50 protein-coding genes and 1 tRNA gene (1 of these 51 running past the window's edge) are annotated in these 56534 nt (G+C 73.0%); 26 read left to right on the plus strand and 25 right to left on the minus strand.

Features of this window, described 5'->3' with window-relative positions; all coding sequences use genetic code 11:
• Together H288_RS32605 and H288_RS0120990 are read left to right on the plus strand one after the other, a co-directional pair.
• A partial coding sequence (locus H288_RS32605; RefSeq protein ID WP_043712904.1) for a flagellin occupies positions 1-198 on the plus strand: 198 nt, incomplete at its 5' end.
• Between the two features lie 328 nt (positions 199-526).
• Complete coding sequence (locus H288_RS0120990; protein WP_020094544.1) at positions 527-2968, plus strand: PAS domain S-box protein; 2442 nt, start codon at positions 527-529, stop codon at positions 2966-2968.
• A gap of 339 nt (positions 2969-3307) precedes the next feature.
• On the opposite strand, the gene H288_RS0120995 is transcribed toward H288_RS0120990, so the two are convergent.
• The 4 genes from H288_RS0120995 to H288_RS33550 form a co-directional block, all read right to left on the minus strand.
• Entirely contained in the window at positions 3308-3754 is a 447-nt protein-coding gene (locus H288_RS0120995) for a lysozyme inhibitor LprI family protein (protein WP_020094545.1), read from the minus strand.
• Positions 3755-3855: 101 nt separating this feature from the next.
• Complete coding sequence (locus tag H288_RS0121000; protein WP_020094546.1) at positions 3856-4176, minus strand: YbjQ family protein; 321 nt, start codon at positions 4174-4176, stop codon at positions 3856-3858.
• A 42-nt stretch (positions 4177-4218) separates the two neighbouring features.
• Positions 4219-4623 carry a lysozyme inhibitor LprI family protein gene (locus H288_RS0121005; RefSeq protein ID WP_051123767.1) on the minus strand — a complete coding sequence of 135 codons (405 nt, stop codon included), beginning with the start codon at positions 4621-4623 and terminating at the stop codon, positions 4219-4221.
• Between the two features lie 50 nt (positions 4624-4673).
• The gene (locus H288_RS33550) at positions 4674-5726 is read right to left on the minus strand and encodes a hypothetical protein (RefSeq protein WP_020094548.1); all 1053 of its coding nucleotides are present in this window, start codon (positions 5724-5726) and stop codon (positions 4674-4676) included.
• Between the two features lie 767 nt (positions 5727-6493).
• On the opposite strand from H288_RS33550, the gene H288_RS0121015 reads away from it, so the two are divergent.
• From H288_RS0121015 to H288_RS0121080, 13 genes are all read left to right on the plus strand, one after another.
• Positions 6494-6751 carry a hypothetical protein gene (locus tag H288_RS0121015; RefSeq protein ID WP_020094549.1) on the plus strand — a complete coding sequence of 86 codons (258 nt, stop codon included), beginning with the start codon at positions 6494-6496 and terminating at the stop codon, positions 6749-6751.
• 279 nt (positions 6752-7030) lie between these two features.
• The gene (locus H288_RS0121025; RefSeq protein WP_020094550.1) at positions 7031-9124 is read left to right on the plus strand and encodes a caspase family protein; all 2094 of its coding nucleotides are present in this window, start codon (positions 7031-7033) and stop codon (positions 9122-9124) included.
• The gene (locus H288_RS0121030; protein WP_020094551.1) at positions 9121-10455 is read left to right on the plus strand and encodes a hypothetical protein; all 1335 of its coding nucleotides are present in this window, start codon (positions 9121-9123) and stop codon (positions 10453-10455) included. The genes H288_RS0121025 and H288_RS0121030 overlap by 4 nt, the downstream gene beginning before the upstream one ends.
• A 161-nt stretch (positions 10456-10616) precedes the next feature.
• Positions 10617-12008, plus strand: coding sequence for a hypothetical protein (locus tag H288_RS0121035; protein WP_020094552.1), 1392 nt, complete (start codon positions 10617-10619; stop codon positions 12006-12008).
• Positions 12005-12517: a hypothetical protein gene (locus H288_RS0121040; protein WP_020094553.1), complete on the plus strand. Its 513-nt coding sequence runs from the start codon at positions 12005-12007 to the stop codon at positions 12515-12517. The genes H288_RS0121035 and H288_RS0121040 overlap by 4 nt, the downstream gene beginning before the upstream one ends.
• A gap of 58 nt (positions 12518-12575) precedes the next feature.
• Positions 12576-13706: a hypothetical protein gene (locus tag H288_RS0121045; protein WP_026605160.1), complete on the plus strand. Its 1131-nt coding sequence runs from the start codon at positions 12576-12578 to the stop codon at positions 13704-13706.
• A gap of 80 nt (positions 13707-13786) precedes the next feature.
• Positions 13787-14767 (plus strand): serine protease, encoded by a 981-nt coding sequence (locus H288_RS0121050; RefSeq protein WP_020094554.1) that lies wholly within the window; start codon positions 13787-13789, stop codon positions 14765-14767.
• Between the two features lie 106 nt (positions 14768-14873).
• Complete coding sequence (locus tag H288_RS0121055) at positions 14874-15689, plus strand: OmpA family protein (RefSeq protein WP_020094555.1); 816 nt, start codon at positions 14874-14876, stop codon at positions 15687-15689.
• A 62-nt stretch (positions 15690-15751) separates the two neighbouring features.
• Positions 15752-16720 (plus strand): hypothetical protein, encoded by a 969-nt coding sequence (locus tag H288_RS0121060; protein ID WP_020094556.1) that lies wholly within the window; start codon positions 15752-15754, stop codon positions 16718-16720.
• A 53-nt stretch (positions 16721-16773) separates the two neighbouring features.
• Entirely contained in the window at positions 16774-17781 is a 1008-nt protein-coding gene (locus tag H288_RS0121065) for a hypothetical protein (protein WP_020094557.1), read from the plus strand.
• A 33-nt stretch (positions 17782-17814) separates the two neighbouring features.
• Entirely contained in the window at positions 17815-18540 is a 726-nt protein-coding gene (locus H288_RS0121070; protein ID WP_020094558.1) for a hypothetical protein, read from the plus strand.
• A 50-nt stretch (positions 18541-18590) separates the two neighbouring features.
• Positions 18591-18908 carry a hypothetical protein gene (locus tag H288_RS0121075; RefSeq protein ID WP_020094559.1) on the plus strand — a complete coding sequence of 106 codons (318 nt, stop codon included), beginning with the start codon at positions 18591-18593 and terminating at the stop codon, positions 18906-18908.
• A complete protein-coding gene (locus H288_RS0121080; RefSeq protein ID WP_020094560.1) occupies positions 18905-20320 on the plus strand; it encodes a hypothetical protein in 1416 nt (471 codons plus the stop codon). The genes H288_RS0121075 and H288_RS0121080 overlap by 4 nt, the downstream gene beginning before the upstream one ends.
• Here H288_RS0121080 and H288_RS0121085 read toward each other — a convergent pair.
• Positions 20304-20552, minus strand: a complete 249-nt coding sequence (locus H288_RS0121085; RefSeq protein ID WP_091680694.1) for a hypothetical protein — start codon at positions 20550-20552, stop codon at positions 20304-20306. The genes H288_RS0121080 and H288_RS0121085 overlap by 17 nt on opposite strands.
• A gap of 304 nt (positions 20553-20856) precedes the next feature.
• On the opposite strand from H288_RS0121085, the gene H288_RS0121090 reads away from it, so the two are divergent.
• From H288_RS0121090 to H288_RS0121110, 5 genes are all read left to right on the plus strand, one after another.
• Positions 20857-21273 carry a hypothetical protein gene (locus tag H288_RS0121090; protein ID WP_020094562.1) on the plus strand — a complete coding sequence of 139 codons (417 nt, stop codon included), beginning with the start codon at positions 20857-20859 and terminating at the stop codon, positions 21271-21273.
• A 340-nt stretch (positions 21274-21613) separates the two neighbouring features.
• The gene (locus tag H288_RS0121095) at positions 21614-21838 is read left to right on the plus strand and encodes an Rmf/CrpP family protein (RefSeq protein WP_020094563.1); all 225 of its coding nucleotides are present in this window, start codon (positions 21614-21616) and stop codon (positions 21836-21838) included.
• Positions 21839-22002: 164 nt separating this feature from the next.
• Positions 22003-24081 carry an ATP-binding protein gene (locus tag H288_RS0121100; RefSeq protein ID WP_051123768.1) on the plus strand — a complete coding sequence of 693 codons (2079 nt, stop codon included), beginning with the start codon at positions 22003-22005 and terminating at the stop codon, positions 24079-24081.
• 10 nt (positions 24082-24091) lie between these two features.
• The gene (locus tag H288_RS0121105; protein ID WP_020094565.1) at positions 24092-24760 is read left to right on the plus strand and encodes a response regulator transcription factor; all 669 of its coding nucleotides are present in this window, start codon (positions 24092-24094) and stop codon (positions 24758-24760) included.
• Positions 24761-24881: 121 nt separating this feature from the next.
• Entirely contained in the window at positions 24882-25874 is a 993-nt protein-coding gene (locus H288_RS0121110; RefSeq protein WP_026605162.1) for a DUF808 domain-containing protein, read from the plus strand.
• Here H288_RS0121110 and H288_RS0121115 read toward each other — a convergent pair.
• Both H288_RS0121115 and H288_RS0121120 read right to left on the minus strand, forming a co-directional pair.
• Complete coding sequence (locus H288_RS0121115; RefSeq protein WP_020094567.1) at positions 25848-29087, minus strand: multidrug efflux RND transporter permease subunit; 3240 nt, start codon at positions 29085-29087, stop codon at positions 25848-25850. The genes H288_RS0121110 and H288_RS0121115 overlap by 27 nt on opposite strands.
• A gap of 108 nt (positions 29088-29195) precedes the next feature.
• A complete protein-coding gene (locus H288_RS0121120) occupies positions 29196-30440 on the minus strand; it encodes an efflux RND transporter periplasmic adaptor subunit (RefSeq protein WP_106735929.1) in 1245 nt (414 codons plus the stop codon).
• A gap of 103 nt (positions 30441-30543) precedes the next feature.
• On the opposite strand from H288_RS0121120, the gene H288_RS0121125 reads away from it, so the two are divergent.
• On the plus strand, positions 30544-31143 hold the full coding sequence (locus H288_RS0121125) for a TetR/AcrR family transcriptional regulator (RefSeq protein WP_020094569.1): 600 nt from the start codon (positions 30544-30546) through the stop codon (positions 31141-31143).
• Positions 31144-31285: 142 nt separating this feature from the next.
• Here the strand turns inward: H288_RS0121125 and H288_RS0121130 are convergent.
• From H288_RS0121130 to H288_RS0121140, 3 genes are all read right to left on the minus strand, one after another.
• Positions 31286-31360 (minus strand) — tRNA-Gly (locus tag H288_RS0121130).
• Between the two features lie 107 nt (positions 31361-31467).
• Positions 31468-31932, minus strand: a complete 465-nt coding sequence (locus H288_RS0121135; RefSeq protein WP_020094570.1) for an NUDIX domain-containing protein — start codon at positions 31930-31932, stop codon at positions 31468-31470.
• A 13-nt stretch (positions 31933-31945) separates the two neighbouring features.
• Positions 31946-32641: a fumarylacetoacetate hydrolase family protein gene (locus H288_RS0121140; protein ID WP_020094571.1), complete on the minus strand. Its 696-nt coding sequence runs from the start codon at positions 32639-32641 to the stop codon at positions 31946-31948.
• A 137-nt stretch (positions 32642-32778) separates the two neighbouring features.
• On the opposite strand from H288_RS0121140, the gene H288_RS0121145 reads away from it, so the two are divergent.
• The 3 genes from H288_RS0121145 to H288_RS0121155 all read left to right on the plus strand — a co-directional run bounded on the left by H288_RS0121145 (position 32779) and on the right by H288_RS0121155 (position 36518).
• Positions 32779-34224 (plus strand): FAD-binding oxidoreductase, encoded by a 1446-nt coding sequence (locus tag H288_RS0121145; protein WP_020094572.1) that lies wholly within the window; start codon positions 32779-32781, stop codon positions 34222-34224.
• A gap of 258 nt (positions 34225-34482) precedes the next feature.
• Complete coding sequence (locus H288_RS0121150) at positions 34483-34776, plus strand: DUF2218 domain-containing protein (protein WP_012320003.1); 294 nt, start codon at positions 34483-34485, stop codon at positions 34774-34776.
• Between the two features lie 149 nt (positions 34777-34925).
• Entirely contained in the window at positions 34926-36518 is a 1593-nt protein-coding gene (locus H288_RS0121155) for an ABC transporter substrate-binding protein (protein WP_020094573.1), read from the plus strand.
• A gap of 16 nt (positions 36519-36534) precedes the next feature.
• Here the strand turns inward: H288_RS0121155 and putA are convergent, their stop codons facing one another.
• Both putA and H288_RS0121165 read right to left on the minus strand, forming a co-directional pair.
• Positions 36535-40221, minus strand: coding sequence for a trifunctional transcriptional regulator/proline dehydrogenase/L-glutamate gamma-semialdehyde dehydrogenase (putA, locus tag H288_RS0121160; RefSeq protein ID WP_020094574.1), 3687 nt, complete (start codon positions 40219-40221; stop codon positions 36535-36537).
• A 102-nt stretch (positions 40222-40323) separates the two neighbouring features.
• The gene (locus H288_RS0121165) at positions 40324-41136 is read right to left on the minus strand and encodes a hypothetical protein (protein ID WP_020094575.1); all 813 of its coding nucleotides are present in this window, start codon (positions 41134-41136) and stop codon (positions 40324-40326) included.
• A 141-nt stretch (positions 41137-41277) separates the two neighbouring features.
• Here H288_RS0121165 and H288_RS0121170 point away from each other — a divergent pair, with 141 nt between their 5' ends.
• On the plus strand, positions 41278-42324 hold the full coding sequence (locus H288_RS0121170) for a saccharopine dehydrogenase NADP-binding domain-containing protein (RefSeq protein ID WP_020094576.1): 1047 nt from the start codon (positions 41278-41280) through the stop codon (positions 42322-42324).
• Positions 42325-42467: 143 nt separating this feature from the next.
• On the opposite strand, the gene H288_RS0121175 is transcribed toward H288_RS0121170, so the two are convergent.
• From H288_RS0121175 to H288_RS0121195, 5 genes are all read right to left on the minus strand, one after another.
• The gene (locus H288_RS0121175) at positions 42468-43991 is read right to left on the minus strand and encodes an altronate dehydratase family protein (protein WP_020094577.1); all 1524 of its coding nucleotides are present in this window, start codon (positions 43989-43991) and stop codon (positions 42468-42470) included.
• A 46-nt stretch (positions 43992-44037) separates the two neighbouring features.
• Positions 44038-45348 (minus strand): MFS transporter, encoded by a 1311-nt coding sequence (locus tag H288_RS0121180; RefSeq protein WP_026605164.1) that lies wholly within the window; start codon positions 45346-45348, stop codon positions 44038-44040.
• Positions 45349-45455: 107 nt separating this feature from the next.
• Entirely contained in the window at positions 45456-46526 is a 1071-nt protein-coding gene (locus tag H288_RS0121185) for a malate/lactate/ureidoglycolate dehydrogenase (RefSeq protein ID WP_020094579.1), read from the minus strand.
• Between the two features lie 120 nt (positions 46527-46646).
• Positions 46647-48146, minus strand: a complete 1500-nt coding sequence (locus H288_RS0121190; protein WP_020094580.1) for a M81 family metallopeptidase — start codon at positions 48144-48146, stop codon at positions 46647-46649.
• Positions 48147-48178: 32 nt separating this feature from the next.
• Positions 48179-48895, minus strand: coding sequence for a DUF1194 domain-containing protein (locus H288_RS0121195; protein WP_020094581.1), 717 nt, complete (start codon positions 48893-48895; stop codon positions 48179-48181).
• A gap of 222 nt (positions 48896-49117) precedes the next feature.
• On the opposite strand from H288_RS0121195, the gene H288_RS0121200 reads away from it, so the two are divergent.
• Complete coding sequence (locus H288_RS0121200; protein ID WP_020094582.1) at positions 49118-49339, plus strand: hypothetical protein; 222 nt, start codon at positions 49118-49120, stop codon at positions 49337-49339.
• Between the two features lie 18 nt (positions 49340-49357).
• On the opposite strand, the gene H288_RS0121205 is transcribed toward H288_RS0121200, so the two are convergent.
• The 8 genes from H288_RS0121205 to H288_RS0121240 all read right to left on the minus strand — a co-directional run.
• A complete protein-coding gene (locus H288_RS0121205) occupies positions 49358-50125 on the minus strand; it encodes a DUF1223 domain-containing protein (RefSeq protein WP_020094583.1) in 768 nt (255 codons plus the stop codon).
• Between the two features lie 7 nt (positions 50126-50132).
• Positions 50133-51149, minus strand: coding sequence for a lipid A biosynthesis lauroyl acyltransferase (locus H288_RS0121210; protein WP_020094584.1), 1017 nt, complete (start codon positions 51147-51149; stop codon positions 50133-50135).
• Between the two features lie 139 nt (positions 51150-51288).
• Positions 51289-52311 (minus strand): zinc-binding dehydrogenase, encoded by a 1023-nt coding sequence (locus tag H288_RS0121215; RefSeq protein WP_020094585.1) that lies wholly within the window; start codon positions 52309-52311, stop codon positions 51289-51291.
• Positions 52312-52322: 11 nt separating this feature from the next.
• Positions 52323-52610 carry an SH3 domain-containing protein gene (locus H288_RS0121220; protein ID WP_026605165.1) on the minus strand — a complete coding sequence of 96 codons (288 nt, stop codon included), beginning with the start codon at positions 52608-52610 and terminating at the stop codon, positions 52323-52325.
• Between the two features lie 32 nt (positions 52611-52642).
• Positions 52643-53410, minus strand: a complete 768-nt coding sequence (locus H288_RS0121225) for an SDR family NAD(P)-dependent oxidoreductase (RefSeq protein ID WP_020094587.1) — start codon at positions 53408-53410, stop codon at positions 52643-52645.
• The gene (locus H288_RS0121230) at positions 53407-54690 is read right to left on the minus strand and encodes a beta-ketoacyl-ACP synthase (RefSeq protein ID WP_020094588.1); all 1284 of its coding nucleotides are present in this window, start codon (positions 54688-54690) and stop codon (positions 53407-53409) included. Before H288_RS0121230 ends, H288_RS0121225 begins: the two co-directional genes overlap by 4 nt.
• Before the next feature lie 99 nt (positions 54691-54789).
• The gene (locus tag H288_RS0121235; protein ID WP_026605166.1) at positions 54790-56046 is read right to left on the minus strand and encodes a Zn-dependent hydrolase; all 1257 of its coding nucleotides are present in this window, start codon (positions 56044-56046) and stop codon (positions 54790-54792) included.
• A gap of 126 nt (positions 56047-56172) precedes the next feature.
• A protein-coding gene (locus H288_RS0121240) for a tellurite resistance TerB family protein (protein ID WP_020094590.1) crosses the window boundary here: on the minus strand, positions 56173-56534 show its 3' portion. 100 nt of this gene lie beyond the right edge of the window; only the last 362 of its 462 coding nucleotides appear in the window; the start codon falls outside the window, past its right edge — the gene reads right to left on this strand; it ends in the stop codon at positions 56173-56175.

Below are 56534 nucleotides of genomic sequence, written 5' to 3' on the forward strand. Positions count from 1 at the left end.
TCGGTGGTTCAGAACCGCCAGGACTTCTCCAAGCAGCTGATCAACGTGCTGCAGACGGGCTCGGCCAACCTGACCAACGCCGACCTGAACCAGGAGGCGGCGAACTCGCAGGCGCTGTCGACCCGCCAGTCGATGGGCATCTCGGCCCTGTCGCTGGCCAACTCAGCCCAGCAGGGCGTCCTCCAGCTCCTGCGGTAAGCGACACGCACCGCGTCGACCGAACGGCCGGAGTCGAACTCCGGCCGTTCTCGTTCGCGGGGTCCCGAGGTCGCATCCGGCCGGAACGCGAGAGACCGGTCCCGGCGGTACGACCGCCCGCAGCCCGCCGCTGTCCCCCGGATTCCAGTGGAGGCAGCGCCGGTCATCGCGGGTCAGGAACCGGCGGACCCGCCCCCTTTCGGCATCGCAGGATCCGAACGCCCGGTGTCCGACGCCGGCACTGTCGGGACCAGAGGTCACACCCCCTTCTCGCATCCGCGTGCCGGTTGCGGTTGGACGCGGCGGCGGCTCCGGATAAGACCGGGCCATGAGCATCGAAGATCTTCGGGGGGAGGTCGAGCGGCTGCGTCGGCGCGAGCGCGCGCTGGTTGATGAGAACGCGCGCCTGCGCGCGTCACAGGCCCCAGTCACCGCCCCGACAACCACTCTGGCCGGAGTCGGCACCGCCCGCTCCGATCTTCTGTTCACCGCCGCCGACAAGACCCGGATGGCGATGATCGTCACCGATCCGAACCTGCCCGACAACCCGATCGTCTTCGCCAACCGCGCCTTCCTGGAACTCTCCGGCTACTCGGCGGGAGAGCTGATCGGGCGCAATTGTCGCTTCCTCCAGGGGCCCGCGACGGATCCGGCCGATGTCGCCCGCATCCGCGATGCCATCGCCGCGCGGCGCGACGTGGTGGTCGAGCTGCTGAACTATCGGCGCGACGGCAGCACCTTCGTCAACGAACTCTACATCAGCCCCGTCTTCGGACCGCTCGGCGAGTTGCTGTTCTTCTTCGGCAGTCAGCTCGACCTCACCCGCTTCCGGCAGCGCGAGGCGCAGGCCGTCGAGCGGACCATCGCGCCGCGGCATGCCCGGGCGGACGACGCGGTGGGCTTCTGCATCGTCGAGCTGCGCTTCGACGGGGATGGCAGGGCCGCGGATTACCGCGTGGTGGAGACCAACGCCGCCTTCGAGGATCAGTCCGGCCTCGGCGCCGCGGCGGGACGCTGGATGAGCGCGCTCGAGCCGGACCACGCCCGACGCTGGTTCGACACCCTCGGTGAGGTAGCGCGATCCGGGCACAGCGCCCGGTTCAAGGGAGCCCTGTCGCGAACGGGGCCCATCCTCGACGTCCGCGCGATGCGGACCGGTAGCGGGACGCAGAACCGCGTCGCGATCCTTCTCGAGGATCCGGCGGCCCGGCAGGCGGACGAGGAGCGGCGGGAGGCCCGGACGCGCGACCGGAAGATCGAGCATGACCTGGTCTGGCGGACGAGCCGCGACCTTCTCGTGGTCTGCGCCCTCGACGGAACCTGCCAGGCGGTCAACCCGGCCTGGACGGAGCTGCTCGGGTGGCCGGCCGGCAGCTTGGTCGGCATCCGCATCGATACCCTGATCCATCCGGACGACGGCGAGACCGCGGCCAGCGCGTTCGAGACGCTGCGGACCGGCCACACGCTGTCGGACCTCGACGTCCGGTTCCGGACCGCCGACGGCGCGTATCGCTGGATCGCCTGGAACGCCATCGCGCGCGGGGACCGGTTCCACGCGACAGGGCGCGACGTCACGGAGCGCCGCGCCCTCGAGGAGCAGCTGCGTCAGTCGCAGAAGATGGAGGCCGTCGGGCAGCTCACCGGCGGCGTGGCGCACGACTTCAACAACCTGCTGACCGTCATCAAGTCGTCGACCGATCTGTTGAAGCGACCGGGCCTCAGCGAGGATCGGCGGGGCCGCTACGTCGACGCCATCGCCGACACGGTCGACCGCGCCGCCAGATTGACCAGCCAGTTGCTGGCCTTCGCGCGCCGGCAGGCACTCCGACCGTCGATCTTCGACGTGGTGCAGTCGGTGGCCGCCATCGCCGACATGGTCGGCACGCTGACCGGCGCGCGCATCCACGTCGCGACCGACACGGATGCCGGCACGGACGCGGACGGCCGCAGGCTGCGCTGCCACGTCGATGCCGACCCCAGCCAGTTCGACACGGCCCTCGTCAACCTCGTGGTGAACGCCCGCGATGCCATGCAGGGCGAGGGCCGCCTCGTGATCAAGGTGCGGCGCGCGGACCGGATCCCGGCGCTGCGGGCGCATCCGGCCGTGCCCGGCGATTTCGTGGCCGTGTCGGTCTCGGATACCGGCTCGGGCATCGAAGCGGACCTCCTCGAACGCATCTTCGAGCCGTTCTTCACGACGAAGGGCGTCGGCCACGGCACCGGCCTCGGCCTCAGCCAGGTGTTCGGCTTCGCCAAGCAGTCGGGCGGTGACGTCGCGGTCGACAGCGTCGTCGGCGTCGGGACCACCTTCACGCTGTTCCTGCCGCGGTCCCAGCAGGCGGAGGTCCAGGAGGGCGTGCCGGACGAGCCGGAGCCGCTCGCCGAGGGTCACGGCACGCCCGTCCTCGTGGTGGAGGACAACGAGGAGGTCGGCGCCTTCGCCCGGCAAGCCCTCGTGGAACTCGGCTACAGGGCTGTCTGGGTGAAGGACGCGCAGGCGGCCATCGCCACGATCGAAGCGAACGGCCAGGAGATCGAGATCGTCTTCTCCGACGTGGTGATGCCGGGCATGAACGGCGTCGATCTGGCCCGGGAGATCAGGCGCCGTCGTCCCTACCTGCCCGTCGTCCTCACCTCCGGCTACAGCCACGTGCTGGCGTCGGAGGGCACCGACGGCTTCGAGCTCCTGCACAAGCCCTACTCGGTGGCCGACCTCAGCCGGGCCCTGCGCAAGGCGCTCCGGGAACGGTCGGCGCTGACCTTCGGCTGACGAGGCCGCATCCGACCGGACCGACGCGCGTTACGTCCCCGACCGCCCGAAGATTCGGACAGGACACCGCACCATGTCGTCGGATACGCCGCGTCCCGGGGACGACCCGCTGCCACCCATCGACGACCCGCTGCCGGAGCCCGCACCGCCCGACGGGGACCCGCCGGCCGAGCCGCCGGCGCCGCGTCCTCCCGGTCCCATCGAAGCGGGGTGAGATCGGGCGCCGGACGGCCGCCCGTCCGCAGGCGGACGAGGACTGCATCGGGGCCGCAGGAGCTTCCGGCGGAACCGAAGTGTTCACCGGATCGCGACGAGCTGCTGGCGATGCCGCGCCGCTTCTCAATGCAGCGGGTAGCGGCTCAGCAGGTCGTCCGTCCTCTGGACGGTCTTGTCGTAGAGGCAAGCGGGCAGCGCCGCGTTCGCGCCGCTCCCGTTGGCCCACTCGCTGTCGGTCAGGTCGCCGCAATCCGCGTCCCGGAAGGCGATCCAGGCCCGCTGCGCCCGCTCGAGTCGCGTCTTCCAGAGCGCCCTGGCGTCGGGGTCCGGCGTGCGGTCGTCGTGATCGATCACCGACATCGCCTTCTTGTAGGCCGCGTTGAGCTTCGCGTCGGCCTCCTGCAGGGCGCGGGTCATGCACGCCGTCGTGCCCGGCGTCGAGGTCTCGGTCAGACACAGTTTCGCGGACGGCTGGTCGGCTTCGGCGGTCGTCGGCACGGCGAGGCAGGCGAGCAGCCCGGCAAGGACGGGGGCCGAGGCCGGCAGCAGGCAAGGGCGCTTGTGATTCATGGCACTGGGATCCGGTTCGCGCGTCGCATCGACCCGGCTGCGGGGTCCTGCGCGCGGCGGGTGACGGCGGGTCGGAGCGGAACGCGGCCCGGGCCGCGACCTCAGCGTGCCTCGACGACCACGGCGGTGCCGTAGGCGACGACGCCCATCATCGACTGGTCGGTGTCCGCGGTATCGAAACGCATCATGACGACGGCGTTGGCGCCGAGTTGCGCCGCGTTCTGCGCCATGCGGTCGATCGCCTGCGACCGCGCCTGCTCGATCAGCTGGCTGTACTCGCTGATCTCGCCGCCCATGATGCTGCGCAGTCCGGCGGTGAAATTGCCCACCGCACCGCGGCTGTGCACCACGGCGCCGAAGCAGGGGCCGCGGACCTCGCGCACGTGGTAATTCGGAATGTTTTCGGTCGTGACGATGATCATGGCAGCTCACTCGGCCGGGTGGTTGGGAAAGACGGGAGGCAGTCAGGGCGAGCACGACAGGTCGCCGCCCGGACACTTGATCTGGGCTGCCAGGTCCTGGATCCGCTGGCGCGTCAGCGTGATCTTGCACGCGCCCAGGAGCATCGGGGCGATGCTTCCGTTGTCGTCGGGCGTCAGCGTGTTGAAGCCGGTCCGCAGGTTGCACTCGGAATCGCGGAAGGCGATCCAGGCGCGCTCGGCGGCGACCAGATTGCGTCGGCCGTTCTCGTCGAGCTTGCTGCGCAGGGTCGCGTAGCGGCGGTTCAGCTCCGCATCGGCCCGGTCGAATTCCTGGGCCGTGCAGACGTTGGCGTCCATCTGGTTCGCGGAGGCGCCGCAATCGACCTCCGCCGCGTATCCGGCGGTCGGGACGAGGATCACGGCAGTGAGAATTGCGTTGCGCAGCATGGCGGACTCGGTGCGGGAGAGGGCGGACGACACGGCGGCCGATGCGCAGATCACGGGTCGTCGGACGCCGACTGTGCGTCGCGGGCCCGGAAGCCGTAATAGCCGCGGTCGGCGTCGTAGAGGACGTCGAAGCCGTTCAGGACATGCAGCCCCGTGTTGACGAAAGGCTGCGGGCGCACCGTGTTGAGGACGATGCGTTCGGGAGCGAGCGGCGCGGCTCGGTCGCCGACATCGATCGCGTAGCCGGCCGCGTCGCCGAACTGGAAGCCTAGACGCGTTCCCGGGCGGAGCATGGCGTGATCGCCCGCATCGGCCCGGAGGCTGTCGGCGACCTGGGACGGCGGCAGCGTCAGGAACATGCCGGTGACACCGGTATCGAGGAGCCCCCGGCCGCAGGCGGCGGGCTCACGGCCGTCGACGGTGATGCAGACGGGAACGCCGAGCCAGTCGCCCGGCACGTGCGGGTGCGGGTCGAGCTTCACGAAGCGGTAGCGGCCGCGCGTGTTGGCGCGCGTCAGGCCGACATGCACGCCGCGTCGGGTCAGCACGTAGCCGCGGCGCACCGAACCGGGTCCCGGCGGCTCCGCGTTGAGGAGCGGATTGGTGTCCGGCGTGCTCTGCGTCTGGCTGTCGTCCTCGCGGCCGAAACCGATCCCCATCATCGCCACGTGGGCCGGCGCCGCCTCGGGCGTGCAGCTGCGGGCGCGCGCGGTGCAGTCGATCCGGTCGACGGCGAGGACCCGGATGGGCTGCGTGACCACGCTCGCTCCATCGCGGCCGACGATGGAAACCGGGACGCGCACCCAGCGTCCGACCATGATCCGGCCGGAACTCGAGTAGGTCAGCCGTCCGGGCTCGCTCGGCAGGCTCTCGTTGTCGGGAATCCGAGCGGCTGAGACCACGATGCCGGTCGAACCGGTATCAACGAGCACCGGACGAGGCTCGCCGCCGAACGACAGGCCGAGGCGCGGGGACTTCGTGATGGCGTCGCCGGGCCGCGGCGCGTTGAGGAAGGGCAGGAAGATGCCGCGTCGGTCATCGCCGTAGCTCGGCCCATCGTCGGCCCGCGCCGGAATCGCCGGGCCGAGCAAGGCCGCGCTCACGATCCCGACGCCGAGGAGAGCCGAGACCGATCGGGTGTGAGGGTCCCCAGGACGGACGGTCAGGCAAGCTGAGCGCGGAGGATGCTGAAACACCTGGCACATGTCGGCCCCGGGAGATGTCGTTTCCGAGTCGACACCGCGCGCGATCCGCACCGGCGTCGAGAACAGCTCTGCAGTCCGCGCACGGTTGCGCAGGCGTGGCGGACCGGATCCGGGCGGTCGGCGGCGAGAGCCTGTCCACCCTCAGGCGGTCGGGAGCACGATCCGGTCCGCCACGCGCGCAGCCAATGCCACCACGAGAGATTTCATGAATATCTCTCAAATGAATAGAAGCGTTTAACAGTATTCGCCGTCCATCGCATAGACCCTCAACGATCAGTGGACGCTGTATTGACCCCTCTCCGATCCCGGGTCAACCAATCGTGAGAAATAGTGTTACCGGTTCAGTAAGCCGGGATGGCTTGCGGCGGATGATGAGCATTCGACGCCGTCGCGTCGCGTGTTCTGGACAGAACGCAGTGCCCGCGTCGCTCTCGATCGGAGCGCGCCGACGGTCCTGTGGGTCAAGGCTGATCGGGGTGACCCTGCCGTCGATGGCGACGGGCACCGCCGCCGTCGGGCGGTTACCGGACGACCGACGCCATCTCGGCCGCGCCTGTCGGAAGAAATTTTTCGCGTCACACCGCGCCGGCCGCACGAAACCGCGTCTGGCCGACCCATGCCCCTGTCGAGGCGGACGATCCACCGCCCGACCAGGGAGACCCGAGATGACCAAGACCAAGATCCTCGTCCTCGCCGCCAGCCTACTCTGCGCCGCGGGTCCCGCCCTCGCCCAGGAAGCCGCGCCGCAGCACGGGAACCAGGAGTTCCTCGGCGTCGATCTCGACAACGGCGGCGTCTACTACAACGGCCGCAACTCCGGCCGTTACTGCGTCTACCGCACGGTCGAGGTCTACAATCGCTACACCGGCTACTTCGAGGCGCGGCGCGCCCGCCGCTGCGGCCGCGGTCTCTACCTGCCGTGAGGAGCGAGACCATGCTGACCGCCCTCTCGCCGCTCCACCTCGCCGCCCTCAGCCTGATCGTCGCGTATCTCGGCTGGGGCTGAGATGCCCGCTCCCCGCGCCGGCACCTGTGCCCCCGATGTCATCCGCATCGTCGCGGAGCCCGCCTCGACCGGCCGCGCTCACACCGTGAGATTGTTTCCCGATCCTCCAGCGGATAACCCTGTCGCGCGTGCCGACCGGGTGCGCCCCGCTCCGAGGACGATGAAACCGGGCCGCGACCCGGACAGGAGGACGCGCTTGCCGAGAGCCAACCCGGTATCCGCGCTGCGGCGGGCCGCCCGCACCGCGCTCATCGTGATCGGGATGACCTGCCTCGCCCCGCTCGCGCCGGCCAGGGCCGCCCCGGATCCGGCAGCCTTCGCCGACAATGCCGATGCCGTGGCGGTGGTGATCGGGAACCGCAGCTACAAGCAGACCGTGCCTGTCGACTACGCGCACAACGATGCCGAGGCGATCCGCGCCTACCTGATCGAGCGCCTGGGCTACCGCGAGAGCAACGTCTTCCTCCTGAAGGACGCGACCCTCAACGAGTTCAACCAGGTCTTCGGCACCGAGCGGAATCCGCAATCCGGCCGCCTCTGGCGCAGCGTGCGCGAGGGCCGCTCGAACGTCTTCGTGTACTATTCCGGCCACGGCGTCCCGGATCTCGCCACCAAGCAGCCGTTCCTGCTGCCCGAGGACGGCAACCCGAACCAGGGCGAGAGCGGGTACGCGCTGGAGACCCTGTACCGCAACCTCGAGCTCGTGAAGCGCAAGATCGGCGCCGACCACCAGCTCGTCGTGATGGTCGATGCCTGCTTCACCGGCGAGACCGGCCGCAAGGGCGAGAGCCTGCTGGCTGTGTCCGCGCCCGGCTTCGCGCCCGCCCGGCCGAAGACGGAGGGCGGCATCGTCCGGCTGGTGGCGACATCGGGCGCGACACCGGCCAACTGGGACGAGGCGAACAAGCTCGGCCTGCTGACCAGCCGGTTCCTGATGGGTGTGTCGGGCCTCGCCGACGCGCGCGACCATCAGGGCGACGGCGACGGGCTCGTGCAGTGGACGGAGCTGAAGCGCTACCTCCGCCGCGAGGTGGAGGACGCGGCCCGCCGCGCGTCGGGCCGCGAGCAGGTACCCGAGATCGACGAGGCCCCGATCGTCCTCAAGGCTTCCCTGCCGGTGGCGGCCGTCGCGAAGGGGGTCGAGGCTATCCGGGACGAGGCGGCCTGGCGGCGGGCCGAAGCGCTCGGCACCCGGGAGGGCTTCGAGGCCTATATCGGCGCCTGCGGCGAGACCTGCCTGTACCGGCCTCAGGCCATGGACAGGCTCCTGGCCGGGCGGCGCCGGGACGCGGCGGCGATCGACCAGGAGAACTGGGCCAAGTTCGGGACCCAGCGGCAATATCAGGCCTATCTCGATTCCTGCGGCGAGGTCTGCGCCTATCGCAGCCTCGCCGAGGGCTATCTCGGCGGCAAGGACCCGAGCGCCGATCCGCGCGTCAAGCGCTGCGACGAGCTCGCCGCCGGCACGGACGATCCCGACCGTCCGAGCGGGGTCGCGGGCGTGAAGCTCGGCCGGATCGAGCCCGCCGCCGCGATCGACGCCTGCCGCGGGGCCGCGGCCGCCTATCCGGACCTGCGCCGGCTCTCCTACCAGCTCGGCCGCGCCTACGACCGGGCCGACCGCTACAAGGAGGCCTTCGCCGCCTACGACCGCGCCGCCAAGGCCGGGAGCATCTCGGCGCTGAACAACCTCGCCGCCCTCTACGAGAACGGCCAGGGCGTGAAGCGCCAGCAGGCCGAGGCGTTCCGCCTCTACCGGCAGGCGGGCGAAGGCGGGAACGTGGTGGCGCTGGCCAACGCCGCCCGGATGCTGGAGTACGGCAACGGCATCCCGAAGGACGAGGCGCAGGCGGTCGCCCTGTATCGCCGCGCCGTGGCCGGGGGCGACGTCGCGTCGATCAGCAAGCTCGTGCCGCACTACGCGACGGGCGCCTACGGCTTCCCGAAGGACCTGCGCCAGGGCTTCGACCTCTTCCGGCAAGCGGCGGACCGGGGCGACCCGGTGGCCATGGCCACGATGGCGACGCTGATCGACAACGGCTTCGGGCGGTATTTCCCCGGCGTGCGCTCGGCCGACTTGGTCCTGCGCGCGCTGAAGCACGGGGAACTCGGCGCCGCCTCCGTCTCGGCGACCGACACCGCCGCCCAGAAGCTCAAGCCCGAGACGATCCGCTCGGTGCAGCGCGCCATCAAGGACGCGGATTACTACACCGGTGCCCTGGACGGGCGGTTCAATCCGGTCTTCGTCCGCGCCCTCGATCAGTACGCCCGGGCGAACGAGACCGAATGAGGCGCCTTCTCCTCGCCGCGCTGCTGCTCGCCCCGGCGGCGGCGCGCGCCGACCCCGCGACGCAGACGCTGGCACCGTTCCTCGACGCGGTGGCGGCCTGTGCCGGCCGGCCGGACCTGACGCTCGCGGTCGTCGGCGTCGAGCCCGGCCAGACGGCCCTGTCGCGCGAGCAGTCCGAGGAAGTGCGCCTCGCCGTCGAGGCGCGGCTCCAGGCGACCGGCCGGGTCAGGCTGGCGGCGGCGGCCGACGTCGTGCGGATCAAGGCCCTGCGCGAGGGCACGACGGGCCTCTCGGGTGCGGAGGCCGAGGCGCAGATCCGGTCCGCCTTCGCGGGGGACGCGGCCGTGTTCCTGGTCGAGCCCAGCCGGGCCGGCGAGACCGCCTCCCTCCGGCTCCAGGCCGTGACGCAGAGCGCCGCCTGCAAGGCGACGAGCGACCCTCTGGTCGTGCCGATCCATGTCGGCGCCGGCGTCGCCGACGTCGACGCGGTCATGGACGGTGCGGTGAAGGCGTTCGCGCAGGCCGCACCGAATGCCGGCGCCGTCGAGGTCTGCCCGTTCGTGGCGGAGGGCGGCCATTCCACCTGTGCCGGCGCCCTCACGGACCGCCTCGTCATCGCCCTCGACGCGGAGGCCCGCTCGGCCAACCGGGTGCTCCGCGGCGCGCGCCTCGACGTGCGCCGCCGGCCGCCCGGCACCGCCTGCGCCGGCACCGTCACCGCGCGCGGCCGCTTCCGCACGGACCACGACCGGCAATCCTGGATGGAGGTCGAGTTCCAGCGCGACGGCGCCGTCCTGGCCCCGACGGGGCGACGCCGGATCGCGACGGAGGGGCTCGGCTGCGATCCCGTCCCGCGGCCGTTCCTGGATCACCTCGCCGCCACCGCGCGCACGGATGCCGGCCGCCTCTCGGTGGCGGCCGCCGCCACCCCGTTCGCGGCCGGTCAGCGCCTGGAGATGCGCATCGAGTCCCGCGTCGCGCAGAACCTGTACTGCTGGGTGGTCGCGGCCGACGAGACCGCCTTCGTCGCCCTGCCGGTGCGCGACAACCCGGCCTCGCAGCTGGCCCTCAAGCCGGGAGACTCGCGGCGCTATCCGCGGGGCTACGGCCTCGACGAGATCGTCGCGGGGGAGCCCTTCGAGAACCTGTTCGCCTGCTTCGGCGTGCCGGGCGGCCTGCCGCCGGAGCTCGCCGCGCGGTGGCTGGCGGCGGCGCCGGGCGCCGACGGCGAGGCGCGTCTCCTGCAGCCCCCGGACGTGCTGGACCTGCTCGACCGGATCCGGGCCACGCCCGGGGTCACGGAGGCCGCCGCGCGCGTCGTGGTGCGCTGAGCCGGAGCGCGACGGGATCAGAAGCGCGTCTGGGCCGCCCAGAGCAGACGGGTGGCGCCCGGATGGCCGCCGGAGGTCGACGGATGGCCGGTCGCGAGGTAACCATAAGGCGAATCGAACGATCACAAGGGGTTGCGTGGCAGCCCGCGACCGGGAGGCGCATGACGGGCGGATACGATGAGCGCTGCGCGGCCGACCTCGCCAACGTCGGCGACGGCCGCGATCTCTCCCGCGCCGACCGTGCCTGGCTCGCCCGCGTGGTCACGGGTGCCGTGCGCCCGAACCGCGACAAGCCCCTGTGGGACCTCGCCCACGCCCTCGCCGCGCTGGCCGAGGCGGCCGGGGCCCGCGACGGGCGCGATCTCATCACCCTCGCCCTGGACCCGGGCCTCGCGCGACCGGCCGCCCTCTCGGCGCGCTTCGGCGGCGGCCCGGCCGTCGACGACCGCGGCCCCGTGCTCGGCACCGCCTGGTCCACCGGCTGGGCCGGGCTCGCCCGGCTGCTCGCGCTGGCCGAGTTCGTGCTCACCGCGGAGGACCTGGCCCAGTTCGCGACCGTCGCGGGCTGGCTCGACGAACTCGCCGCCGCGCCCGACGCGGAAAGCGCGGCGATCCTGGCCAAGCGGCTGGCCCGGCATCTCGCCGCCTACCGGAACGCCCATCTGCCGCTGGCGCCGCTGGAGCGGCGCTTCCGGGCGCTCCTGACCTTCCTGGGCGGCCGCCGGTCGGTCGCGGACGACGACATCCTCGATTTCTGGCGCGCCGAGATGGCGACGGGCGAGCGACCGGGCTTCCGCATCGTCGCGGAGCATTTCGTGACCTTCGAGGCGGCCGGCCGCCTCCTCGAAGGCCTCGACGCCCTCGCGGCCCCCGCCGCCCTCGACGCCCACGCGGGCTGGGAGGAGCGGCTGGACGCGGCCCTGGGCGATCTCGCGGCCGCCGAACCCGCCGCGGCGCTGGCGACCGTCCTGGCGGACTGGCCGGAGGGCCCGAAGATCCTCACCGGCGCCGAGCGCGAGGACCTGGCCGACTTCCTGCGCCTCGAGCCCTACCACCGGACCCGCCCGCTGACGACGCTCCGCGCCGTGAGCTTCGGCCGGGTCCAGTCGGGCATCGCCAACCGCCTGCGCCGCGGCGGCGGCGGCGCCGCCATCGCCGAGCGGGCGACCTGCCTGGAGGCCGAGAGCTACGCCGAACTCCGGACGCGCGCGGGACTGCTCGCGGCCCATCTCGACCGGATGCTGCGCATCGCGGCGGCCCTCCGGATCGCCGATCGCGACGCGCTGCCCGAGGCGGTGCGGGGCGCGCTGGAGGCCGCCGAGGCCGACCTGCGCCGCGTCCGCCGCGCCGGATTCGACGATCGGGAGGGGCTCACGGCCGGGTTCGCGGCCGCCGAACCGGCGCTGCTGCGCCTCGCCGAGGCGGCGGCCGACCTGGAGCGGTCGCTCGACGGACTCGCCCGGCACCGGCCACTGGACGCGCTGTTCCCGGCGGATCGGGACGTCTTCGCGGTCGCGTTCGCGGCGGCCTATGCCGGGGAGGCCGCGGCGTGAGCGACGCGGCACGGCTCCTCGCCGAGATCCACGCGGCCCGCGCCCTCGTGCGCGATGCGGCGACGACCGCCCGGCCGGACCACGCGGGGCTCTGGGCCCACGCGACCCGTGCGCCCGACGGCCCGGTCGACCTCGCGACGGTGCGGGCGATCCGCGGCGACCCCGCGACGGCCCGGCGCTACCGGACGATGCTCGGCGCCCTGGCGCTCGCCCACGCGCCGCTCGCCGCGGCCGCCTCGGACGGCGCGATTCTCCGGCGCCGGGTCGGCGCCTTCGCGCTGGAGATCCTCGAGGCCGCGGACGGCGCGCCTCCGCTCCTCGTCCTGCGCGGCGAGTCGGGGCAGATGCCGCGGGTGATCGAGGCGTGGCTCGGCGACGAGACGGTCCGGCTCGACCTCGGTCCGGCGATCGAAGGCGCGGCGGTGCTCGCCCTCGACCCGGCCGTGCCGGACGCGGCCCTCATGGGCCGGATGCTCCGCGACCCGGCCTGCGCGGTGTTCCTGCTTTGACGAGCCGTCGGACGAGCTGGCAGGCCGGTCTCGGCCCGTCCGGGAGACCGGCCCGCGCATGACGCGTCCGGCCATCCTCGTCGTGGTGCCCACGACCCGCGGACCGCTGGTGCTGCGCGGGCTCAGGCCGCGCCCCGGCCTTCCGGCCCCGGCCGCCTTCGCGGACGGCGATTATCGCCCGCTGCCGTGGTCGGCCGATTACGCCCGGCTCTGCGGGGCCGCCGGCCCGCTCGCCCGGTGGACGGGCCGGACGCCGGAGCCCCACGAGCTGCGGCTGTCGGGCTCCTTCGATGCCGGACGCTCCTGGGAGGTTCCGGTCTGCCTGGCGCACGGCCTCGCCGAGGGCGGCCACCCGCTCGCCGCGGCACCGGAGGAGGCCGACCTCATCCTCTGGGCGACCGGCGCGGTCGATCTCGACCTCGCGGTGCTGCCCGGCGACTACGCGCTGCTCGACAAGATCGAGCGCTCGGCCGCGACGATCGCCGAGGCTCCGGACGCCGCGCTGGCGGTCCTCCTGCCGGACGGGCCGGAGCGCGCGCAAGCCGAGGCCGCCTTCCGCGGCATGGGCCGGAACGTACGGATCCTGCCGTCGCACAGCGTGCCCGCAGCCTTGGCCGCATTGACCGCGCCGCGACCTCCGGAGAGGGCCGAGACGCCGCCGGCGCGGCGATGGTGGCGTCTCGCATTGCCGGCCGGCGCCGTCGCGGCGGCCGGCCTCGCCGGTGTGCTCGCTCTCGGGGCCACGCGGCCCGATCCCGTCAGTGAGCCGCGCCCCGACGCGCCGCCCGGTCCCGCCAGCCCTCCCCCCAGCGTCGAAGTCCGGATCGCGTCGCCGATCCACGTCTCCGAGCTGCGCGCCCCGGCGGGCTCCTCCTGCCGCCGCGTCGCCTTCGGAGCCGACCCGCCCGAGCGGCGCCCGGTACCGGCGGAGTCGGGCGATCACCTGGCCGCGAGCCGCCTCACGCCGGACTTGTGCGGGCTCGCCATCGGAGCGGAGCCGGGCCTGCGCGTGCAGGTCGGGCCGGAACTGCGCGACGCCGCCCTCCCGGCCGTCCGGCTGGCGGACGGCGCGCTCGGCTATTTCCTGCGCGAGGGCGCGCGGCAGAACCTCGTCTACACGGTCCAGGCCGTTCCGGAGGCCGGAACCGGCGCGGTTGCCGGCCGCCTGGTCCACACCCTGGCGCGCTGATGAGAATCCGGCGTGTTGCGAATGCTGTCGACCGACCCCGCGAGCGCGGGCCGGATTCGCGGACCGAGAGGAGGGAGAGGATGATCGCGATGCGCCGGAGAGGCCCACTCCTTCTGGGAACGGCCTGCGCGCTGATCGTGCTCGGCCGCGGCGACGCCGCGCGGGCGCAGAGCGTCGGCTTCGATCCCGCCGATTACGGCCGGGCGCAGCTGCCCCTGCGCCAGACGACCGGCGACGCGGCCGCCTATGTCGACCAGAACAAGGGCGCCTTCGAGCCCGTGAGCGAGCTCGACCCGAAGGACGGCCTCGCGGCCCTCGCCCGACCGATCGGCCGCGTCGACATCGTGCTCCAGAACGGCCGCACCGGGCAGCAGGTCGGTGCCTCCTGCACGGGGACGCTCCTGACCGGCGACTACGTGCTGACCAACCACCATTGCCTGCCGCAATCGGGCGACCTGCGCCCGGTCAAGGCGTCGATCCTGATGGATTACCTGACCCTCGACGGGAAAGGCTCCCGCCGGTTCGAGATCGACCCGAAGCCCGTCGAGGTCGACGCCCGCCTCGACTTCGCCCTCGCCCGCGTGGCGGGCAATCCGACCGCGACCTACGGCGCCGCGCGGCTCTCGGGCGAGCCGGTGACGGCCAACCGATCGATGCTGGTCATCCACCATCCCCTCGGACGTCCGAAGGTGATGAGCCGCTTCCGCTGCTTCGCCATGAAGGACCAGGCCGAAGGCCCTGACCTGCGCCACCGCTGCGACACGCTCGGCGGCTCGTCCGGGTCGCTCATGTTCGACGCCTCCGTGGCCGGCATCGCGCTCCACAAGGAGGGCGGCCTCGATCCGAAGGATCCGACGAGCTTCAACAGCGCGACCCGCCTCTCGGCGATCTTGGGCCGGAGCCCGACCCTGGCGCGGATCGCGGCGGCCCAGGGGCGCCCGGTCGCCGCCGCGGATCCGGGGACCGGGCCGGTCGGGCCCGGCCCGGCACCCCAACCCAGGCCGGCGACCGACGGACCCCTCGACCCGGCCGGGATGAACGCCATCCTGCGGGGACGCTGAGCGCCGTCGCGAAGATCGCGAGGCCGGGCGACGAAAATCGCTCTGGGCCGCCCATGGTGGGGTGAGAGGGGCCGAAGCAAGGCCCGGGACACTGGAAGGGGAAGCGATGCGGACCCACGATCTGCCGCGCGCCGCGCGGGCGCGCCTCGGCCGCTCCGGACTGTTGCTCGCCGTCGGCCTCGCCCTCGCGCTGGCCGCGCCCGCGCGGGCGAACCCGCTCACCGAGGTGCCGGGTGCCCGGGCAGCGCAGCCGGACGAAGCGCCTCCGCCGCGGGACCCGGCCGCGGAGCGGGCGGAGGCCGAGGAGGCGCGGGCCGCGAACCCAGGGGCGACCGCGATCATCCGGTCGCTCGCGCCGTTCGCCGACGGCAATCCGGGAGCGCCCGCGCGGCCGCTGGCGGTCAGCCCCGACGACGGCGGCCCGGCGGTCCGCGTCGTTCCCGCCCGGTCGATCGATCTCACCGTGTTCTTCGCCTACGACAGCGCGCGCCTGACCCCCGAAGCGCGCATCCAGCTCGAACCGCTCGGCGAGGCCCTGCGCGCCGAGCCGCTCGCGGGCCACGGATTCCTGATCGCCGGCCACACCGACGCCGCCGGCGGCCGCGCCTACAACCGCCGCCTCTCCCTGGCCCGGGCCCGGGCCGTGAAGGCGCATCTCGTCGAGACCTACGGCATCGCGCCGGAGCGCCTGCGCGTCCACGGCTGGGGACCCGCGCGGCCGAAGGATCCCGACGCACCCCTGTCACGGGTGAACCGCAGGGTGGAGGTCAGCCTGATCGCGCCGGCCCGCAGCGGTGCCCTGCGCTTCGTCCTGCCGGTCGCGGATCGCACTTGCACCGACTTGGCCGACCCGCGCCTGCGGACGGATCTCGACCTCGACGATTTCCGCGCGGCGCCGACCCCGCGTCCCTGCACCGAATGACGCCAACTCGCCTCACCGACGGTCCGAAGACGGAGAGACCCGCGATGTCCTGGAGGATCCCGATGCCCCACGTCCGTACCACCGCGTTCCGCACCACCGCGTTCCGCGCCGCCTGCCTCGCCGTCCTGGCCCTCGGGTCCGCCTACGCGGCACCGGCACGGGCGCAGACCAAGCCCAACGTCGTCGTGATGGGCGAGGACGCCGACGAGGACGCGGTGCCCCGCGGCAACCGCATCTTCCAGCGCGTGATCCACGAGCTGTCCGAGACCATGAATCTGCGCGGCTACAACGTCTACGACGAGACCGCCGTCGCGATGGGGTTCACCCAGGCCAACCGGGTGCGCCGGCGGGATGCCGAGCTGATCGAGGTCGCCCGCGCGGTCCAGAATCCGCCGCTCGACGTGGTGGCGGTGTTCCAGATCTACGCGTCGGCGTCGAAATCCGCCTACTCGGATATCGTGCGGCCTGAGATCCGTATTCCCGGACGCCTCCTCAACGTCCGCACCGGTCAGTCGCTCGGCTCGTTCGAGGTGGCCGGGCTCCAGCTGCCGCCCCTGCCTCAGGGGTGCGACCGCGAGTGCCTGCTCGAGCGGGTCGGCGCCGAGGCGAAGACGGTGGCCGCCGACCTCGCGGCCGCCCTCACCGCGAAGCTCGACGGCGTCATAGCGCCCCGCCGCGGTGCCGATGCCGGCGCTGCGCCCCCTGACGCCGCTCCGGTCGGCGGCGCCGTGGCGGCGGCGCCCGGCGGCGAGGGCTGCGGGGGCTTGCCCAGCGCCTACGTCGTCCGTCTGAGCGGCTTCTCGGCCCAGGAGGTCCAGGCGGCCGAGGAGTACATGGCGGCCTTCCGCTGCTACGAGCACCACCGTCCGGTGCGCGCGAGCGGGGCCAGCACCGAGTACTGGTACGAGACCCGCTCGGATTCCGCCCGGCTCGGCCGGAACCTCCGCCTGATGCTGGAGCACATGAGCGCGCCGGGTCAGGTCCAGTTCTCGGGCAACACCTTCGTCATCAGCCGCGTGGCGACGCGGTAGCCGAACCTTCGCCTTCCCCGCCTCGTCGTCCCACCGTTCCCTGAAGGTTGACCATGTCGGTTCGCGAGCGCCTGCGCGGCGCCCTCTCCCATCTTGTCCCGCCACGCCCGGCGCGGCGCGTCATCCTGGCCGGACTGGTCTTCGCGCCCCTGGCTATCGCGGGTATGGCCCGCGATGCCCGGGCCGACCCGGTCTTTCCGGGCGCCGGCGCCCTCGGCCTGACGCCGCCGGCCGGGATGAGCGTGAGCCGGCGCTTCGCCGGTTTCGAACATCCGGCCGGCGCGTCGATCATCCTGGTGGAGATGCCGCCGGAGGCCTGGGACCAGATCAATGGCCGGTTCACCCCCGAGGCGCTGGCCGCCACGGGCTTCCGGGTGAAGGGCGGGGCCGAGCCCCTGCCGGTCGCGGGCGGTGAGGGCTTCGTCCTGCGCGGCACCCAGCCGGCCAACGGCCTGACCTACGCGAAATGGGTCGCCATCGTGCGCGGCGCCCCCGGGACCGGGCTCGTCACCGTGCAGGTGCCCGAGAAGGCGGCCCGGCAGGTGCCCGCCGCTTCCGTCGAGGCCGCCCTCCGCACGATCGCGTTCCGCGCGAAGGCGAGCCTGACCGATCAGGTCGCGGCGCTGCCCTACACGGTCGGCGACATGGCGGGCTACCGGCCGACCGCGGTCTTCGCGGGCAACAGCCTCCTCCTCACCGAGGGACCCAAGGACGTCGATCCCGAGCGCGAGCAGCCGGTGATCGTCGTCGCGCCCTCGCTCGGCCAGGCGCCGGTCCCGGCGGGCGCGGAAGTCGCGGTCGCCCGCCGGCTGTTCGCGGCGCAGAAGGACTTCGCCGACGTGAACGTCACGGACGAGGCGCGGTCCAGTCGCGGCGAGGCGGTCGTCGTGCGGCTGCGCGGCACCGGGACCGACACCAAGAGCGGCCGTGCCCTCGGCGTGACGCAGACGATGGTCTTCGACGGCCAGCGCTACCTGCGGGTGCTGGGCTTCGCCGATGCCGGTCGCCCCGACGCCCTGGACAGGGCCGACCGTGTCGCCGCCTCGGTGGCGATGCGCTGACCGACCTCTGCACCCACAACGAGAGCCTTCCCGATGCGCCCGCCGCTCCTCGCCCCGCTGCTCCTGGTCTCCGCCCTCGCCCTGCTCGCTGGCCCGGCGCGCGCGGAGGAGAACGAGTGCCGGCGGTCCCCCTCGCTCGCGTCCGGCGCGCCCCCAACCTTCGGGCGCATCAGCGCGCCGGGGCGCACGGCCTTCGTCAAGGACGGGCTCGCCCGCGCCGGCTGCCCGGACCCGAGCGCCGCCTGCCGCGAGCGCGCCTACCTGGTGAGCGCCGATCCCGTCATCCTCGGCGAGCGACGCGGCGCCTATGTCTGCGCCCACTATCGGGGCGCGGGCGACGATATGGGCCGGACAGGCTGGCTCCCGGGCGAGGCCGTCGCCGTCGAGCCGCCCGGTGCCGTCGCGCCTGCGGACTGGCTCGGCACCTGGACCCGTGCGGAGGCGCGCATCCGCATCACCCAGGCCGACAAGCCGGGGCTGCTCACCTTCGGGGGCGACGCCACCTGGGGCGCCGGGGATCCGGAGCGGGCGCGCCGCGGCGGCGTCCATATCGGCGAATTCGCCGGCACGGTCGCCCCGCAGGGCGCCGCGGCGAGCTTCGCCGTCGGCGAGAACGGGGCGCTGCCAGTCGAGGCCGGTGACGCGTCCGATTGCAAGGTCTGGCTGCGGCGGGTCGGCCCCTGGCTGGTCGTCGACGACAACCTCGGCTGCGGAGGCGTCAACGTCACCTTCCGCGGCCTCTATCGCCGCCAGCCATGAGCGGCGCGGCGCGGCGCGGCCGCCCCGGCTCCGCGCGGGGCTTGTGACCGATGGCCATCCGCACGATGGCGCGGCCGAGCCCGTCCCGGCGACGCCTGCGCGTGATCCTCATCCTGCTGCTCATCACGTGGCTGCCGGTCGTACCCTTCGCGCTCGGCCTCGCGCTGACGAACCTGACCGGCTGCACCGTCAACGAGGCGGGGACGCACCCCTGCCCGGTGGCCGGACACGATATCGGCGGCCTGCTCTACACGCTGACGATGACGGGCTGGCTGCTGATCCCGTTCCTGCCCTTCATGGCCCTGACACTGCTGCTCACCGTCGTGCAGGGCCTGCTGATGATCCTTCGAGCGTGGTTGCGGCGATGATGCGGTTCACCTTCCGGCGCGCGGCCGCACTGCTCGGCCTCGGCGTGGCAGCCGTCCCGCTGTCGAGCCTGGCGATCCCGGTGTCGGCGACCCCGGCACGGGCGCAGGCGACCAAGGTGGAGGGACCGGCCCTCCCCTACGCCTCGACGCCCGACCTGCGGGCCGCCACGGTCGCGCGGGCGGTGCGCGACCAGCGCGCCACGAACCCGATCGCCGCGGCCGAGACGGCGCGAGAGATGGCCCAGCACGATTACGACACCATCTTCCGCGGCTTCCTCGACGGGACGCCGCTGCGGCCGGACGATGCGGGCGACGTGCTCACCGCCTTCATCGCCCTGCAATGGATGGTCGCCAACGACGCGACGGTCGAGCCGAGCGCGGCGGCCCTGCGGGCGATCCGGACCCGGTTCGTGGCGCCGATGGCGGAACGGCCGCCCCTGTCCCAGCCGGTCACGCGGGCAGCCTTCGCCGAGCAGGTCAAGCTGCGCGCCGTTCTCCACCATGCCGGCTGGCAGGCGGCCAAGCGGCTCGGCGTGCTGCCGCGTTTCCTGGCGGGCCTGTCCAACGAGTTCATCCCGGTCGCCACGCTGCGGAATCTGGCGCTGACCGAGGACGGGCTGGTGCCGAAGGACCGGGCCGGACGCGCGGCCCCGAAGCCGCCACCGGTCGCGGAGAGCCCGTCCGTGCCGGACGCGCGGCCGGCTCCCTCCCCGGCTCCGTCCGCCCCGGACGCGGCCGGTCCCCCGCGCCACGCCGCCAACTGGGATCAGGTCGAGGGCGTGTACTTCCGTTCGACCACCGGGTTCGGCGTCGGCGGTCTCATGACGATCGATTTCGAGCCGCTGATCTTCCTGCGCGACGGAACCTACTACGAGGTCGCCGACACCGCGCTCGAAGACGTGGACCTCGCCGCCGAGCGGGCCGCACGGCCCAAGCGATTCGGGCGGTGGAGCGCCAAGGGCGCCGGCTTCGTCCTGACCGACGCGCGCGGCCGCGCGAACGACTACGCCCTCGGCGACGGCAGCTTCTTCCGGGCCTTCCCGGCCGGCTCTGGCGAGCGGGTGGCGCGGGCGTACCGAAGGCTGTCGGGCGGCGGCAACACAGCCCTGGGCGGCGACGTCGCGATCGCCGTCGAGAGCCGCTACGACTTCCACGCGGACGGGAGTTACGGCCGCGGCGGCTCGGTCGGCGCGACGAATTCGGGGGCGAGCACCGGCGTCGGCACGGCGATCGCCCGTCGGCGCGCGCCGGAGGGCGGGCGCTACGCCCTCGATCGCCACACGCTCACGCTGACCGCGGCGGATGGCCGGACCCGGCGCCTGTTCTTCGCCTACGGCTCGCAGAAGGATCCCCCCGAGATCGACCGCGAGATGATCTTCGTGGGCGACGACGTCTTCAGCCCGGCGGACTGATCGGGATGCCGAGGGCGGCCCCTCGATCGGCGCGGATCTCAGGACGCGGGGCATCGGCGGATTCCGGGCCGAGCAGACCGCCGCCGAACCGCGCCCAGTCCTCCAGCGAGCGTCCGGGGGCGGCCTGCGGGCCCTGCTTGACCGGTCGCGGCGTCCGCGGCGCGCCGAGGCGCCCGTAGCGCCGGTACCAGGATCGCGCCCTCTGCACCGGCCGTCCCAACGCCTTCCGCATGCCGTCCCCCTGTGCAGCGCGCGCGAATGTCCACGGCCAAGCTAATCCAGGCCGGTCGCCCGGGCATGTCGGGCCGACCCTGACACGATTGCCGATCTCTCCGACTGCGGATCGGCGCCGGGCAACACAGATGAGCCTGCGGGACAGCGACGGGCGGTCTCCCGCCGTCCGCGCGTACCGGGGAATGCGCGGTGGCCCGCGATGGCGGCCGGCATCGCCGTCCCGACAGACCGCGCCGCGCGGTCGGATCCGGCATCGGGTCCGATCCGTGCGGACGTCCTTCACCGTCTCTGGAGCTCAGCCCATGAAACGTCTCGCGATCGCCCTCACGGCGCTGTCGAGCCTCGTCCTGTTCGCCCCGTCGAGCGAGGCGCGACCCCACGGCCGCGGCTTCCATAATGGGCCCCACCATCTGGGCCACGGCGTCTGGAGGGGGCGGCGCCACGGCCTCCACCGGTACCGCCATCACCGTCTGCACCGGCACTACCGGCGGCACCGGGGCTACCGCGGATATCGCGGCGTCCACTTCCGCCCCGCCGGCTACGGCTTCCGGCCCCACGCGTATCGCTCGGGTGGCTGGGGCGGCTATCGCGGGGTCGGCTTCGCGACCGGCGCAGGCCTTGGCCTCGCGGCCGCTGCACGGCCCGGTCTCTACGGCGCGGCCTACGGGCGGCCCTACGGGTACGGCTATGCACCGGTCGGCTACGGCTGCGCCTACTAGGCGGCGCATCCGGACCGGGAGGCCGGGCCGTCACGGTCTCCCGATCGGCGTCCCACGCCACGCCCACGTCGGCGGGGCACTCGTGATCCTCGCGTCCGACGACGCGAGGATCTCGTGTCTCTCCGCGCATCATTCGGACGGATCGGGGCGATCCCCGAAAGACCCGGTGCCGCTTTCGTGCAATGGTCAATCGATCATCGCACGCACGGCCTGTCGGGATATTCCCGACAGGCGTCGGTGTGAGCGGTATCCCGGCTCGAAACAGCTTGCTTGGCCGTTCGAACTCGGCGCTTCTGACCCGGCGGGACAGGCTCCCGAGCGGCCGGAGAGATCAGCGCCCATGCTCATGGACATCGTCAAACAGGGCGCCCGCGCGCGCGCCGTCGGTCGGCCCCGCGACGCCTGCCCCTATCCCGGCGAGTCGCGCGAGCGCCGGGCCTGGTACGAGGGCTACGACGGCTCCTCGTGGGCGGTCGCGACGCGGATGCCGCACCCCGCCCGGATGCTGCCCGGATCGGCCCTTTCCGACGCCGGTGCCGCGTCCGACCCCGCCTCCCCGGCCTGACGGCGGCCCGACTTTCCCGTAGGAGAGCTGTGAGCTTACGGGCCGATGCGGGGATACGGGAGGCGGGCGACGGTGCGCGCGGGACGGCGAGACAGGGGCGTCGGGCCGTCCGAGCGATGGGCGCCGGGTCCGGACCGACGCGCAGCGTGTCCGCGCACGGCCGCATGAATGTTCGCGCCCGCGACACCGGGATCCGGAGGCCCGAGCTCCAGCTGAGCCGCGGCAGCCGCCGCACCTTCGTCGCCCTCGCCCTCGCGGCCGCGATCCCGGTCCTGCTGCTCAGCGGCTGGGTCGCGACGCTGATGGCGCAGCAGCAGCGCGACCTCGCCCGGAGCGCCGCCGTCGCCAGCGCGACCCGGGTGGCCGAGCGCGTCGCCTCGGACATCGCCGCCCAGATCGCGGTCCTCGAGGCCGAGGCCGCCTCCGCGACCCTCGACAGGCCCGACCTCGCGGCCTTCTACGCCGAGGCCGTGCGCCTCCGGCAGGCGCACCCGCTCTGGGAGACGGTGGAACTCGCGCGACCGGACGGCGCCCAGATCGTGAATCTTCTCCGGTCCCTCGAGGAGGAACTCGGACCGACCTCGGACCGGACGAGCTTCGACGCGGTGGTGCGCACGCGGCAGCCGGTGATCGGCGGCATCGGCCCGGCCGGCTCGATCTCGGGCAAGCGCCTCGTCGCGCTGCGCGTGCCGGTCATCCGGGACGGCACGCTGCGCTACGTCCTCTCGATCCGGCTCGCCACGAACGCGGTGAGCTCGATCCTGCGCGACGCCGGCGCCCCCGAGGGCTGGGTCGGCACCATCGTGGACGCGGAGGGCAACACGATCGCCCGGACCCGGGCCGAGGTGGAGGAGCTCGGCCACCCGGCGAACCCGGCGCTCCAGGCGGCGATCCGGAACGCCCCGAACGGCTTCTACACCGGACCGACGCTGGAAGGCGCCGATGTCGAGGTGGTCTACCGGACCCTGCAGCATACCGGCGGCTGGTCGGTGCATTTCGGGATGCCGGTCGCGACGCTCAACGCGCCGGTCTCGCGGTCCTACGCCGTCCTGGGTGGCGGCAGCTTCGTCAGCATCGGGCTCGCCCTGGCGCTGGTCGGTCTCGTCGGCCGCGATATGGCGCAGCGCCGGGCGGGCGAGCAGGCCCGGTTCTCCCTCGCGCTCCGCTCCAGCGAAGAACAGGGCGCCGTCGCCGCCGAGGCCGCGGAGCTTGGCACGCTGCGCTGGGACACCGTCGCGCACCGGGTCACCGGCTCGCCCCGCGCGGCCGATCTCCTCGGTTGGACGGCCGCCGCCGAAGGGCGCGACAGCGCCGTGGACGCCGACACGGTCCTGCAGGCGGTCGATCCCGAGGATCGCGGGCGCCTGAGCGAGGCCCTGCGCCGGAGCCTCGCCGAGGGCACGCCGCTCGACGTCGAGTTCCGCGTGATCCAGGAGGGTCGGGAGCCGCGATGGGTCCGGGTCGCCGGCCGCGTGCCGCAGCTCCACGAGCATACCCCGGCCGGGCTGATCTACGGCGTGGTGTCGGACATCGAGCCGCGCAAGCGCGCGGAGGCCGAGCGCTTCGCGCTGCTGCGCCGCCTCGGCGAGGCCCAGGAGAACGAGCAGCGCCGGATCGCCCGCGAACTCCACGACCAGGTCGGCCAGACGGTGACCGGTCTGTCGCTGGGCCTCAAGAGCATGGAGCGGCTCCTGGCACGCGGCGCGACGGCCGAGGCCGGCCGGCAGGTGGAGTGGCTGCAATCCCTCGCGAGCGAGATCGGCCGCGACATCCACCGGGCCGCCGTCGACCTCCGGCCGACCGCCCTCGACGATCTCGGCCTGCGCGAGGCCCTGGCCACCCTGCTGCGCGACTGGAGCCAGCGGCACGGGATCCGCGCCGACCTGGAATTCCTGAGCGAGGCGACCCGGCTGCCGGCCGCGATCGAGACGGCCGTCTACCGGATCGTGCAGGAGGCCCTGACCAACGTCCTCAAGCACGCCCGGGCCGCGAGCGTCAGCGTCTCGGTGGAGAAGCGCGCGGGCGAGATGCGGGTCGTGATCGAGGATGACGGCACCGGCTTCAACGCCGACGAGCAGCGTGAGCGCGCCGGCGGCGAGGCGCCGGCCAAGCTGCGGCTCGGCCTGTCGGGCATCCGCGAGCGGCTGTCGCTCCTGAGCGGGACTCTCACGCTGGAATCGTCCCCGGGCATCGGTACGACGCTGTTCGTCACCATCCCGATTCCGGAACATCCCGAGACCTGAGGAGAAGCGCATGACGGACCGCATCCGCGTCGCCCTGGCCGACGACCATCCCATCGTCCTCGCGGGGATCCGGACGCTCCTGAACGCCGACCCGGAGATCGAGCTGGTCGGCGAGGCCACCAGCGGCAGCGAGGCGCTGCCGATGATCCACGCCGCCGACCCGGACGTCGCCGTCGTCGACGTCTCGATGCCGGGCCTCAACGGCCTGGAGCTGACCGAGCGCGTCGCCGGGTCTTGCCCGCGGACGCGCGTGCTGGTGCTGACGGTTCACGAGGACGCGGCCTACGTTCAGCCGCTGCTCAAGGCAGGCGCCCGGGGCTACCTCCTCAAGCGCTCGGCCGCGGAGGACCTGCTCCGCGCGGTCCGCGCCGTCGCGGCTGGCGGGATCTACCTCGACCCCTCGGTGGCGAGCCACGCCTTGGCGCATCCCGGGGCCCCGGCGCAGGGCGGCGAGTCCGAGCCGTCGGCCGAAGCGCTGAGCCCGCGCGAGACCGACGTGCTCCGGCTGATCGCGCAGGGCTTCAGCAACAAGGAGATCGCGCGGCGCTTCGATCTCAGCGTGAAGTCCATCGAGACCTACAAGGCGCGGGCCGCCGAGAAGCTGGGCCTGCGCACGCGCGCGGAGATCATCCGCTACGCCGCCGCGCACGGATGGCTCGACGCCCTGGCGCTGCGCTAGGCGCGAGCAGGGGCAGCCAGTCCCGGGCGACGGCCGGATCCGCCGATTTTTCGCCGGTCAGGGATCAAATCCTGCCGCGGATCGTCTGTCTGGCGGACCGGTCAGGGACGAGGGGGGACGGGTGAGCGTCGGATTGATCGCCCTGTTGGACGATGTCGCCTTCATGGTGAGGGCCGCGGCGGCCTCGCTCGACGACGTGGCCGGCCAGGCGGCGCGCGCCGGCACCAAGGCCGCCGGCGTCGTCATCGACGACGCGGCCGTGACGCCGCGCTACGTCGTCGGCTTCGCCGCGGAGCGCGAATTGCCGATCGTCGGCAGGATCGCCCTCGGATCGCTGCGCAACAAGATCCTTTTCCTGCTGCCGGGTGCCCTGGCGCTGAGCGCCTTCGCCCCCTGGGCGATCACGCCGCTCCTCATGCTGGGCGGCGCGTACCTGTGCTTCGAGGGCGCCGAGAAGGTCTACGAAGCCGTGTTCGCCCATCACGGCCACGGCGACGAGGCGGACCAAGAGGGTGGAGCCGGCGGCGATCAGGCCCGGGAAGACCGGCGCGTGGCGAGCGCCATCAAGACGGACTTCATCCTGTCGGCCGAGATCATGGCCATCACGCTGGCGGCGCTGCCGGAGGGCAGCTTCTGGATGCGGGCGGCGGTGCTGGCCATCGTCGCGGTCGGCATCACCGCGGGCGTCTACGGCGTGGTCGCGCTGATCGTGAAGGCCGACGATGCCGGTCTGGCCCTCGCCCGCAGCACCGCGGGCCCACCGCTCGGAAGCCTGATCCGCGGGCTCGGCCGCGGCGTCGTGAAGGGCATGCCGATCCTGCTCAAGATCCTGGCCGTCATCGGGACGGCGGCGATGATCTGGGTCGGCGGCGGGATCCTCATGCACGGTCTGGAGACCTACGGGTTCTCGGCACCGGCGCACGCCGCCCACGCGATGGCGGAGGCCGCGGCGGCGCGCGTGCCGTTCGCCGCGGGCCTCGTCGAGTGGCTCGTCACCGCGACCGTGTCGGGCCTCATCGGGCTGGTCGTCGGCGGGGCGCTGATCCCGCTGACGAACGTCGTGCTGGCGCCGGCGTGGCGCGCCCTGTCAGGCCTGTGGCAGCGGCGCGGCTGACGGGATCCCGTGATCGGCCGGCGCGGAGCTCGGCACAGCTGCTGGCGCCGGGACCGGCGCGGCGGCGCCGTGATGCTTCAGGGGCCTGTTGCCGCTCAGGCGACGCAGCAGCACGTAAAAGACCGGGGTCAGGAACAGGCCGAAGGCGGTCACGCCGATCATGCCCGAGAACACCGCGACGCCCATCGCGCGGCGCATCTCCGATCCGGCGCCAGTCGCTGTCACCAGCGGCAGCACGCCCATGATGAAGGCCATCGACGTCATCAGGATCGGCCGCAGCCGGAGGCGGCTCGCCTCGATCGCCGCCTGGAGCGGCGTCCGACCGGCGAATTCGAGCTCACGGGCGAATTCGACGATCAGGATGGCGTTCTTGGCCGAGAGCCCGACGAGCACGATCAGGCCGATCTGCGTGAAGACGTTGTTGTCGCCGGCCGACAGCCAGACGCCGAACATCGCGGCGAGCAGCCCCATCGGCACGATCAGCAGGATCGCCAGCGGCAGGGCGAGGCTCTCGTACTGCGCGGCGAGGACGAGGAAGACCAGGAGCAGCGCGAGGGGAAAGACCCAGACCCCGGAATTGCCCGCGATGAATTCCTGGTACGTCAGGTCCGTCCACTCGAAGGCGAAGCCCCGCGGCAGCGTCTCCGCCGCGATCCGCGTCGCCGCCGCCTGGGCCTGACCCGACGAGTAGCCGGGCGCCGCACCGGCGTTGATGTCGGCCGACAGGAAGCCGTTGTAGCGCATGGCCCGCTCCGGTCCGGCGGTCTGGCGGACGCGCAGCAGAGCGGAGAGCGGCACCATCTCGCCGGAACCGGCCCGGACCTTCAGCAGACCGACATCGTCCGATCGCGCCCGGAACGGGGCGTCGGCCTGGACGCGCACCGAGTAGGTGCGGCCGAACTTGTTGAAGTCGTTGACGTAGAGCGAGCCGAGATAGATCTGCAGCGTGTCGAAGACGTCCGTCACCGGGATGTTGAGCTGACGGGCCTTCGTCCGGTCGATGTCCGCGAAGAGCTGCGGCACGTTCATCTGGAAGCTCGAGAACAGCCCGACGAGTTCCGGCGCCTGGGCGGCCTTCGACATGAACGCCTTCGTGACGTCGTTCAGCGCCTCGTAGCCGAGGCCGGCGCGATCCTCGATCTGCAGCTTGAAGCCGCCGATCGTCCCCAGCCCGTTCACCGGCGGCGGCGGGAACATCGCGATGAAGGCCTCGGGGATCGCGGCGTACTTCTTGTTCAGCGACTGCGCGATCGCCGCTCCGTTGAGGGACGGGTCCCTGCGCTCGTCGAACGGCTTGAGCGTCGAGAACACGATCCCCGAGTTGGAGCTGTTGGTGAAGCCGTTGATCGAGAGGCCCGGGAAGGCGACGGCGCTCTCGACGCCGGGCTCCTTGAGGGCGATCTCGCTCATGCGGCGGATGACCTCCTCCGTCCGGTCGAGGGTCGCGCCGTCGGGCAGCTGCGCGAAGCCCACGAGGTACTGCTTGTCTTGGCCCGGCACGAAGCCGCCCGGGATCTGGCGGAACAGGCCGACGGTCAGCCCGACGAGCAGGACGTAGAGGGTCATCATCGCGGCCTTGCGCGACACCGCGAAGCCGACACCGCGGCCGTAGCCGTTCGAGGCCCGCCCGAAGGCGCGGTTGAAGCGGCGGAAGAACCAGCCGAGCAGCCGGTCGAGGATGCGGGTGAGACGATCCTTCGGCGCGTGGTGATCCTTCAGCAGCAGCGCCGAGAGGGCCGGCGAGAGGGTCAGCGAGTTGATCGCCGAGATCACCGTCGAGATCGCGATGGTGAGGGCGAACTGCTTGTAGAACTGGCCCGTCAGGCCGCTGATGAAGGCCAGGGGCACGAAGACCGCGACCAGCACCAGGGCGATGGCGATGATCGGGCCCGAGACCTCGCGCATGGCCTGGTAGCTGGCGTCCCGCGGGGACAGGCCGCTCTCGATGTTGCGCTCGACGTTCTCGACGACGACGATCGCGTCGTCGACGACGATGCCGATGGCCAGCACGAGGCCGAACAGGCTCAGCGCGTTGATCGAGAATCCGAAGACGTGCATCACCGCGAAGGTGCCGACGATGGAGACCGGCACGGCGAGCAGCGGGATGATCGAGGCCCGCCACGTCTGCAGGAACAGGATCACCACGAGCACGACGAGGGCGATCGCCTCCAGCAGCGTGTGGATCACGGCCTCGATGGAGGCGCGCACGAACTGCGTCGGGTCGTAGACGATCTGGTAGTCGACGCCCTCCGGCATGGTCCGCTTGATCTCCGCCATGGTGCGGCGGACCTCGTCGGAGATCTGGATCGCGTTCGAGCCCGGCGACTGCGAGATCGGGATCGCCACCGCCGACTTGTTGTCGAGGAGCGAGCGCAGGGCGTAGTCGGAAGCGCCGAGCTCGATGCGCGCGACGTCGCGCAGGCGCGTGATCGCGCCGTCGGCGCCGGTCTTGACCACGATGTCGCCGAACTGCTCCTCGCTGCTCAGGCGCCCCTCGGCGTTGAGCGAGAGCTGCAGGTCGAGGCCCGGAACGGCCGGCGACGCACCGATCACGCCGGCCGCGGCCTCGACGTTCTGAGCCTGGATCTCCCGCACGACGTCGCCAGCGGACAGGCCGTGCTCGGCCACCTTCTGCGGGTCGAGCCAGATCCGCATCGCGTAGTCGCCGGAGCCGAAGAGCTGGACCTGGCCGACGCCGTCGAGCCGCGCCAGGCGGTCCTTGATGTTCAGCACCGCGTAGTTGCGCAGGTAGGTCATGTCGTAGCGCCCGTTGGGCGAGACGAGATGCACGACCATCGTCAGGTCGGGGGAGCTCTTCACCGTGACGATGCCGAGCTGGCGCACCACCGCCGGTAGCCGCGGCTCGGCCTGCGAGACCCGATTCTGGACGAGCTGCTGCGCCTTGTCGGGGTCGGTGCCCAGCCGGAAGGTGACGGTCAGCGTCATGATGCCGTCCGTCGTGGCTTGGCTCGACATGTAGAGCATGCCCTCGACGCCGTTGATCTGCTCCTCGATCGGCGTCGCCACGGTCTCGACGATGACCTTGGGGTTGGCGCCCGGGAAGGTCGCGCGGACGACGACGGAGGGGGGCACCACGTCAGGGTACTCGGAGATCGGCATCGCGAAGAGCGACAGCAGACCGCCGATGAAGATGAGCATCGAGAGCACGCCCGCGAAGATCGGGCGGTCGATGAAGAACTTGGAGAGATTCATGCCGCCCTCCGAGGGCGTGAGGCAGGGGCGTCCGGGCGGCCGCGTGCGGCCGCCGTCTCGAAGGCGTCGGGGATCTGGATCGGGCGGACGGGCGCGGCGCGCCGGCCGTCAGCGCTGCGCCAGCTTGCGCGGCCCGGAGGCGGCGTCCTGCGGGCGCGCGCCCATCGCGACCGGTTCGGGGCGCAGGAGGGTCCCGGGACGGACGCGCTGCAGGCCGTTGACCACGATGCGCTCGCCGCCCGACAGGCCGGAAGTCACGACGCGCAGACCGTCGACCGCCCGGCCGAGGGTGACGGCGCGGAACTCGGCCCGGTTGTCCGACCCCACGAGGAGCACGAACTTCTTGTCCTGATCGGTGCCGACGGCCCGCTCGTCGACGAGGACGAGGCGTTCCGGCGCGGCCTGGCCGAGGCGCATCCGGGCGAACTGGCCCGGGATCAGGCGGCCGTCGCCGTTGGAGAAGGTCGCGCGCACCCGGACCGTGCCGCTGCGCGCGTCGACCTTGTTGTCGATGAACTGGAGATGCCCGGCCGCGCGGGCGCCGTCGGCGGTCACCATCTCCACGGGGATGCGGTCGAGCTTGCCGCGCCGGCCGCCCGGCTCGGCGACCGAGGCCAGCGCCTTCAGGACCACGCCCTCGTCGGCATCGAAGCTGGCGTAGACCGGATCGACCGAGACGAGCGTGGTCAGCACGGCGGCCCCGGCGCCCGTGGCCACGAGGTTGCCCGGCGTGATCTCGCGGCGGCCGACGCGGCCGCCGACGGCCGCCCGGACCTGCGTGTAGCCGAGGTTCAGGCGCGCCGCCTCCAGGGCCGCCTTCGCCGCGTCGAGGCTCGCCTTGGCCTCCTTGAACGCGTTGGCGCGGACGTCGAGGTCGCGCGCCGTGACGATGTGCTGGTCCGACAGCTTCTGCCCGCGCTCGAGGTCGCTCGCCGTCATGCCGACCCGCGCCTCGGCGCCCGCGACCTGGGCTTCCAAACGCTGGACCTCGGCCGCGTAGGGCGCGGGATCGATGGTCACCAGCAGGTCGCCGGCCTTGACCACCTCGCCTTCCGCGAAGTGCGTGGCCAGGATCGCGCCGCCCACCCGGGCACGGACGTCGATGCGCTCGACGGCCTCCAGACGGCCCGAGAACTCGTCCCAGAGGATGACGTCGCGCGGCTCGACGGTCGCGACCGAGGCCGGCATCGCCACCTCGGTCGGCGGCGTCGCGGCGACGGCCACGGTTCCCCGGACCAGGGCGCCGGGTATGAAGGTGTAGGAGACGCCTGCGAGAAGGGCGACCGCGAGGCTTCCGGCCGCGAGGCGCCGGGCACGGAGAGGATTGCGCGAGGGATGACGCTGAGGTTCCACGAGCGACTCCAACATCTGTATAGGTCGCTACACATGTCGGCATGGACGCGGGGCGTCAAGTGACTTATCTACCACTCGATATAAAAGTTGGAGTCCGCAGGCAATGGTGATGGGGCGCCCCCGGTCCTTCGACACGGACAAGGCCCTCGACGAGGCGATGGAGGTGTTCTGGCGCCACGGCTACGACGGCGCGAGCCTCGCGATGCTCACGAAGGCGATGGGCATCAAGCCGCCGAGTCTCTACGCGGCCTTCGGCAGCAAGGAGGGGCTGCTCAAGGCCGCCCTCGACCGGTACGCGCAGCGGCGCTCCGAGCACATGCGCTTCGTCCTGGCGGGCGAGACCGCGCGCGACGTGGCCGAGCGCTTCCTGAGCAGCATCGCCGAGAGCCACACGGATCCGGCGAACCCGCCCGGCTGCCTCCTCGTTCAGGGCGGTCTCGCCTGCGGCGCGGGCTCGGAGAACATCCCGTTCGAGCTGGCGTCCCGGCGGGCGCAGGGCGAGATGGAGCTCCGCGAGCGCTTCATTCAGGCCCGACAGGACGGTGACCTGCCGGCGGATTCCGACCCGGTCGCGCTGGCGCGATTCCTGTCCACCGTCGCCTCCGGCATGGGCGTGCTGGCCTCCTCGGGCGCCGACCGGGAGGCGCTGCGGGAGGTCGCCCGGGTCTCGCTGCGGGCCTTCGCGAGGGAACACGACGCCTGAGCCGGGCTGACCGGGCGCGATCCCGCGCCTCGGTCCACCCGGACGCCGTTCGCTTCTCCGCGACCGGCGGTTCGCCGAGGTCCAGAAACGACAAAGGCCGCAGAGCTGCGGCCTTGTACGTCGTTCGTATGGTTGGGAAAACTGGAGCGGGCGAAGGGATTCGAACCCTCGACCCCAACCTTGGCAAGGTTGTGCTCTACCCCTGAGCTACACCCGCTCACTGTGCCGCGCCGCCCGGACTTTCGTGCCGGCGGCCCCCGGCGCGGCTCTCTAAACACCATTCCGCCGGGCGACGCAAGCGCCCTTTTCGCGAACCGTCACGATTTACCAGTTCGGCTCCGGCGGGAGGCCGTCGCGGATCTCCCGGAGCCGGGCGCGGGTCCCGCGCGTGGTCCCCTTGGGGAGCGCGTCCATCGGGAAGAAGGCGCACTCGGCGACCTCCCGGTCCGGCGCCTTCGGGCGCAGGACCGTGAAGGCCGGCAGGACGAACAGGGCCACGTGGTCGCGGGGCGCGGCGACCACGTTCCGATAGAGGCCGTGCAGGCGCGGCTCTCCCTCGGCGACGATCTCCGCCTCCTCGCGGAACTCCCGCACGATCGCGTCGCGCGCGGTCTCGCCGCGCTCGACGCCGCCGCCGGGGAGGTGCCAGCCACTCACGTAGGTGTGGCGCACCAGGGCGACGCACCCGGCCCCGTCGAGGGCGACGCCGCGCACGCCGAGGGTCATGCCCCGGGACGCGAGCGCCCCGAGGTGGAACAGGCGCCGCAGCAGCGGTCGATCGAGGAGCATGCGACCGCGCGACTCAGACGACGTCGAGGGTGATGGCGCCGAGACCGTCGATCGCCGCGACCATGCGCTGGCCGCGCTGGACCGGGCCGACGCCGGAGGGCGTGCCGGTGAAGATCAGGTCGCCGGGCTGCAGGGCGAAGTAGCCCGACAGGTAGGCGATCTGCTCGGCGACGGACCAGATCATGTCGCCGAGGTCGCCCTTCTGGCGGATCTCGCCGTCGACCGACAGGGTGATGGCGCCCTTGACCGGGTGGCCGATGGCGGAGACCGGGTGGAGCGCGCCGATCGGCCCCGACCCGTCGGCCGCCTTGGCGGTGTCCCAGGGCCGCGACATCTTCTTGGCCTCGTCCTGGACGTCGCGCCGGGTCATGTCGAGGCCGATGGCGTAGCCGTAGACGTGCTCCAGGGCGGTCTCGGCCGGGATGTCGCTGCCGCCGCTCGCGAGGGCCGCGACCATCTCCACCTCGAAATGGTAGTTGGCGGTCTTCGGCGGGTAGGCGTGGGCCGTCGGCTCCGGCCCGACGATCTGCAGGGCGTCGGCGGGCTTCATGAAGAAGAACGGCGGCTCGCGGTCCGGGTCCGCGCCCATCTCGCGGGCGTGGGCGGCGTAGTTGCGCCCGACGCAGTAGACGCGGCGGACGGGATAGAAGTCGCTGCTGCCGACGATGGGGAGCGCGATGCGGGGCGGGTTCTGGATGACGGAGAGCATCTCTGCCTCTGCGGTGGATCGTCCGGGTGGACCGGCGCGACGACGCCCGGGCCCTACATCACCGTTGTAAGGTCCGCATCGGCGCGCGCCATACCGGCGCTTGCCTCCGGCCTGCTCCGGCCTACAGAATCCGCGCGATGACGCCGACAGCCGCCCTCGACACCCTGCTGACCGCGCTCCGGGACGGGCTCGGCGCGCGGCACGTGCTGACGGATCCCGACGCCCTCGCGCCCTACCTGACGGAGAGCCGCCGCCTGTTCACCGGGTCGGCCCTGGCCGTACTTCGGCCGGGTAGCACCGAGGAGGTCGCCTTCGCGGTCCGCGCCTGCACGCAGGCCGGGATCGCCGTCGTGCCGCTCGGGGGCAATACCGGCCTCACCGGCGCCGGCGTGCCGCAGGGCGGCGTCGTCCTGTCCCTGGAACGCATGAACCGCCTGCGCGCGGTCAACCCGGTGGACGCCACCATCACGGTCGAGGCCGGGATGATCCTGCAGGAGGTGCAGGAGGCGGCCGAGGCCGCCGGCATGCTGTTCCCGCTCTCCTACGCGTCGCGCGGCTCCGCCCGGATCGGCGGCGGCGTCAGCACCAATGCCGGGGGGATCGCGGTCCTCGCCTACGGCAACGCCCGCGACCTCGTCCTCGGGCTGGAGGTCGTGCTCGCCGACGGGCGCGTCTGGAACGGGCTGAGGGCCCTGCGCAAGGACAATGCCGGCTACGACCTGAAGCAGCTCTTCATCGGCTCGGAGGGCACGCTGGGCATCGTCACGGCGGCGGTGCTGAAGCTGTTCCCGCGGCCGCGCTCGACGAGCGTCGCCTTCGTCGGCCTCGACTCGGCGAAGGCGGCTCTGGACCTGTTCGTCTTCCTGCGGACGCGGATGGACCGCGACCTCACGGCGTTCGAGTACCTGCCGCCCTTCGCCCTGGAGATCGTGCTGCGCCACGTCCCGGGGACGGTGCGGCCGCTGGACGGCGCGCACGGCGCCTACGCGCTGATCGAGGTCGCGTCCGCGCGCCCGGACGCCGACACGGGGGCCGAACTGGAATCGGCCCTCGGGCAGGCCCTGGAGGACGGGCTGATCGCCGACGCCACCATCGCGACCAGCGGGGCCCAGAACGCCGCGCTCTGGCGCCTGCGCGAGGGCGTTCCCGAAGCGCAGACCCGCGAGGGCGCCTCGATCAAGCACGACGTGTCGGTGCCGCTCTCCCGCCTGCCCGAGTTCCTGGAGCGAGCGGGGGCGGCCTGCCTCGCCGAGATGCCGGGCCTGAGGCCCTGCGGCTTCGGCCATTTCGGCGACGGCAACATCCATTTCAACCTGTCACAGCCGCCCGGCATGGAGCCCGCGGCGTTCCTGTCCGCCTGGGGCCGGTTCAACCGGATCGTTCACGACCTCGTGCACGCCCTGGGCGGCTCCATCGCGGCCGAGCACGGCGTCGGCCTCATCAAGCGCGAGGAACTCGCGCGCTACGGCGACCCGGTCGGGCTCGACCTCATGCGGCGCCTGAAGGCCGCGCTCGATCCGGACGACCTGCTCAACCCCGGCAAGGTGCTCGTCCCGACCGATCGCGGTGCGCCGCCGGCCTGAGCGAATTTGTGCATCGCGCCATAATTCGGCGCGGAGACGGGTGCAGGACAGCCACGCCGCGCCGCGAACCGCCGGTGCGGCCCGTCGCGTTAAGCCGCTGCTAACGCTTCGGACACACGCTCAACACAGACGGCGGAGACGGATCCGTCGGCGCCAGGCATGGCAATTGCTCTGAGGCCTCCCTATCTCGCACGTGCGAGATCGAACAACGAACCGTCACCGACAGGCTGTTTTCACATCCATCTGGAGACCGACGGAATGCCCACCTCCCAGGCCCGCGTGCAGACCACCGAGGCGAGCCGCTACCTGCAGCAGCTCTGCCGGCACTGGAGCCACAAGTTCAAGGTCGAGGCGACCCCCGTTCACGGCACCGTGCCCTTCGGCGAGGACCGCGTCTGCACCTTCGATGCCGAGCCCGACGCCCTGGTCATGCGCATCGACAGCTCCGACCCGGTCAACCTGACCCGGCTGGAGAACGTCGTGGCCGACCATCTCGCCCGCTTCGCCTTCCGCGAGAGCCTCGGCGACATCCGCTGGTCGCGCGCCGCCTGAGGGCCCGCGCAGCGCGATCACGGGCGACCCGTCCGGCTACCGGCCCGGGCGGGTTCTGAGATCCCGATCGAAGCGCGGCAGTGGCGCACCACTTGCACGCGAACCCGGCTTGCGGCCAGATCGAACGCCGCCGTGACCGGGATCGATTCATGAAGCGACGCACCCTGCTGACCGGCGCCGGAGCCCTGATGGCCGGGGCTCTCGCCCGGCCGGCCCTGGTCCGGGCGGCCTCCGCGACGACCCTGCGGTTCGTCCCCTACGCGGACCTCGCGCTCCTCGACCCGATCATCACCACCAATTACGTCACGCGCACCCACGCGCTGATGGTGTTCGACACGCTCTACAGCCTCGACACCGCCTACCGCGCTCAGCCGCAGATGGTGGCGGGCCACGAGGTCGCGTCCGACGGCCTCACGTGGCGCCTGACCCTGCGGGACGGCCTGCGCTTCCACGACGGGACGCCCGTCCTCGGCCGCGACGTGGTGGCGAGCCTGAAGCGCTGGGCGCAGCGCGATGCCTACGGCGGGGCCCTGTTCGCGACGGTGGACGAACTCTCGGCGCCCTCCGACACAATGGTGCAGTTCCGCCTGAAGCGGCCCTTCCCGCTCCTGCCGGACGCCCTGGCCAAGCCGACGTCCTACGTCCCGGTGATCATGCCGGAGCGCCTGAGCGCGACGCCCGCGACGCAGCCGGTGCCGGAGATCGTCGGCAGCGGCCCGTTCCGCTTCGTCCCCGAGGAGCGGGTCCCGGGCTCGCTCAACGTCTACCGCCGGTTCGAGGCCTATCGACCGCGCCCCGACGTCACGCCGAGCTTCACGGCGGGGCCGCGGATCGCGCATTTCGACCGCGTCGAGTGGCGCACGATCCCCGACGGCGCGACCGCGGCCGGCGCCCTGCGCTCGGGCGAGATCGACTGGTGGGAGCAGCCCCTCGTCGATCTCGTGCCGGACCTGAACCGCCAGCCCGCCGTGCGGGTGGATCTGGTGGAGACCGCCGGGCTGATCGGCCAGATCCGCCTCAACCACACCCTGCCGCCCTTCGACAATCCCGCGATCAGCCGGGCGCTGCTCGCGGCCGTCGACCAGACCGAGATGATGGACGCCGTCGCCGGCAGCGACCCGGCGATCCGGCGCGGGCCCGTCGGCATCTTCACGGCCGGCGGGCCGATGGCGTCCTCGGCCGGCATGGAAGCGCTGACCGCCCCCCGCGACCTCGCCGCCGCGAAGCGGGCGCTGGCGGCGGCGGGCTACAAGGGCGAGCGCGTCGTGCTGCTCTCCGGGACCGACGTGCCGCGGATCAACGCGATCTGCGAGGTGATGGCCGATGCCTGCCGCAAGATCGGGATGAACCTCGACGTCGTCGCCACCGACTGGGGGACGGTCAACCAGCGGATCCTGAACGCCAAGCCCCTGGACCAGGGTGGCTGGTCGATGTTCGGCATCTTCTCCGGCGGGCTCGACCACCTCTCGCCGGCCTACCATCTGGCCGCCCGCGGGAACGGCCGGGCCGGCGTGCCGAGCTGGCTGACCGACGCGCCCCTGGAGGAGCTGCGCGGCGCGTGGTTCGACGCGCCGGACCTCGACGCCCAGAAGGCGCTGGCGGCGCGGATCCAGGCGCGGGCACTGGAGGTCGGCGCCTACCTGCCCTGCGGCCAGTATTTCCAGCCGACCGCCTACCGGCGGGACTTGGAGGGCATGCTGACCGGGCTGCCGCTGTTCTGGAACCTGCGCCGGTCGGCCTGACCGGGCAGTTCCGGGCTCACCCGACGCTCATCAGGCTGGCATTGCCGCCGGCCGCCGCGGTGTTGATCGTGGTGGTGACCTCCTCCACCAGGCCGGCCGGATCGTAGAGGTCGCCGGCCGCCAGCGCCTCCGGGCAGCGGGCCTGGATCGGCAGGATCGCGCCCTCGCGGGCCGCGACGGCCCTGTTCAGGGCCAGCAGGTCGTCGGCGTCGCCCGCGAACAGGACCCCGGCGATCGCGCCCGCGCGGTCGAGGTCCGGCGCCCGGGCAACCCGCGCCGCGCACGCTTCCGGCAGACCGTCCAGGACCGGATCGCGCCCGTCCGGCCCGATGACGACGGCCGCGTTGCCCGTGCCGAGGATCGCGCCGAGCTGGAGCAGGAGCGCCGTCTCGGTCGCCGCCACAGCCGCGACGCGCCCGCGGGGACGCAGCGCGTAGAGGTTGCGCTCTCCGACGGGACCGGCCAGCGCGATCGCGGCGCGGCTGGGATAGCGGACGGATTCGAGCCTGTCCGCGAGGTCGTGCCGGTGCCGCGAGCGCAGCCACGCCGTGTAGGGACGCAGTGCCGAATCGTCGGCGGCCAGCCCGTCGCGGGCGGCGGCGGGTGCGCGTCGCAGCAGGCGGCCGAGGGCCAGCGGGCCGCCGGCCTTCGGGCCCGTCCCCGACAGCCCGGAGCCGCCGAAGGGCTGCACGCCGACAACCGCGCCGATGATGTTGCGATTGACGTAGCGGTTGCCGGCCCGCACGCGGTCGAGGACGCGGTCGATGGTCTCGTCGATGCGGCTGTGCAGCCCGAAGGTGAGCCCGTAGCCGGTCGCGTCGATCGCCGCGAGGAGCGCGTCGAGGCCGTCGCGGCGGTAGCGCAGCACGTGCAGCACCGGCCCGAACACCTCCTGCTCGACATCGGCGACGGCCCCGATCTCGATCAGGGTCGGCGGCACGAAGGTCCCGGCGCCGGCCTCGGGCGGCAGGGGAAACTGCTCCACCGGGAAGCCCCGCGCGCGCATCCGCGCCACGTGTCCGACGACCCGGTCGGCGGCCTCGGCGGTGATGACCGGCCCGACATCGACGGGCAGGGCCCGCGGGTCGCCCACCCGCAGCTCGCGCAGGGCGCCCTTCAGCATGTGCAGCAACCGGTCGGCGATCTCCTCCTGCAGGCACAGGATGCGGAGCGCCGAGCAGCGCTGCCCGGCGGAATCGAAGGCCGAGGCGATGACATCCGCCACCACCTGCTCGGCGAGCGCGGAGGAATCGACCACGAGGGCGTTCTGGCCGCCGGTCTCGGCCACGAACGGCACCGGCTCGCCGAAACGGTTCAGCCGCTCCGCCAGAGCCCGCTGGATGCCCTTGGCCACCGCCGTCGATCCGGTGAACATCACGCCCTGCACGCGCGGATCCTCGACCAGGGCGGCGCCGACACGGCCGTCGCCCGGCAGGAGGTGCAGCGCCTCGACGGGAATCCCGGCCGCGTGCAGCGCGCGGACGGCAGCGGCCGCGATCAGCGGGGTCTCCTCGGCGGGTTTCGCCAGGACCGTGTTGCCCGCCGCCAGGGCGGCCGCGACCTGACCGACGAAGATCGCCAGCGGAAAATTCCACGGCGCGATGCAGGTGACCGGACCGAGCGGCGCGTGCGCGTCCCCGAGGGTCCGCTCGGCCTCGGCGGCGGCGTAGCGGAGGAAGTCGACCGCCTCGCGGATCTCCGCGACGGCGCTCGCGCAGGTCTTGCCCGCCTCCCGCACGACGAGCCCGATCAGCGGCGGCATCTGCGCCTCGAGGGCGTCGGCGGCCCGCCGCAGGCAGGCGGCGCGCGCGGTCGCCGGCGTCGCCGCCCAGCCGGCCGCGCCCGCCTGCGCGCGCGCCACGGCGACCGCCACGGTCTCGGCCGTCGCCGCCCGGTATAAGCCGACGATGTCCCGGCGGTCGGCGGGATTGTGGACGGGTTCGTCGGCCGCCGCGTCGTCCGCGCCCGAGGGTGCCGCCCGCCACGCGGTGCGGCCGCTCGCCGCCAACCCGTCCGACAGCTGGGCGAGGGCCGCCTCGTCGGCGAGGTCGAGCCCGGCCGCGTTGGCGCGGGCCGGGCCGTAGAGCGCCCGGGGGGCCGCGATCCGCGGATGCGGCGCGCCGGGATCCGGCGCGGCCTCGACGGCGACGACGGGGTCGGCGATCAGATCCGCCACCGGCACGGCCTTGTCGGCGACCCGGTTGACGAAGGACGTGTTGGCCCCGTTCTCCAGGAGGCGCCGCACCAGGTAGGCGAGCAGGGTCTCGTGGGTGCCCACGGGCGCGTAGATGCGGCAGGGCCGCTGCAGGATCTCGCCGGCGACGACCGCCTCGTAGAGCGGCTCGCCCATGCCGTGCAGGCACTGGAACTCGTACTGGCCGAGCCGGAAATCCGGGCCGGCCATCTCGACGATGCTCGCGAGGGTCTGGGCGTTGTGGGTGGCGAATTGCGGGAAGACCGCGTCGGGCGCCGCGAGCAGCCGGCGCGCGCAGGCGAGGTACGAGACGTCGGTGTGGACCTTCCGGGTGAAGACCGGGAAATCCGCCAGACCGTCGACCTGCGCCCGCTTGATCTCGCTGTCCCAGTAGGCGCCCTTCACGAGGCGCACCATCAGCCGCCGGCGGCACCGCCGCGCGAGGTCGATCAGCACGTCGATAACGAACGGGCAGCGCTTGCCGTAGGCCTGGACCACGAAGCCGAGCCCGTCCCAGCCGGCGAGATCGGGCTCGGCGGCGAGACGCTCCAGGATGTCGAGCGACAGGTCGAGGCGGTCGGCCTCCTCGGCGTCGATGTTGAGACCGATGCCGTGCCCCTCGGCGAGGCGGGCGAGGTCCCGCACGCGGGGATAGAGTTCGGCCAGGACCCGGTCGCGCTGCGCGCGGGCGTAGCGGGGATGGAGCGCCGACAGCTTGATCGAGATTCCAGGGCCGCGGAGCACGCCGCGCCCGGCAGAGGCCGCGCCGATCGCCGCGATCGCGTCCGCGTAGGCGCGCCGGTAGCGCTCGGCGTCCTCGGCGGTCACGGCGGCCTCGCCGAGCATGTCGTACGAGTAGGTGAAGCCCTTCGCCTCGAGCCGCGCCGCGTGCCGCAGGGCCTCGGCGATGGTTCGCCCCGCCACGAACTGCTCGCCCATCATCCGCATGGCGAGATCGACGCCGGTCCGGATCACGGGCTCGCCGCCGCGGGCGATCAGCCGGGTGAGCGCGGCCGACAGGCCGGCCTCGTCCCGGGTCGCCGCCAGCTTGCCGGTCACGAGCAGGCCCCAGGTCGCCGCGTTGACGAAGGGCGACGGGCTGTGCCCGAGATGGGCGGCCCAGTCGCCGCCGGCGATCTTGTCGCGGATCAGCGCGTCCCGCGTCGCCGCGTCGGGGATGCGCAGCAGCGCCTCGGCGAGGCACATCAGCGCCACGCCTTCCTGGCTGGACAGCGCGTACTCTTGGATCAGCCCCTCGACGCCGCCGCGGGTGCCCTGGCGCCGCAGGGTCTCGACGAGGCGACGCGCGTCCTCGGCGACGCGCCGAGCCGCTTCGGGCGGCAGGCGCGCTTCTTCGAGGAGCGGGAGCACGCAGTCCCGCTCGGGCCGCCGGCAGGCCGCGATCACCGCCCGCCGCAGGGGCGACAGGTCCGGCAGGCCGCCGGCGAACGCGCCGAAAGGCCCGCTCGCCGCGACGGCCGCCTCGTCGACAACGCCGGATCCAGACATGGGCCGCCCCTCGGACACGGCGCGCTGGCATCGCGCCGTCGCGGACTCACGCTACACCGTCGGGGGCCCGCGTCGAGGCCGAACACGCTGTGGCCGATCGCGTCACTTCGAGGCCTGCGCGTGCGCGGATTCCAGCGCGACGGCCAGGAGCGGCTGCGCGCCCTCCCGGCGCAGCGTCGCCACGGGAATCACCACCGGGTCGGCACAGGCCTGGACGACGTGCGCGAGGTCGAATTGCACCGCGAGGCCACCGGCCTTGGCGTCGAGCCACGCCATCATGGCCGGCGGCTGCCCGTCATAGGTCTCGGCGACGGCCTCGCGGCACTCCTTGTCGGCGTCGTCCGCCTTCGGATCGCCCGTCTTCGGGCGATAGCCCGCGAGGTAGAGGGCGTGCAGCCTCTTCGACGCGAGCGTCACCATCTTGGTCCCGCCCGGGCCCTCCGCCAGGGCGAGCTTGCCGGTCAGGGAGTTGGGCAGCAGGGTCGTCCAATCGACCGGGGCGCCGGTGGTGAGATCGTAGACGATCGACATCGTGCCGCTGTTCGGGTGCGCGCCGCCGCAGAACCCGCTGTCGAAGATGACGAAGCTCAGGAAGCGCGGGCCGCGCATCGGGGCCTGGACGGTGCGCTCCCAGGAGCTGTTCTTCCCGCCCTGATCCTTGCACGCCTGCTCGGCCTGCAGGGCCCGCGCGTCGAGGCGCTTCAGCGCCGCGTTGATCCGACGCTCGGCCTCGTCGGCCGGCGCGGCGATCTGCGGCATGGCGGCGATGCCGGGGCTCGCGTCGGACGGCGCCTTCAGGACCACCGACCCGTCACCGGCCCGGGCGGGCGCGGCCAGACCCAGGAGGACAGCGCCAAGGCAGGCGATCCTGCGGCTGGCGCGGCGCGCGCGCGGCGGGAGGTTACGCTCGTACATCGTGCCTCGGCTCCTGTTCGGGCGGGGACGGAGGGTTTCAGATCCCCGCCGCGGGACGATCGGATCGGCGCAGCCCTAGCATCCGGGGCGGCGACGCGGCGCGCGCTTTGACACCGGCGGAAGCGGTGTCAGAACCCCGGGATGACCGCGATCCTGATCTATGGCGCCACCGGCTATACCGGGCAGCTCCTGGCCGCGCACGCCGTCGGGCAGGGATTGCGCCCGATCCTGGCAGGGCGCGATCCCGAGAAGCTGCGGCCGCTGGCGGCCCGGCTGAACCTCGAGATGCGGGCCGCGCGGCTCGACGATGCCGCGGGCCTGCAATCCGCCCTCGCGGGCGTGGCGGCGGTGATCCACGCGGCCGGCCCGTTCTCGCGGACGGCGCGGCCGATGGCCGAGGCCTGCCTCGCCGCCGGCGCGCACTACGTCGACATCACCGGCGAGATCGCGGTGCTGGAGGCCCTCGCGGCCAAGGATGCGGCCGCGAAGGCGGCCGGCATCGTCCTCCTGCCGGCGGCGGGCTTCGACGTGGTGCCGAGCGACTGCCTCGCCGCGCACGTGGCCGGCCGCGTTCCCGGCGCGACGCATCTGCGCATCTCCATCGGCGGGTTCGGCGGCTTCAGCCGCGGCACGGCCCGCACCATGGTGGAGGGCATCGCCTGGGGCACGCGGGTGCGCCGGGACGGGCGCATCGTAGAGTTGCCGAGCCCGCCGCGCGCCACCGCGGATTTCGGAACGGGACCGCGCCGGACCGTCGGGCTCGGCTGGGGCGACGTGTCGAGCGCGTGGTACTCGACCGGCGTCCCGAACATAGACGTTTACTTCGAGGCCTTCCCCGCCATGGCGGCGGCGGCCGGCCTGCCCGCCGGCATCCGCCGCATCATCGCGAGCGGCACCGCGCAGCGCCTGATCAATCGCGGCATCGACCGGCTGCCGGAGGGCCCTTCGGCCGCCGCGCGCGAGAAGGCCCGCAGCACCTTCCTGGCGGAGGCCTGGGACGGCGCCGGCCGCCGCGCGGCGAGCCGGATGGAGACGCCCGAGGGCTACACGCTCACCGTCTGGACCGCCTTGGAGGCGGCCCGCCGCGTCGCTGCCGGCACCGTCGCGCCCGGCTTCCACACGCCGGTCACGGCCTTCGGCCCCGACTTCATCCTGAGCTTCCCGCACGTGGTCCGGACCGACCTCTGAGACCAGGCCTGCACGGCGGTCGGAATGGCCGTCTCTGCGTGCGCAGCGAAGCAATCCAGGGCTGCGCCACACTCACCGAAGTTTCGCCTCCCCGGATCGCCGCGCTGCGCTCGCGATGACGGCGGAGCGCGCGCCCCGCTCCCTCACACGGTCGCGCCGATCTGCCAGGGGGCGAATTCCGACGCGCCGAAATCGAACTGCTCGCTCTTCGTCCGCTCGCCGCCGGCGACCCGCAGGATGAGGTCGAAAATCCGGTGGCCGGCCTGCTCCACGCTCTCCGCGCCGTCGAGGATCGTGCCGCAATTGACGTCCATATCCTCCTCGAGTCGACGGTACATGGCCGAGTTGGTGGCGATCTTGATCGAAGGCGACGGCTTGCAGCCGAACACGCTACCGCGGCCGGTGGTGAAGCAGACGAGGTTCGCGCCGCCCGCGACCTGCCCGGTCGCCGAGACCGGGTCGTAGCCGGGCGTGTCCATGAAGACGAAGCCCTTGGCGGTGACGGGATCGGCGTAGCGCAGCACGTCGACCAAGTTGGTGCTGCCGGCCTTCGCCATGGCGCCGAGGGACTTCTCCAGGATCGTGGTCAGGCCGCCGGCCTTGTTGCCCGGCGACGGGTTCGCGTCGATCTCCGAGCCCTCCTTGCGGGTGTACTCCTCCCACCAGTGCATCAGGTCGACGAGCTTCTGGCCGACCTCCGGGCTGATAGCGCGGCGGGTGAACAGGTGCTCGGCGCCGTAGGTCTCGGTGGTCTCCGACAGGATCACCGTGCCGCCGTTCCGCACCACGAGGTCGCTGGCGATCCCCAGCGCCGGGTTGGCCGACACGCCGGAATACCCGTCCGAGCCGCCGCACTGCAGGGCGACGATCAGCTCGCTCGCCGGCACCGGCTCGCGGTGGACCACGTTCGCTTCGGCCAGGATGCCGGTCACGAACTCGATCCCGGCCTCGACGGTCTTCCGGGTGCCGCCGAGGCTCTGGATGTTCATGCTGCGGATCCGGCCGCCGAGCCCCTGCTCCTCCAGGAAGGCGCCGATCTGGTTCACCTCGCAGCCGAGCCCGATCATGACGATGTGGGAGAAGTTGACGTGCCGCGCGTAGCCCGCGAGCGTCCGCCGCAGGAGCCGGAGCGGCTCGCCCATCGCCATGCCGCAGCCGGTCTTGTGGGTCAGCGCCACGACACCGTCGACGTTGGGATAGGGGGCGAGCGGCTCGAGGCCGAGGATCGGGTGCCGCCGGAACGCGTCGGCGATCAGGTCGGCGACGTGCGCGCTGCAATTCACCGAGGTGAGGATGCCGACGTAGTTGCGCGTCGCCACGCGCCCGTCGGGGCGGCGGATGCCCTGGAAGGTCGCGGGCGGCGTCACCAGCTGGGTCGGCCTCGCATCGACCCCGAACGCGTAGTCCCGGGCGAACTCGCCCATCCCGAGATTGTGGACGTGGACGTGGCGGCCGGCCGCGATGTCCGCCTTGGCGAAGCCGATGATCTGCCCGTACTTGGTCACCGGCTCGCCGCTCCGGTGGGCCCGGACCGCGACCTTGTGGCCGGCCGGGATCCGCTCCGCCGCCGCGACGCCGTCGGCGACCGGCGTTCCCGGCTCGATGGCGCCGCGGGCCACGGCCACGCCGTCGGCGGGGCGGAGGGTGATCACGGGATACGTGGACATCGGTCTCTCCTCGGATGCCGTCGCGCCGGTCGCCGTCACCGCGCCGTCACCGCGCCGCTTCGGGGCGCAGGGCCGGGGCGCGAGCGTCGCGGACCGGCAGCGGCGCGATCTCGCCGACCACGAACAGGTAGATGAAGGCGCCCAGCAGGCAGAACCCGCCGGCCACGATCAGGGGGATCACGAACGAGCCCTGGGTGACCGTCAGCATGACGCCGGTGAAGGTCGTCGTCACGATCCCGGCGACGTTCGACGCGAAGTTCTGGATGCCGCCGATCGAGGCCACGTGGGCCGGGGTCGGCGCCACGTCGCCGGGTAGCGCCCAAATCGAGGCCGCCGTGAAGGCGAGGCTGCCGTAGGCGACCGCGAAGCACAGCAGCGCCACGTAGATGTTGGGCGCGATGATCGACAGGGTGATCACCGACGACATTAGCATGCCGCCGACGAGGCAGGTCTTGCGGGCGGCGGTGAGGCTCCAGCCACGGCGGTAGAGCGCGTCCGACGCGAAGCCGCCGAGCCAGCCCGCGGGGATCGACGCCAGGGCGGGCAGGCTGCCGAGCGTGCCGAGCTCCGCCAGGGAGAAGCCCCGCGCCTTGACCAGATAGGTCGGGAACCACGTGATGAAGAAGTAGATCACGAAGTTGAGGCAGAAGAAGCCGGCCATCATCCCCCAGACCGTGCGGTAGCGGAACAGCGACAGCCACGGCACCTGGTTCTGGGCGTCCGCCGCGTCGATGGTCTTCGGCCGCTCCTGCGCGGCCCGGAGCCGGGCGAGCTCCTCCGGCGACACCTTCGGGTGGTTCTCGGGCTCGCGGTAGAGCCACATCCAGAACACCGCCCAGACGAAGCCCAGCACGCCGGTGACGACGAAGGATTCCCGCCAGCCCAGCGTCGCGATGACCCAGGAGACCAGCGGGATCGCCAGGGCGGAGCCCACCCGGGAGCCGCTGTCGAAGATGCTGCTGGCGAAGCTGCGCTCGCTGCGCGGGAACCACGAGGCCGCGACCTTGGCGAAGGACGGGTAGGCCCCGGCCTCACCGATACCGAGCAGCATGCGCAGGCCGAGCAGGGACAGGAACCCCCGTCCGACCGCGGTCAGCGCCGTGCAGGCCGACCACCAGACCACCGCGACGACGAGGGAGAGCCGCGCGCCGACCCGGTCGGCCACGTAGCCGAAGGGCAGCTGCATGATCGCGTAGGTCCAGAAGAAGCCCGACAGGATCAGGCCCATGTCGGTGGCGTCGAGCCCGAGTTCCTTGGTCATGGATGGCGCGGCGACCGCGAGGTTGGCGCGGTCGATGTAGTTGATGGCGTTGGCGGCCATGCAGAGGCCGATCATGAGCCAGCGCAAGCGAGGCATCGTGGGCTCCTCCCGTCTTCCGGGTATGGCGTCCCCGGTCCGTGCGGCGCCCCCGTTGAGGCCGGGGGTCGCCGCCGAGCGTGGTGTCGTGCCGGGTCGTTCCCGGCTCAGGTGCGATAGGCGTTGCCGTCGAGGCCGTGCGGCCGGCCGGCGGCGAGAAGGGTCTCCCAGACGGGTTCGGGCAGCGGCACGCCCTCGGCGAGGCGCTCGGCGCGCATCCGCCGCTCCGGCTCGCCGGGCAGCAGGACCTCGGCACCCGGCATCGGCTTGGCGCTCTTGAAGAACTCGAGATAGGCCCGCGTCTCGGCGGCGAGGGCGTCCTCGGTGCCGAGGGCCGACGGCGTGACGTAGATCGACAGCATGCCGTTGCAGATCCGCCGCTGCCCGGGACCGGCCGTGCCCGAGCCGGTGAGCGCGCCGGCCAATAGCTCGCACATCAGCGCGAGGCCGGAGCCCTTGTGCTCGCCGAAGGCCCGGATCGCACCCGCCCCGCGCTGGTTGTCGCGCTCGACGCCCTCCAGCGGGCCGAACAGGGTCGCCGGGTCGGCGCTGAGGCGGCCGTCGGGCTCGATCAGCGCGCCCTCGGGCAGCGGCTTGCCGCCCCTCGAGGCGACGAGCACCTTGCCCTCGGCGACCAGCGACGTGGCGAAGTCGAGGATGATCGGGTCGCCTCCTGGAACCGGGAAGCCGGCCGCGAAGGGCGCCGTCGAGAAGCGGCGCTCCACGGAGCCGAACGGCGCCACGAGGAGGCTCCCCGCCACGTTGACGAAATGGACCGAGACGAGCCCCGCCGCCGCCGCCCGCTCGGCCCACTCGCCGATCCGGCCGATATGCCCGGCATGCCGCAGGGCGATGATCGCGACGCCGTTCGCCCGCGCCTTGGCGATCCCGAGATCGACGGCGACGGGGCCGGCCGTCTGCCCGAACCCGTAATGGGCGTCGACGAGTGCGAAGTTCGGCGCGTCGGTCACGATCTCGGGCGTGCGGCCGGCCTCGACCTCGCCGGCGCGCAGCCACTCGATGTAGCGGGTGACGCGGACGACGCCGTGGCTGTCGTGGCCGGTGAGGTTCGCCGCCACGAGGAAGCGGCCGATGCGCTCGGCCTCCGGCTCGGCGCAGCCCTCGCGCACGAAGATGTCCCGCACGTAGGCGGTCAGCCTGTCGGCCGGAATCCGCATCCCGTCTCTCCCTCGCCGCGCCTCACCGAGCGCGTACGGGATGAACCTAGCGCCCTCGCACGTGCGGGGCGAGCACCGGCGGGTGACGGCGGCCGCCACCTGTCGTCCCCGCCGGACCGGTCACGGGTCGGACGGGACGGGCCCGGGCGGGTCGCCGTAGGGGAAGAAGTCGGCGGCCCGCATCTGCGCGTAGGCGAGGTGATCGAGGCGCACCGTGCCGAGGAACGGCTCCGGCGGCTCCACCAGCAGGATCGTGCGGGCGTAGCCGCTGTCGTCGAAGCCGCGCCGGAAATGCACCCGCGACTTGATCGCCACGACGTCGAAATCCGCCGGGTCCAGGCCGAGCCGCCACAGCTCGTCGGGCTCGACGATCTGCGCGAGCTGCGGGCTCAGCACGAGGACGTTGCCGGCCCCGAACGCGACGCAGATCCAGGTGCCTCCGCCGCCGCTGCCGGCGACGCCGGGCTCCGGCGCGGCGACGACGCGCAGCACGGTCCCGGTGATGCGCACCGGGTCGCCCGCGGACGGGTCGCCGCCACCGCCGACCGGCGCGTCGAACGGGTCGCCGGCCGCGAGGGACCCCGCCGCGATGTCGGGGGACGCCACCGTGGCGACCAGGGTGCGGGCGAGGCACTGCCGGAGGATCTCGCGCAGCAGCCAGGTCGCCCGGCCCGACCGGTCGCTGTGGTCAGCGAGGACCACCGGGGCGGCGCCCTCCGCCACCGCCGCCCGGGCGAGGCGCACGCCGTCGGCGATCGTGTGGATCCGCGTCGCCTCGAGCAGCGCGCGCCGCTGCCGCCACGCGAAATCCGCGACATCCCGCGCCACCCGCTCGGCGAGGGCCGGGTCGTCGTCGGTGATCGCCTGCACGGTCATCCCGCCGTCCGGGGCGTCGCCCCACGGGAAGCCGAAGAAGACGTTCACGTACACGTCCGGCTCGCGCGCCTCCCAGACGAGGGCCCGCTGCACGAGGTCGGACCACGGTGCGGCGCCGGTCCACTGCACGACGGTCGGCGAGAGGATCGGCACCTTGAGGGTCCGGTGCGCCGGCCGGAAGTCGCCGCGCACGGCGCGCACCAGCATCCGGGCGGCCCGCTGCCCCTGCAGGTGGCCGTCGTAATGCGGGAAGTACTTCACCGCGAAAGCCATGTCGGCGTGGTCGAGGAAGGCGGCGTCCTCGTTGCCGTGCAGGTCGAAGGTCCCGACCAGGATCGACCCCTCGCCCACCGCGGCGCGCACCTGGCGGGCGATGTCGGCCTCCGGCCTGGGGACGCCGCGCACCGCCATCGCGCCGTGCAGGGCGAGATAGACCCCGTCGAACGGGCCCTGCGCCCGCAGCTCCGCCACCATCTGCCCGAGGAAATGCGCGTAGGCGTCGGCGGTGATCCAGCCCGAGGCGGTGCCGGTGCGCGGCCAGAGCGGCGAGGTGATCCCCACGAGCTCGACGCCGTCGTACTCCCGCGCCACCTGCACGAAGCCGCCCATGTAGCCCTTGGGATCGGTGGCGAGCAGCGCGGCCCCGGCGGCCGGTGAGCCGGGATAGATGAAGTCGTCCCGGGTCGTGTCGTTCGGCAGGAACGTGACGGTCTCGTGCGTGAACTGGAGGACGGCAAGGCGCATCGATGGTCGGTCCTCTGGGATCCGGGTGACGGTCAGGAGATCTCGCGCACGAGCTTCGCGATGAGCGAGCGTCCGAAGGCCGCGAAGCTCTCGGCGGTCATCACGAAGGCGCCCTCCCCGCCGATCACGACGCTCCGGTAATACGCGGCCAGGCCGCCCGCCGGATTGGTATGCTCTTTCAGGAAGGCCGGCATCCCCTCGGGTTCGGTGAGGATGACGATGCCGTTCACCGTGATGCCGGCCGCCACGGCGGCGTCCCGGGCCTCGGCGATGGGCCGCCCGGCATTGCCGGTGCCGTCACCGGAGATGTCGATCACCCGGCGCTCGGCGCGGAACGGCGCGCGGGCCAGAAGGTCGGCGGCGAAACCGATCGCGGACCCGATGGCGGTGCGTCCGTAGAACGGCCGCGGCACCGCGCGGAGGCGCGCCGCGAAGGCGGCCGCGTCCTGCGCCGAGGCGATCACCATCCAGTCGACCGCGACCTGCTGCTCGCCGGGTCCGGCCCAGTCGAACAGGGCGACGCCGATGCGCCCGGTCAAGCCGTCGCCGATGGCGCGCAGCACGCGCGGGTCGCCGAAGGCCTCGGCGTAGCCGCGGCGCTCGAGGTCGAACCGGGCCTCGCTGATGCTGAGCGACACGTCCACCGCGAGGACGAGGAGGAGGTCGACGCCCGTATCCGCGGCGCGGGCGGGGCGGCCGGCCAGCGACAGGGCGGCGAACATCCCGGACAGGAACGGGCGTCGCCGCATGGCCGACCCTCGATCTCGGGCGCCCGCGCGGGACGGCGGGCCGCTCACCCATGCAACGAGCCTGCCGACCCGCCGGTTCGAGCGCTCCGGCCGCGACGCGCGAAGGTTCCGCTCCCGCGGCGCGGACCCGCGCCGCTTTCGGCCGCATCACGGGCCGGAGCGGCCGCCCTACCTGCCGCGGATCGGGGCGCCGCCGGCGCCGCCCACCCAGAGACAGTCGTCATGCAGCGTGTTCGCCGAATCGGTCGTGCCATCGAGAACGGGATCGTCGGAGCCGTGACCGGGACGGTCGCAGGCGTCAGCCGGATGATCGACGGGCTGATCGGGCTGGTGGGCCGCCTGTCCGAGCGCCTCGACGCTCGCCTGTCGTCGCTCGCCGACGCGTCCCGGGCGCGCCACCGGCGCGAGGGCCGCCGGCAGATCGACCCGATCTCGCTGGAGTAGCAGCGCGCGACCCCGCGCCTAGAGCCCCGGTCCCTTGGCGGCCCCGAAGATGCGGCCCGGCTTGCCGTCGGCCGCGCCCTGGAGCAGGACGACCCAGCTGTCCGCGTCGGCGACGCGGGCCTGGGTGTCGGGCACCTCGAAGCGGGTCGGCTGGCCCGTCCAGGGACCGAGCCGCTGCATGCCTCGGACGACGTTGACGTAGGTCGCCGTCCGGCCGCCGTTCTCCCCGGACTGGATCGCGATGGCGCGGCTGCGGAGCACGGGCACCAGCCAGACGTCGCCGCGGATCTCGGTCTTGGCCTCCGGGGCCGCCCCGACCTCCACTAGGATCCGGTCGCCGTTGGTCTCCCCGCGCACCGGCACCGGCAGCCCGCCGTGCTGGCAGGCATCGCGGATCAGGCGCTCCAGGGCCGGCCGGTCGGACCCGACGGCGAAGCCGTTGCCGTCGACCACGACCTGGGGCGTGAACACCTGTCGGGCCCCGCGGCCCCGCGCGTAGGCGCGCTGGCGCTCGGTCAGCGGCCGCAGCGCGAGCGTGTCCTTCCAGCCGAGATAGTCCCAGTAGGTCACCGGCAGGGTCAGGGCGATGACGCCGGGCTTGTGGGCGAGGTCGCGCAGGACCGGGTCGGCGGAGCGGCAGGCGCCGCAGCCCTGGCTGGTGAAGAGCTCGACCACGGCGCGGACGGGCTCGGCCCGCGCCGGCATCGCGGCCAGCGTCGCGCAGGCAAGCAGCGCGGCGCGCAGCGCGCGGCGGTCGCGGGTCGGGGCGCGGTGCCGGGGCGTCATCGATCCATCAGACCGTCTGCGAGGCCGAAGGTGAAATCACGTTGGCTTGAGAGATCTCTACTGTCGGTTGAAGTGGCGCCGGCGCCACTCTCGGCTTGGGCAGCATGTCGGGCCGCCAGCGGCGATGCATCCACAGCCACTGGCCGGGGTTCTCCCGCACCCAGCCCTCGACCACGGCCGTCATCGCCTGCATGGCGCCGGCGACGTCGATGGTCCCGTCGGCCGCCCTGGGCAGGTCCAGGGGCGGCGTCAGCTCGAGGCGGAAGCGGCCCTCCGGCAGGCGCACGACGCGCACGCCGTGCACCGGGCAGTCGTAGTGGCGGGCGAGCTTGGCCAAGAGGGGGTTGGCGAGGCATGGCCGGCCGAGGAACTCCACCACGACGCCGCGGGTGAAGTGCTGGTCGATCAGTTGACCCAGGTGGCCGCCGGTCTCGACCACGTCGCGCATGGCGAAGACGGCGCCCGGCGTGGAGGCGGCGAGCCCGCCCATCGTCCGGCGGCGGACCTCCTGGACGAGGCGCGCGGCGGCGGGGTTGTTCGGCGGCCGGAACACCGCGGTGGCGTCCAGGCCGAAACGGGCCGCGCAGATCGCCGGCAATTCCCAGTTCGCCAGATGCGCCGAGAAGATCAGACCGGGCCGGCCATCGTCGCGCAGGGCGTAGAAGTGCTCGATCCCGGCGACCTCCGTCCGCAAGTCGCCGGTGGCGGCGGGATCGTAATCGAACAGGCTGTCGAGATGGGCGTACTCGGCCCCCGTCCGGCCGAGATTGTCCCAGGCCTCCAGGGCGATCCGCTTCCGCTCCGCCTCCGACATGTCGGGGAAGGCCGCCCGGAGGTTCGCCATCGCCGTGCGGTGCGCCGGCAGGAGCGGTCCGAGGGTTCGCAGGAGCGCGGCGCCGAGTGCCGTGGACCGGACCGGCCCGAGGATCCGGGCCAGCAGCACCAGGGCGCGGATCACCGGGATCATCGCGAAGCCCGCGAGGCGCGGGTACGACCGTTTGAGCAGGAGGGCGAGACGCAGCACAGTCGATTCCAGAGAACGGTACGGGCGGCCCCCCAGCGCACCCGTACAGCGACGTTTACGACAAGTCTCCCGCAGCGCGAAATGCGGATCGCCGCACCCGGTGACGGTGCGGCGCCGGGCGGGTGCGCCGCTGCCGGCGCTACAGGCTGACGAGGATCTTGCCGAACACCCGGCGCGATTCGAGGCGCTCCAGACCCTGCGCGAAATCCGCCAGCGGGTACACGGTATCCACCACCGGTCGAATGCCCGCTTCCATCTTGGCGAGGGCCTGCCCGATATTCGCGAGCGAGCAGCCGAACGAGCCGGTGATGCGGTACTGCTGCTGGAACAGCTGCATCAGGTTCATGGTCGCCGAGACGCCCGAGGTCGATCCGCAGGTCACGAGTCGGCCGCCGCGCTTCAGGCAGAGCAGGGAGCCGTTCCAGGTATCGGCGCCGACATGCTCGAACACCACGTCGACGCCCTTGCGCTTCGTGAGCCGGCGGACCTCGCCCTCGAAGCGCTCGGTGCGGTAGTTGATGACGTGGTCGGCGCCGAGCTCGGCGGCCTTGCGACCCTTCTCGTCGTCGCCGACCGTCGTGTAGACGGTGCAGCCGATCGCCTTGGCCATGCGGATCGCCGCGGTCCCGATCCCGGAGCCGCCGGCATGGACCAACACGCTCTCGCCGGGCTCAAGGCGCGCGTTGTCGAACAGCATGTGCTGGACCGTGCCGAAGGCGATGCCCGCACAGGCGGCGTCGGTGTCGCTGACGCCGTCCGGCACCTTCACGACGAGGCGGGCCGGCATGGTCACCAACTCCCGGGCGAAGCCGTCGAGATGGAAGCCCATCACGCCGGACACGTCCTCGCAGAGGTTGTCGCGCCCCTCGCGGCAGGCCTTGCACTTGCCGCAGGTCATGGCGCCGTACGGCACGACCCGGTCGCCCGCGACGAGGCCGGTGACGCCCGCCCCGACCGACTCGACGATCCCGGCCGCCTCCGCGCCGACGATCAGCGGCATCTTCCGCTTGGCGAAGGCCATGCCGCGGAAGCCCCAGACGTCGATGAAGTTGAGGCCGACCGCGCGGATGCGGATCCGGACCTCGCCGGCGCCGGGCGCGGGCGGCGGCTCGATCTCGGTGAGGCGCAGGTCGCGGTCGCCGAACAGTTGGAGGGCTCGCATCGTGTCTCTCGTCACTCCGGCGCCAGGTAGCGCCGCCGCGCCCATCCGAGGGCGCGTCCGGCCTTCACCCGGCACCACGTGGTGCGGCTCGGCGTGTCGTTGGTGCAGCCGAAGACCAGGGCGCGGCTGCGGATCTCACCGATCTGCTCGGCGGACGGGTCCGGCTCGGCGCGGATGCTGAGCGGCTCGCCCGGCGGCAGGCCGGAAATTCGGTAGACCTGCGGCTCCGCCCGGGCGTCGCCCGGGGCCAGGAGAGCCGCGCCGCAGAGGGCGGCGGTGAGGGCGAGGCTGGCGCGCATCGGCAGAATCGTCCGGTTCGGCGGCGCCACCGTCAGGTCCGGTGGACACCCATCATGGCGGTCAGGCCGCCATCGACGGGCAGCACGGTCCCGGTGATGTAGGATGCCCCCTCGCCCATCAGGAAGGCCGCCAGCGCCGCGACATCCTCGGGCCGCCCGAAGCGGCCGGCGGGAATCTGGCGCTCCATCCCGTCGCGGTAGGCGGCGTAGCGCTCCATCATGGCGGTGTCGACGAAGCCCGGGGCGATGACGTTGACGGTCACGCCGCGCTTGGCGGTCTCGATCGCCAGGGTGCGGCAATAGGCGATGAGCGCGCCCTTGGTCGCCGCGTAGGCGGCGTTGCCGGCATTGGCCCGCAGGGCGGCCACGGAGCCGACCGCCACGATGCGGCCCGCGCGCGCCCGGGTCATCTCCCGCACCAGCGCCTTGGCGAGGCGCGTCAGCGAGAAGAAGTTGACCTGCATGGCGGCCTCGGCCCGCTCCTGATCGAGCATCGCCGCGAGGGCGTCGCAGGACTGGCCGGCATTGTGGACGAGGCCGTAATAGCCCGCGGCCTCGGCGGTCTCGCAGAAGGTGTCCAGCGCGGCCCGGTCGGCGAGGTCGACGGGATGGGCCGCGAAGGACCGGTCCGGGTAGGTCGTCCGCAGCTCGGCCAGCAGCGCCTGCGCGGCCTCGGCCGAGGCGCGGTAGGTGAAGTCGACGCCGAGGCCGGATCCCGCCAGCGCGCGGACGATCGCGGCGCCGATGCCGGACGCGCCGCCGGTCACGAGGACCCGGCGCGGGGTGTCGGCGGCGCTCACGCGGGCTCCGCGCCGAGGACCAGGCAGGTGTTCTGGCCGCCGAAGCCGAACGAGTTCGACAGCACGGTCCGCACCGGCAGATCGCGGGCGGTCTCCACGATGTCGAGGGCGATGGTCGGGTCCGGCACGCGGTGGTTGATGGTCGGCGGGATGCGGCCGTGGCGGATGGTCAGCAGCGAGACCGCCGCCTCGATGGCGCCGGCCGCCGTGAGGGTGTGGCCGATCATCGACTTGTTGGAGGTGACCGGCAGGGCGGCCGCGCGGTCGCCGAACACGGCCGCGAGGCCCAGGGCCTCCATCTTGTCGTTCTCCGGCGTCGAGGTGCCGTGCGCGTTCACCGTGTCGATCGCCTCGGCCGCCACACCGGCATCGTCCAGGCTCGCCCGGATCGCCGCGATGATCGGCGCGCCGTCGGGGCTGGACCGGGTGCGGTGGAAGCCGTCGCCCTTCTCGCCGCAGCCGAGGACGTAGCCGAGGATCGCGGCGCCGCGCGCGACGGCGACCTCGGCGTCCTCCAGCACCAGGGCGGCCGCGCCCTCGCCCATGACGAACCCGTCCCGGTCCTTCGAGAACGGCTTCGAGGCGGTCGCGGGCTCGTCGTTGCGGGTCGAGAGCGCCGAGAGCAGCGAGAAGCGGATCAGCGATTCCGGGTTCACCGAGCCGTCCGTGCCGATGCAGAGCGCCGCCGCGGTCTCGCCGCGCCGGATCGCCTCGACGCCGAGCTGGATCGCCGTGGCCCCCGACGAGCAGGCGGTCGAGAGCGAGATCGGCGAGCCCTTCGTGCCGAAGCGGTCAGCGATGCGATCGGCGACCGTGCCGAAGATGAACAGGTCGTGCCAGGGATCGAAGCGGCGCGTCGCCGCCGCCCGCAGGAGGCCGGCGTAGTCGACCGGGCCGTCGCCGCCCGCGGCCTCGGCCAGGGCCTGCCGCTGCGGCCACTCCATCTCGACCGGCGGGACCGCGATGAACAGGGCGCCCGGGAAATCGCCCCTGGCGCCGATCCCGGCCTGCGCCACCGCCTCCTCGGCGGCGACGGCGGCGAACCGCTCGGACAGGAGCGGCGCGACGAGCGGATCGGTGTCGAGGAAGTCCACCGTCCCGGCGATGCGGGTGCGCAGCGTGTCGGTCGGGAACCGCGCGATCGCGTGGATGCCCGACCGGCCCTCGGTCATGGCCGCCCACGTGTCGGCCTGTCCCTGACCGAGGGAGGAGACGACGCCGATGCCGGTGACCGCGACGAGCGGCCGGCCCCTGGCGTCGCGGTAGGATCGCGCGCTCATGGAGCGGTCCTTACGGGATTTTCCGCCGCGGTACACCTCCGCGCGGGCGGTGCGGCGCGCCCGGCGCCGGGACGACGGGCGCCGTCCCGGCGGGAAGCCTCAGGCGCGCGGCGCGTTGGCGAGGCGGAGCACCGTCTGCAGCAGGACGTCGGCGCCGGCGGCGCAGTCGGCCTGCGTGGCCGATTCCGACTCGTTGTGGCTGACGCCGTCCTTGCACGGCACGAAGATCATCGCCGCCGGGACCTTCGCGGCGAGGTTGCAGGCGTCGTGGCCGGCGCCCGAGATGATCCGGCGGCGCGGATGCCCCAGGCTCTCGGCGGACGCGTCGATCGCCGCCACGATCGCGGGGTCGAACGGCACCGGCTCCTTCCGCCAGATCCGGGTCAGCGCGATCTCCAGATGGCGCCGCGCCGCGATCTCGGCGGCCGCCTCGCCGAGCGCCGCCTCCATCGCGTCGAGGGTCTCGGAGCGCGGATCGCGCACGTCCACCGTGAAGGCGACCCGGCCCGGCACGACGTTGCGGGAGGGCGCCAGGATCGCGGCCTCGCCGATCGTCGCCACCGCGGTGGGCGCGTGGCCCAGCGCGATCCGCTCGGCGGCCAGGGCGAATTCCGAGAGCGCGAGCAGCGCGTCGCGGCGGCGCGGCATCGGCGTCGTCCCGGCGTGGCTCTCGAAGCCGGTGATCACGCCGTCGAACCACATGATGCCCTGGCCGCCCTCGACCACGCCGATGGTCTTGCCCTCGGCCTCCAGGATGGGCCCCTGCTCGATGTGCAGTTCGACGAAGGCGCCGATCTCCCGCGTGCCGACGGCCTCCACCCCGCGGTAGCCGATGGCGTCGAGGGCCTCCGCCACCGTGGTGCCGGCGGCGTCGCGCTTGGCCAGGATCTCGTCCGTGGTGAAGTCGCCCGCGTAGGCCGCCGAGGCCATCATGGCGGGGGCGAAGCGCGAGCCCTCCTCGTTGGTCCAGTTGACCACGAGGAGCGGCGCCTCGGTCTCGATGCCGGCATCGTTCAGTCTGCGCATCACCTCGAGCCCCGCCAGCACGCCGAGGACCCCGTCGAACTTGCCGCCGGTCGGCTGGGTGTCGAGGTGCGAGCCGAAGGCGATCGGCTTGCGGCCCATGTCGCGGCCCGGCCGCAGGGCGTACTGCGTGCCGAGCGCGTCGACCGACACGGTGAGCCCGGCCGCCTCGCAGGCCTCCCGGAACCAGTCGCGGACCTGGCCGTCCTCGGCCGAGAGCGTCAGGCGGTTGATGCCGCCGGCCGGCGTGCCGCCGAATTGCGCGGTCTCCAGGATCGTCGCCCAGAGGCGCGCTCCGTCGGCGCGCAGGTTGTGGGTCTTGCTGAGGCTCATCTCGGCCATGCCGGTTCCTTTCACGGCGGATCGCCGTGCGACGCTGACGTTATAGGCGGGCGCGGCCGACTTCGCAGCGCTCCCACCACGCGCACCCGAGAGCAACCGCGGTGCCAACCGGGCCGGTCAGGCCAGCGGGCGCCGCACCGGGTTGGCGCGCAGGAGCGCGATCGCGTCGACCCGGAGGGCGACGGCGATCTCGCCGAGAGCGCCCGCCTCGATGTTGCTGATCCCGTCCTGGTCGGCGACGTCCGCGGCGATCAGGAAGACGTTCTCGCGCTGGGCCGCGGGCCGCTCGGCGACCGCCGCGACGTGGCGCAGGTTCTCGGCCCGGCCGAGGCGGGTGCGAGCCCGGGCGATGCCCTCGTAGAGCTCCGTCTCCAGCATGAGCGCGTCGTAGCCCTTCATCAGGACCGGGTCGGCCTTCAGGCCATGCAGGGCGGCGTCGAATTCGGGGCCCGCGACCTCGCCGTCGGCCACGATGACGT

The organism is Methylobacterium sp. 285MFTsu5.1, from assembly GCF_000383455.1.
Classification (GTDB): domain Bacteria; phylum Pseudomonadota; class Alphaproteobacteria; order Rhizobiales; family Beijerinckiaceae; genus Methylobacterium.

Bases quoted from the DNA above. Each gene is read 5' to 3' on its own strand.
- H288_RS0121215 (WP_020094585.1), bottom strand. From the start codon at position 52,311: ATGCGAGCCCTCCAACTGTTCGGCGACCGCGACCTGCGCCTCACCGAG.
- H288_RS0121065 (WP_020094557.1), top strand. From the start codon at position 16,774: ATGTCGGTTCGCGAGCGCCTGCGCGGCGCCCTCTCCCATCTTGTCCCG.
- H288_RS0121170 (WP_020094576.1), top strand. From the start codon at position 41,278: ATGACCGCGATCCTGATCTATGGCGCCACCGGCTATACCGGGCAGCTC.
- H288_RS0121095 (WP_020094563.1), top strand. From the start codon at position 21,614: ATGCTCATGGACATCGTCAAACAGGGCGCCCGCGCGCGCGCCGTCGGT.
- putA (WP_020094574.1), bottom strand. From the start codon at position 40,221: ATGTCTGGATCCGGCGTTGTCGACGAGGCGGCCGTCGCGGCGAGCGGG.
- H288_RS0121165 (WP_020094575.1), bottom strand. From the start codon at position 41,136: ATGTACGAGCGTAACCTCCCGCCGCGCGCGCGCCGCGCCAGCCGCAGG.
- H288_RS0120990 (WP_020094544.1), top strand. From the start codon at position 527: ATGAGCATCGAAGATCTTCGGGGGGAGGTCGAGCGGCTGCGTCGGCGC.
- H288_RS0121030 (WP_020094551.1), top strand. From the start codon at position 9,121: ATGAGGCGCCTTCTCCTCGCCGCGCTGCTGCTCGCCCCGGCGGCGGCG.
- H288_RS0121180 (WP_026605164.1), bottom strand. From the start codon at position 45,348: ATGCCTCGCTTGCGCTGGCTCATGATCGGCCTCTGCATGGCCGCCAAC.
- H288_RS0120995 (WP_020094545.1), bottom strand. From the start codon at position 3,754: ATGAATCACAAGCGCCCTTGCCTGCTGCCGGCCTCGGCCCCCGTCCTT.
- H288_RS0121195 (WP_020094581.1), bottom strand. From the start codon at position 48,895: ATGCGGCGACGCCCGTTCCTGTCCGGGATGTTCGCCGCCCTGTCGCTG.
- H288_RS0121135 (WP_020094570.1), bottom strand. From the start codon at position 31,932: ATGCTCCTCGATCGACCGCTGCTGCGGCGCCTGTTCCACCTCGGGGCG.
- H288_RS0121220 (WP_026605165.1), bottom strand. From the start codon at position 52,610: ATGCGCGCCAGCCTCGCCCTCACCGCCGCCCTCTGCGGCGCGGCTCTC.
- H288_RS0121005 (WP_051123767.1), bottom strand. From the start codon at position 4,623: ATGCTGCGCAACGCAATTCTCACTGCCGTGATCCTCGTCCCGACCGCC.
- H288_RS0121145 (WP_020094572.1), top strand. From the start codon at position 32,779: ATGACGCCGACAGCCGCCCTCGACACCCTGCTGACCGCGCTCCGGGAC.
- H288_RS0121045 (WP_026605160.1), top strand. From the start codon at position 12,576: ATGACGCGTCCGGCCATCCTCGTCGTGGTGCCCACGACCCGCGGACCG.
- H288_RS0121085 (WP_091680694.1), bottom strand. From the start codon at position 20,552: ATGCGGAAGGCGTTGGGACGGCCGGTGCAGAGGGCGCGATCCTGGTAC.
- H288_RS0121100 (WP_051123768.1), top strand. From the start codon at position 22,003: ATGAATGTTCGCGCCCGCGACACCGGGATCCGGAGGCCCGAGCTCCAG.
- H288_RS0121205 (WP_020094583.1), bottom strand. From the start codon at position 50,125: ATGACGCCCCGGCACCGCGCCCCGACCCGCGACCGCCGCGCGCTGCGC.
- H288_RS0121080 (WP_020094560.1), top strand. From the start codon at position 18,905: ATGATGCGGTTCACCTTCCGGCGCGCGGCCGCACTGCTCGGCCTCGGC.
- H288_RS0121115 (WP_020094567.1), bottom strand. From the start codon at position 29,087: ATGAATCTCTCCAAGTTCTTCATCGACCGCCCGATCTTCGCGGGCGTG.
- H288_RS0121150 (WP_012320003.1), top strand. From the start codon at position 34,483: ATGCCCACCTCCCAGGCCCGCGTGCAGACCACCGAGGCGAGCCGCTAC.
- H288_RS0121055 (WP_020094555.1), top strand. From the start codon at position 14,874: ATGCGGACCCACGATCTGCCGCGCGCCGCGCGGGCGCGCCTCGGCCGC.
- H288_RS0121235 (WP_026605166.1), bottom strand. From the start codon at position 56,046: ATGAGCCTCAGCAAGACCCACAACCTGCGCGCCGACGGAGCGCGCCTC.
- H288_RS0121155 (WP_020094573.1), top strand. From the start codon at position 34,926: ATGAAGCGACGCACCCTGCTGACCGGCGCCGGAGCCCTGATGGCCGGG.
- H288_RS0121190 (WP_020094580.1), bottom strand. From the start codon at position 48,146: ATGCGCCTTGCCGTCCTCCAGTTCACGCACGAGACCGTCACGTTCCTG.
- H288_RS0121075 (WP_020094559.1), top strand. From the start codon at position 18,591: ATGGCCATCCGCACGATGGCGCGGCCGAGCCCGTCCCGGCGACGCCTG.
- H288_RS0121060 (WP_020094556.1), top strand. From the start codon at position 15,752: ATGCCCCACGTCCGTACCACCGCGTTCCGCACCACCGCGTTCCGCGCC.
- H288_RS0121070 (WP_020094558.1), top strand. From the start codon at position 17,815: ATGCGCCCGCCGCTCCTCGCCCCGCTGCTCCTGGTCTCCGCCCTCGCC.
- H288_RS0121000 (WP_020094546.1), bottom strand. From the start codon at position 4,176: ATGATCATCGTCACGACCGAAAACATTCCGAATTACCACGTGCGCGAG.
- H288_RS0121090 (WP_020094562.1), top strand. From the start codon at position 20,857: ATGAAACGTCTCGCGATCGCCCTCACGGCGCTGTCGAGCCTCGTCCTG.
- H288_RS0121200 (WP_020094582.1), top strand. From the start codon at position 49,118: ATGCAGCGTGTTCGCCGAATCGGTCGTGCCATCGAGAACGGGATCGTC.
- H288_RS0121015 (WP_020094549.1), top strand. From the start codon at position 6,494: ATGACCAAGACCAAGATCCTCGTCCTCGCCGCCAGCCTACTCTGCGCC.
- H288_RS0121175 (WP_020094577.1), bottom strand. From the start codon at position 43,991: ATGTCCACGTATCCCGTGATCACCCTCCGCCCCGCCGACGGCGTGGCC.
- H288_RS0121105 (WP_020094565.1), top strand. From the start codon at position 24,092: ATGACGGACCGCATCCGCGTCGCCCTGGCCGACGACCATCCCATCGTC.
- H288_RS0121035 (WP_020094552.1), top strand. From the start codon at position 10,617: ATGACGGGCGGATACGATGAGCGCTGCGCGGCCGACCTCGCCAACGTC.
- H288_RS0121230 (WP_020094588.1), bottom strand. From the start codon at position 54,690: ATGAGCGCGCGATCCTACCGCGACGCCAGGGGCCGGCCGCTCGTCGCG.
- H288_RS0121140 (WP_020094571.1), bottom strand. From the start codon at position 32,641: ATGCTCTCCGTCATCCAGAACCCGCCCCGCATCGCGCTCCCCATCGTC.
- H288_RS0121050 (WP_020094554.1), top strand. From the start codon at position 13,787: ATGATCGCGATGCGCCGGAGAGGCCCACTCCTTCTGGGAACGGCCTGC.
- H288_RS0121185 (WP_020094579.1), bottom strand. From the start codon at position 46,526: ATGCGGATTCCGGCCGACAGGCTGACCGCCTACGTGCGGGACATCTTC.
- H288_RS0121125 (WP_020094569.1), top strand. From the start codon at position 30,544: ATGGTGATGGGGCGCCCCCGGTCCTTCGACACGGACAAGGCCCTCGAC.